This is a genomic window from Symbioplanes lichenis, assembly GCF_030709675.1.
GTDB classification, from domain to species: Bacteria; Actinomycetota; Actinomycetes; order Mycobacteriales; family Micromonosporaceae; genus Actinoplanes; species Actinoplanes lichenis.
The window spans coordinates 514,155-570,457 of the sequence record NZ_JAUZQD010000002.1; the positions used below are offsets into that span (position 1 = coordinate 514,155).

Sequence of the window (56,303 nt, forward strand, 5' to 3'; positions counted from 1 at the left end):
TGCGAAGAGGTGATCGCCCAGGTCACCGCGAGGATCCGTGCCCGCGAGAAGGAGCTCGCCGCCCGGCCACCGCGCGTCGTCGCCGAGGCCCTTTTGCTGGAGACGATGCCACTGGACGAGCAGCGCCGGCTGGAGGCGGCGATCGCGTTCTCGTTCCTGGCGCTCGGGCTCGGCGACGACCGGCTGGCCGAGGTGCACCGGCGGCAGTTCACACTGATGGCCCAGCTGTGCGAGGGCATCATGCGGGCGCTGCGGCCCGACGACCCGGAGATCGCGAGGCGGGCGCGGCGGCTGCACGCGGTCGTCGACGGGCTGACCGTGCACGTCCTGGCCGGGCACCTCACGGCGGGGGAGGCGGCCCGGGAACTCACCGCTTCCCTGGATCTTGTCAGCTGAGACTCAGGTCCGCCCGGTAGCGTTGATCTTTCGTATCCCCGGTTCGTGAGGAGTTGAGGTTCCGCCGTGGGCGGTTACGGGTGGCAGATCGTTCTCGTCGTCGTGCTCGTGCTGGTGAACGCCGTGTTCTCCGGCAGTGAGATGGCCCTGGTGTCGCTGCGCGAGAGCCAGCTGCAGCGCCTCGAACGCGAGACGAGGACCGGCAAGACCCTCGCCAGGCTGGCCCGGGACCCCAACCGGTTCCTTGCCACGATCCAGATCGGCATCACGCTCGCCGGCTTCCTGGCCTCGGCGTCGGCGGCCGTGTCGCTGGCGAAGCCGCTGGTCGGGCCGCTGGGTTTCCTGGGCGACGCGGCCGATCCGGTGGCGATCGTCGTCGTCACGATCATCCTGACGTTCTTCACGCTGGTCGTCGGCGAGCTGGCGCCCAAGCGGATCGCCATGCAGCGCGCCGAGGGCTGGGCGCTGCTGGTCGCGCGGCCGCTCGACATGCTCTCGACCTTCGCCCGGCCGGTCAACTGGCTGCTCGGCAAGACCACCGACCTGGTCGTCCGACTGACGGGCAACAACCCCGACGCCGGCCGCGAGGAGGTCAGCGCCGAGGAGATCCGGGACATGGTCGAGGCGCAGCAGGAGTTCTCCGCGGAGCAGCGCACGATCATCTCCGGCGCGTTCGAGATCGCCGACCGGATCCTGCGCGAGATCCTCGTCCCGCGGCGTGACGTGCTGGTGCTGCCGGCCGATCTGAGCGCGGAGGAGGCGCTGGCCAAGCTGGTCGCGGGCGGCCACTCCCGGGCGCCGGTCGTCGGACCGGTCGGGCTGGACGACGTACTCGGGGTCGTGCATCTCCGCGACCTGATCGGCGCGTCCGGGCCGGTCCGCGGGCACATGTTCGCGGCGGTGTTCCTGCCCGAGACGCTCAAGGTGTCCGACGCGATGCTGCAGCTGCGCACCCAGCGCCAGCAGTTCGCCCTGGTCGTCGACGAGCGCGGGGCCATCGACGGCATCGTCACCATGGAGGACCTGGTCGAGGAGGTCGTCGGCGAGATCTACGACGAGACCGACCGCGACGTGCAGTCGGTCGTGCACGAGGACGACGGCGCGATGCTGCTGCCCGGCACCTTCCCGATCCACGACCTGCCCGACATCGGCGTCGATGTGGAGAACCTGGAGGACGGCGACTACACGACGGTCGCGGGGCTGGTGCTGGCGCGGCTGGGCCACATCCCGACCGCGCCCGGTGAGGTCGTGGACATCGACGGCCACTCCGCCGAGGTCACCGAGATCACCGGGCACGCGATCACCCGGCTGCGCCTACGCCCTCACTTGACGGCCAGCTCGCCCAGCTCCGACCAGTCATCCTGATCGATGCTCTGGCTGATGATCCGCGGGGTTGCCTGCAGATAGGGCGGCAACTCCTGCTGCGCCTGCTTGAAGTGCGCCGAGCCGACGTGGGCGGCCCCGGCGTCCCCGTCGCGGAAGGCCTCGACGAGCACGTACTCGTTCGGGTCGTCGAGGCTGCGCGACCAGTCGTACCAGAGGCAGCCGGGCTCGGCCCGGGTCGCGCGGGTGAAGTCGCCGGCGATCTCCGGCCACTTCTCGGCGTGCTCGGGCTTGATCAGGAACTTGGCGGTGATGAAGATCATCTGTGTGTCCTCTCCGTGTCCCACCAGGAAATCACGCGACTGACGCGGCGGCACGGCTTAGGCTCGCGGGCATGCCGAGAGAGACCGGCCGCAAGGTCATCGCGTCCAACAAGAAGGCGCGCCACGACTACGAGGTGCTGAAGACGTACGAGGCCGGTCTCGTCCTGGCCGGCACGGAGGTCAAGTCGCTGCGCGCCGGCTACGCCTCGCTGGTCGACGCCTTCGCGCAGGAGCACGAGGGCGAGCTCATGCTCTACAACCTGCACATCGCCGAGTACGGGTTCGGCTCGTGGACCAATCACGCCCCGCGGCGCACCCGGAAACTGCTCCTGCACCGCCTCGAGATCGACCGCATCCTCGACAAGTTGCGCGAGCCCGGCGTCGCCCTGGTCCCGCTGTCGCTCTACTTCAACGAGGGCTGGGCCAAGGTGGAGCTGGCGCTGGCCAAGGGGCGCAAGGAGTACGACAAACGGCAGGCCATCGCCAAGCGTGACGCCGACAAGGAGATCGCCCGGGCCCTCGGCCGCAGCCTCAAGGGTCACTCAGCGAAATCAGGGGGTCACCCGAGAGGGTGAATTGTGAGATCCTGTACGTCGTGTCGGCGGCGGATCTTTGGCAACGTGCGCAGGCGTCCGGGACTCCCCTCGTGTCGGGCGTGGACCCCGGCGGCCTGGCCGAGGTCACCTTCGTATGGCGGGGCGAGGCGGAACGCACGGCCGTCGGCTGGGGCGTCCGCCTCGAGCTGACCCGCGAGCCCGGCACGGACCTGTGGCACGGCACGTTCCGGCTGCCCGCGCGGCTGCGGTCGATCTACTACGTGACCCATCTGCCGCCCGGTGACTACAGCGTCCCGCACGACGACCGGGGCACCGGCGCTGTCCACATCGACGCGCTGAACCCGTACACCATGAAGTTCCCGGCCGATCCGGGCGATCCGAGCGACCGGGACGCGTACGTCTCGCATCTGACCTTGCCCCTCGCCCCGCCCGAGACCTGGCCCGTGCCGCAGCCGGGCGTGCCCGCCGGGACCATCGAGGAGATCACGCTCGACAACGGCCGCCGCGTCTCCGTCCACGTGCCCGCGGGCGGCCGCCGCGCCGGGCTGCCCGCCCTCGTCGTCTTCGACGGCTACCTGGGCCGCACGGTCATGGGCATCCCCGCGACCTGCGACAACCTCATCGCCGCAGGGCGCATCCCGCCCCTGGTCACCATCTACCTGCACGGTACGGACGACACGCGCGACAAGGACCTGAGCCCCGACTCGGAGGAGACGACCCGCTTCGTCACCCGCGAACTCATGCCCTGGGCCCGCCGGGAGTACGGGATCAGCCCCTTCCCCCAGGACATCGCGGTCGCGGGCGCCTCCCTCGGCGGCCTCATGGCAGCACACGTGGCCCTGCGCGCCCCGGAGGTCTTCGGCGCGGTGATCGCCCAGTCGGGCAGCTTCTGGTGGCCCCGCCCCGAGGACGGCGAGCCGGAGTGGCTGACCCGCGAATTCACCCGCTTGCCCCGGGCCGGCCTGCGCTTCTACCTCGACGTCGGCGACCGCGAGACCACGTCCGTCGGGCCGGGCGCCCCCCACCAGATCCAGGCCGTCCGCCACCTGCGCGACGTCCTTCGGACCAAGGGCTACCCCGTCACGTACGCCGAATATCCGGGCTGGCACGACTACGTCAACTGGCGCAACCTCTTCCCGTCCGCCCTCCAAGCCATCTTCGGCCGCGCCTGACGTGGGCTGCGAGCCCACCGCGAACGACTGGCGCCGAACGGACGATCACCATGGTGAGGCACGGGCCCTGCCGAACCCATGAGCCGGGCACTCCGGCGGGCACGTCAGGACCGGCCGATCCGGCTGTCTGGCGACTGGCGCCGCAGCACAATCTCCAGGAGTCGTCCACCACGTTCACCGCCCTGGTCAGTCGCATCGCCTGCAATGACGGAGTCACGAAGACGTCTTTCCTGTCGCGGGTCTCACCTGGGGTGAGCTTGCGCTCGATCGCCAGCACGCCGAGCAATGGTGTGGGCAGAGCCGCTTCCGCCGCGGCTGACGGTCCGGCGAAGGTCAGGGTCGGGCTCAGGGAGATCCCGGAGGACTCCGCGGTGCCGAAGATCCATGCTGGGACTCCCCCACGAGGACAGGAGCGCCCATGGCCGAGCCGGGCTTCAGCCATTTCTCCAACACCCGCCCGCGCCACCGCCGCTGGAGGATCATCGGGGTCGCTGAGAGGGCCGGCGAGCCGGTGCACACTGTCGAGATCTTTCAGGGTGCCGACCCCGACGTGCCGGTTCTGACGCTGCGGCCGGAGGACGTGCCGCAGTTCGTGGCGGGCCTCGTCGCGACGGTCATGCCAGGTGACCTGACCGGGGAGGACGACTGAGGCGGCGCCCCGGCGCGGGCACCGCCGATTCGGGAAGCAGCGTCAGATCACGGCGGTCCGGCGTACGCGGACGAAGAGGTCTCGCCGCGGGAAGAAGCCGCCGAACAGGCCGCCGATCTCCTGGACCACGATCGTCTCGATGCCGTCGGCGATCGGAGTGGTGCTGGGCGGCAGGGCGGCGACCGCGTTGGCGAAGGCCTCGTCGAAGCTGAGGTTCTTCGAGAAGCCGGTGGCCTCGTCGCCCTTGTCGGCCACGGCCCGCTTGTACGCGGCGAGTTCCCGGCCGCACTTCTGGATCCGCACCTCGTCGGAGCCCTCCGCGTGGTGCACGGTCACGACGGCCTGGTCCGCCGGGAACAGAACGCTTTCCGAGTACGTGTACGGGGTCACGACTTGCGGGAAGAACCCGTCGAGCGGCCGCCGCACCAGGTCGAACTGTTGCGGGAAGATCCGCCGGGGGTCCTCGGCGATGTCGACCTCGAAGCCGGGGCTGGGCAGCTTGCCCTCGGCGACGATGAGAATCTGGGGGGCCGGCGCGGAAGGCACGGATGCTGCCGCGTTCGGCCAGGACGTCTGTCATCGGGACGGTCCCTTCTGCTGGGCGCGATGAAAGGCAGAAGGTTGCCACTCCCGAGCCGGGGCCACAGCCCACGATCCGACGTATCAGTCGTTCTCCAGGGGCAGCTCGGCGGCCTCGCCGGTCAGCGGGCTGTGCGAGTGCTCGGGTGCGGCCAGGGTCGTCCGGGAGAAGCGGCCCTGCGACCGGGTGACGGCCACGGCGAAAAGCTGGATCGGCAGCGGCGGCTCGGCGATCGGGCCGGGACCCCAGCGGACCCAGAACGGGATCCGGCCCTCTTCCGCCTCGGCCAGGAGCTTGTCGATCGTACGCTGACGATGGCTGTGATCGACCTCGACGACGATGGGCGGGCCGTCGGGGCGGGCGAGCGCGACGTCGAGCACCGAGTGCCGGCGCTCCATCGGCGGGGGCAGGGTCACGATGCTGGCCGCCCGGCGGTAGACGCGCCACCCCTCGGCCTCGCCCCACGCGGCGACCTCGTCGATGAGCAGCGTGGTCACCTGCTCGCGGGTCAGCCCCGAGAACGTCAGCGCCGCGAGCCGCCCCGCCAGATCCTGCACGCGACCAGCGTAGTCAGTCCGTGATGGACGCGCGGAAGGTGTAGCGGTCCCCCCGGTACGCCTGCACGGTCAGCTCGATCGGCACCGCCTCCTGGTTGAAGGTCAGCTGCGTCGCGGCCAGGATCGGCACCGGCCCGGTGATCTCCAGGTGCGCCCGCTCCTCGTCGGTGGCGTTGCGCGCCTCGACCGAGTAGTCGGCGTAGTGCGGCCGCTGCGTCGGCGACGCCGCCCGCAGCACCTCGTAGAGCGAGTGCCCGGCGAAGTCCGTGGTGGCCAGGGCCGGGGCGACGGCGAGCGGCAGCCGGTTGTGCTCGACCGCGATGACCAGGTCGTTGAGGAAGCGCAGCCGCCGCATCTCGAACAGGTCGGCGCCGGCCACCGTGTTCAGCAGCTCGGCCTCCCGTACGGTCGCCGCCCGCACGCCCGACGACAGCACCTTGTTGCGCATGGTGAGCCCGCGCTGCTGGGCGAGATCGGTGAAGCCGAGCACCCGCCCGCCGGCGCCGGGGCGCGGTTTCGGCGCGGCGGCGATGGCCCAGCCGCGCGCCGGCAGCGAGACCAGCAGCCCGCGTTCCCGCAGCTCGGCGAGGGCGGCGCGGATGGTGACCCGGGAGGCGTCGTAGCGCTCGGCGAGCTGCCGCTCGGACGGCAGGCGGGCTCCGTCGGCCCCGTCGGCCGCGCGCAGGTCCTCCTCGATGCGGTCGGCGAGGCGGAGGTAGAGCGGCAGCGCGTCGGGACCGATCAAGGGGCGCGTCTCCATGCCGCCAAGCTACCAGGAGCAGACCAGTTGGAGTCATTGACAGCCCAGTTGCATACCAGTAGCTTCCAGGCACAGACCAGACCGTGGAGCAGCGGTCCGGGCGGCCGAGCGGCGGGGCCGCAACCCAAGCGCAAGGAGTGACTACATGGCAGGCAGCGCCTTCACCGAGGCGGAGATCCAGCAGCAGCCGGACGTCTGGCGGGCCACGCACGCCGTCGTGACGGCCGCGCGCCGTGAGGTCGACGGCCTCCTCGCCGCCGCCCTGGCCGACCCGCGCACCCGGATCGTCCTGACCGGCGCGGGCACCTCCGCCTACGCCGGCGAGCTGCTTGCCCCGGAGCTCTCCCGCAGGCTCGGGCGACTCGTGGAGGCGGTGCCGACCACCGACATCGTCACCGACCCGGACCTCGTCGCCGGGGCGGACAGCCCGGTGCTGCTGGTGTCCTTCGCCCGCAGCGGGAACAGCCCCGAGTCGGTCGCGGCCGCAGAGCTCGTCGACCGGCTCGCGACCACAGCGCATCAGCTCGTGATCACCTGCAACGCCGAGGGCGCGCTGAGCCGCCGCTACACCGGCGCCGCCAACGCGACCGTCATCGACCTGCCCGCCGCGACGAACGACCGCGGTTTCGCCATGACGTCGTCGTTCACCAGCATGGTGCTGGCCGCGTACCTGTGCCTGGCCGGCGAGGCCGATGTGGACGCCCTCGCGAGCGCGGCGGAGACCGTGCTGAGCGGCTCCGGCGACATCGCCAAGACCGTGACGGCGCTCGCGCCCGGCCGGATCGTCTACCTCGGCTCGGGCAGCCTCAAGGGGCTCGCCCACGAGGCCGCGCTCAAGTGTCTCGAGCTGACCGCCGGCGACGTCGCGGCCCTGGGCGAGTCCACGCTGGCCTTCCGGCACGGCCCCAAGGCGGCCCTGACCCCGGACACCCTCGCGGCCGTCTTCGTCTCCGGCGACGACCACCGGCGCGCCTACGACCTCGATCTCGTACGCGAACTCGTGGCCACCCTCGGCACCACCCGCGTCGTGGCGATCGGCGACCACCCGTACGCAAGCGATGTCGTGCAGTGGATCGTGCCCCGGCCGCCGGGGACACCGGACGCGCTCTGGGCCGTCGCCGCCGTGATCCCCGCCCAGCTCACCGCGCTCGCCTGTGCGCTCGCCCGCGGCCACACGCCGGACAACCCGTTCCCGGGCGGCGAGGTCAACCGGGTCGTGCGGGGCGTGACCATCCACCCGTACGGCGAAGGCGAGGACTGACATGTTCCTGGGCGTGGACGGGGGCGGCAGCAAGACCGCCTTCTGCCTGATCGACGACGCCGGCACCGTGGTGGCCGAGGCCCGTACGGCCAGCATCTACTACCTGATGAGCAGCATCGACATCGTCGCCCCGCTGCTCGCCGAGGGCGTCACGCAGGTGTGCGAGCGGGCGGGCATCGAGCCGGCCGGCATCACGTACGCGTTCTTCGGGATCCCCTGCTACGGCGAGGTGTCCGCCGACGTGGCGACGCTCGACGCGCTGCCGGCCACCGTGCTCGGCCACGACCGCTACCGCTGCGGCAACGACATGATCTGCGGCTGGGCCGGGTCGCTGGGCGGCGTGGACGGCATCAACGTCGTGGCGGGCACCGGCTCCATCTCGTACGGGGAGAACGGGGCCCGCCAGGCCCGCGCCGGCGGCTGGGGTGAGCTGTTCGGCGACGAGGGCTCCGGCTACTGGGTGGCCATCCGCGGGCTCGGCGCCTTCAGCCGGATGGCCGACGGCCGGCTGCCCCGGGGCCCGCTCGCCGACCTGCTGCGGCGTGAGCTGGGCCTCACCGACGATCTCGACGCCGTCGACGTCGTCCTCAACCGGTGGAAGGGCGACCGGGGCCGGATCGCCGCCCTCAGCCCCCTGATCAGCGCGGCCGCGGCGGCCGGCGACACCGCCTGCGCCGCCATCCTGCGCGACGCCGGGCACGAGCTCGCCGCGCTGGTCGACGCCCAGGCCCGGGCGCTCGGCTTCACCACCGGGCCGGTCCCGGTCTCGTACTCCGGCGGCATGTTCACCTGCGAACCGCTGCTCGCGGCGTTCCGGGCAGCCCTGGACGACCGCTACGACCTGCGCACTCCCCTGTACGCCCCGGACCTCGGCGCCGCCGTCTACGCGGCCCGCCTCGCCGGCCACCATCTCGAAGGGATATCGGCATGACCACTGTCACCGCGGGCCGCCGGACCGGCTGGATCCCGTACGCCGGACTGCTCGTGCTCTTCTGGGGCGTCTGGGGCGCCTTCTCCGGCGAACCGACCAGCCGGTACGGCTACCCCGACGGAATGGTCTACATCATCTGGTCGTTCACGATGATCATCCCGGCCGTCGCCGCGCTGCGCGGAGCCACCTTCGACCGCCGCCCGATCGCCGCCTTCTACGGACTGCTCGTCGGCGTCACCGGCGCCGGGGGCCAGCTGCTGCTCTTCAAGGCCCTGACCATCGGCCCCGCCTACATCATCTTCCCGATCATCGCCCTCTCCCCCGCGATCACCGTGGTCATGGCCCTGGTTGCCCTCAAGGAGCGGCTGACCCGGCTGGCCGTGATCGGCGTCGTGCTCGCCCTGGTCGCCATCGTGCTGTTCTCCGTGGCGCCCGGCGACGAGGACGCGTCCACCGGCCCGTACCTGCTGCTGGCGATCCTGATCTGCGTCGCCTGGGGCGTGCAGGCCTACTACATGCGCAAGGCGGCGCTGTCCGGCGTCAACGACGCGACCACCTTCGGCTGGATGACGATCAGCGGGATCGTGCTGATCCCGGTCGCGCTGATCATGATGGGCGGCTTCCCGACGGACTTCCCGTGGCAGGCGCCCGCGCTCACCGCGGTGACGCAGGTGCTCAACGCGGTCGGCGCGCTCTTCCTGGTGATGGCGATGAGCCGGGGCAAGGCGTCGCTGGTCGCGCCGATCACCAACGCCCTCGCGCCGGTGCTCACCATCATCCTGTCGCTGGCCGTCTATCAGAACGTCCCGTCCGGCTACCAGACCGCGGGCATCCTGCTGGCGCTGGCCGGCTCGACGCTGATGGTCTACACGACCGAGAAGTCGGCCGAGGACTCGGCCGGGCTGAGCACGTCATGATCCGCGTCGTCACGGTCACCCTCAACCCCGCCCTGGACATCACGTACGAGGTCCCGGCGCTCGTCCCGGGGGAAAGCGTGCGCGTCGGCGCCGTCCGGTCGCGCGCCGGCGGCAAGGGGGTCAATGTGTCCTCGGTGGTCCGGGCCCTCGGCGGCGACACCGTGGCTGTGGCTCCGGCCGCAGAGTCCTTCCGCGTGCACTTGGACGCGCTCGGCTTCCCGATCAGGCTGATCCCCGCGTTCGCAGCGGTCCGGCGGACGATCGCCGTGGTGGGCGCGGACGGCACGACCACGATCCTGCTGGAGCCGGGCCACCCGGCCGCGCCCGGCACGGCGGAGGCTGTACTCGACGCGGTGGCTCGTGAGGTGGCAACCGCCGATGTTCTCGTGGTGTCGGGCAGCCTGCCGCCGGGCCTGCCCGCCGACCTGCCGGCCCAGCTGGCCAAGCTCGGCGGTGTCCCCGCGATCCTCGACGTGTCCGGCGAGGCCCTGCGGCAGGCGACCGGCGCCGGGGCGGTGCTGATGCCGAACCGGGACGAGCTGACCGAGCTGGCCGGCGCGCCCGTGGCGTCGGCGCGCGACGTCGCCGGGTGGGGCCGGCGCCTGCTCGACGGTGGCGCGGCGGCCGTCGTCGTGACGCTCGGCTCCTCCGGCGTGGTGGCCGTCACCCCCGACGGCACCTGGGCCGCCCGGCCGGCCGAGACCGTGGACGGCAACCCGACCGGCGCCGGCGACGCGGCCGCCGCCGCCCTGGCCCTGCACCTGGCCGCCCGCACGCCGTGGCCGGCCGCGCTGGCCGACGTGGTGGCGACCGCGGCGGCCTGCGTGCTGCGCCCGGTCGCCGGGGAGATCGACCTGACCGCCCGCGCCCGCTGGCGCGAGCAGATCACCGTGGAGGAACTGTCGTGACCAAGCCGTCCATCGTGGGAGACCTGCGCGGCAGCGGGCGGGCCGTCGGCGCGTTCAACGTCATCATGCTGGAGCACGCCGAGGCCGTCGTGGGCGGCGCCGAGGACGCCGGGCTGCCGGTCATCCTGCAGATCTCGCAGAACGCCGTTCGCTATCACGGTGCCCTGGCGCCGCTCGCCCTGGCCTGCCTGAGCATGGCCGGCAGCGCCGCCGTGCCGGTGATCGTCCACTTGGACCACGCCGAGGACGAGACGCTGATCGACGAGGCCGTCGCCCTGGGCATCCCGTCGGTGATGGTCGACGCGGCGACGCTGCCCTACGAGCAGAACGTGGCCCGCACCCGCGCGGTCACCGACCGGTGCCACGCGGCCGGCGTCTGGGTCGAGGCCGAGCTCGGCGCGATCGGCGGCAAGGACGGCGCCCACGCCCCCGGGGTACGCACCGATCCGGCCGAGGCGGCGTCCTTCGTGGCCGCCACGGGGGTCGACGCGCTGGCCGTGGCGGTCGGCTCGTCGCACGCCATGGCCAGCCGCGACGCCGTCCTCGACGACGACCTCATCGCCCGGCTCGCCGCCGCGGTGCCCGTACCCCTGGTGCTGCACGGCTCCTCGGGCGTGCCGGACGAGGGCCTGCGCCGCGCGGTCGCCGCCGGCATCGTCAAGGTCAACGTCGGCACGCTGCTCAACCGGGCCCTGACCGGCGCGGTGCGCGACGTCCTCGCCGCCGACGCCCGCCTCTCCGACCCCCGCAAGTACCTGTCCCCCGCCCGCGCCGCCGTCCGCACCGAGGTCGCCCGCACCCTGACCCTGCTGGCCGCCTGAGACCGGGCCGCTCACTCGAAGAGCTTGCGGATCTGTTCGTTGAAGGTCAGCACCGACAGGAAGCCGAACAGCACGAACGCCCACACCAGTGCCGCGACCCGGCCCGCGCCGGGCCGGATCCCGCGGGGCAGGACCCGGCGGTTGACCAGGAGCAGCAGGGCCGAGTAGAGGAACATCATCAGCCCGCCGGTGACGGCCGAGATGACGAGGAGCACCAGCGGCTGGGTGAGCCCGGCGAGCAGGACGACGACGCCGATGCCGACGAGGCCCCAGACCAGCCCGAAGTAGATCTTGCTCTCGTGGGCGTCCCGGAGGTACGCGGTCTTGAGCACGTCGGCGCCCAGGCGGCTGGTGTAGTCGACGATGCCCAGGGCGGCGGCGAAGAGCGAGAAGGCGCCGATGATCCAGAAGAAGGTGCCGAACCAGTTGCCGACCGAGGCGTTGAGCGCGTCGCCCTCCGCCTTGAGGAAGGAGATGTTGTTGGTGAGCCCGTCGCGGCCGAAGACCGTGGCGTAGGCCAGCATCGAGGTGAAGAAGATGGTCAGGAAGCTGATCAGCACGAAGGTGCTCAGCTGTTCGAGGTTGGCCAGCCGCCACCAGCGCCGCCAGCGGGCCAGGTTGGCCTCCGTCGGCTCGAAGACGAAACCGGTCGACGGCGCGGCCTCGAGCTGGCCGGTCACCGGGCTGACGATGCGGGGCACGTAGGCGCCCATCCCGAAGCCCTTGTCGCGGATCCAGTTGCTCTGGCACAGGTTCTGGCCGCCGCCGGCGCCCGCGAAGGCGCCCATGAGCAGCGCGAAGCCGGACCTCGCCGCCGGCCAGATAGGTGATGAGCGTGGCCGAGCTGGACGCCCAGCCCGGCCAGATGTTGGCGAAGTACGCCAGGATCGCGAAGACCAGCCCCCAGTGCCGCCAGTAGCGGCTGAACCCGGTGAGCGCGGTCTCGCCCGTGGCCAGGGTGTAGCGCTCGATCTCCATGTTGAGGAAGTACTGGGTGGCCAGGCCGACGAAGGCGGCCCAGACGAAGACCAGCCCGACCTGGGAGGCGATGTAGGGGAAGAGGATGAATTCGCCGCTCGCCATGCCGACGCCCGCGGCGACGACGCCCGGCCCGATGACGCGCCGGAAGCTCGCCGGAGCCTCGGGCAGATCGCGCACCTCGGGGGCGGCCAGGTGCTTCGTGGGGAAGAGACGGTCCGCCGTATCCACGGATGTCAATCTAGCGGGCCGGGGAGATCAGCTGAAGCGCCGCTCAGAGCAGGATCTCGACGGCGCCCAGGAGCTCGGCGTCGGGGCCCAGCGCGGTGGGCACGACGGTCAGGCCCGCGGTGGCGCTCGGCGAGCAGTGGCGCAGCAGGGCCTCGCGGACGCCGTCGACCACGTAGGGGCCCGCCTCGGCGAACGCGCCGCCGACCACGACGATCGCGGGGTTGAGCACGTTGCACAGCGACGCGACCGAGCGCCCGATCAGCCGGCCCGCGTCGGCGATGGCCCGCTGCACCGGGCGGTTGGCCGCGCCGGCCAGGGCGAGCAGGTCGGCCTCGGTGGTGCCGGCGCGCGGGTCGAGCAGCGCCGAGAAGTACGCCGGGTTCAGATAGACCGACAGGCATCCGCGGCTGCCGCAGACGCAGAACGGGCCGACCTCGCGCACGTTGAGATGCCCGACCTCCCCCGCGTAGCCGATCGCCCCGCGGTGCATGCGCCCGCCCGCGATGATCCCGGCCCCGGTGTACTGGTCGGCGCGCAGGTAGAGCAGGTCACGGGCCCCCCGGCCGGCGCCGCGGCGGGTCTCGGCGAGGGCGGCCAGGTCCGCGTTGTTCTCGGCTTTCACGGGTACGCCCAGCACGTCCGCCACCTCGCCGGCCGGGTCGAAGCCCGCGAACATGGGCAGCACGCCGCGGCGGCCGAAGCGTCCGGTGGCCGGGTCGACGGGCGCCGGCACGCTGAGCCCCGCCGCCCGCAGCTCGCCCGGATCGTGGCCGTGGGCGAGCAGCAGCTCCCGGCCCAGCTCCGCCGCGCGCCGCACGTGCAACGCCCCGGCCATGCCGATCGGGACCGAGTCACTGGCCTGGTGCAGCACGGTGCCGCTGCCGTCGGTGAGCACGGCGCGGGTGCTGTCGGCGCCCAGCGCGAGCCCCAGCAGGAGCCCGGGCGGGGCGGCGAGCCGGTAGCGGGGTGAGGGCCGGCCCGCGCGGCGTTCTCCCGGCGGCGGCGCGGCCGGCTCGACCGTGCCGTCGTGTTCGAGCTCGCCCAGCAGGTCGAGGACGGCGGCGCGGGGCAGGCGGGTGAGCTTGACGATGTCGCTGCGCCCGACGGTGCCCCGGTGGCGCAGCAGGTCGACGATCATGCCGCGCCGCACGACCCGCTCCCGGGCGCCGGGGGTCCGGCCGTCCGGCGAGGCGGCGAAGGCGCGGCTGCCCCGGGCGGCGGGCGTGGCGTCGACGGCCACCGCGATCGCGCCCAGGATGGCGGCCCGGCCCTCGAGCGCGCTGGCGCGCACCTGGGTGGCGTCGGCGACCTCGGGCTGGGCGTAGCGCCGCACGGACTCGCGGACCCCGGCGACGATCGTGCCCTCGGGCTCGATGAGCGGGCCGTCCAGGACGACCAGCGACGGGTTGATGGTGTTGGCCAGGTCGGCGACCACCCGGCCGATCATGCGGCCCGCGTCGGCGAGGACCCGCTCGGCCGTCGCGTCGTGCCGGGCCAGCTCGGTGACCTGCTCGGCGGTGACCGGCTCGCCGTAGGTGGCGGCCAGCATGGCGAGGATCTCGCGCGGCGACGCGATGGTCTCGAGACAGCCCCGGTTGCCGCAGCGGCAGAGCGTGCCGGTCTCGTCGACCTGGACGTGGCCGATCTCCCCGGCCGCCCCGGTGGCGCCGTGGTGCACGTGGCCGTCGAGCAGCAGCCCGCACCCGATGCCGGTGGAGATGCGCAGGTAGCAGACCGTGCGGTGGCCCCGGGCGGCGCCGTGGGCAACCTCCCCGGCCAGGCTCAGGTCGGCGTCGTTGCGCACGGTGACGCGCAGCCCGAGCCGGCGCTCCAGCTCGGCGGCCGGCACGACGCCGCCCCAGCCGGGCAGCACGCTGCTGGCCACGAGCGCGCCGGTGCCCGTACCGACGGGGGCGGAGAAACCCGCGACGGCCGACCAGATCCGGCCGCGCTCGGTGCCCGCCGCCGCGACACACTCACGGATCAGCCCGGCGACGGCGTCGAGCGAGGCGGTCACGTCGGTGGTGTCGAGAGCGAGGTCACGCTCGACGAGGATCGCGCCGGTGAGGTCGGCGACGGCGGCGCGGACGCCCGTACTCCCGACGACGGCCCCGACGACGCACCCGGCGGCGGGTCCCAGCGTGAGCAGCCGCGCGGGCCGGCCCGGGCCCTCGGCCACCGGCTCCGCGGTCTCGGCCAGCAGGCCCGCGGCGAGCAGCTCCGCGACCAGGCCGTTGACGGTCACCCGGGCCATGCCGGTACGCCGCCCGAGCTCGGCCCGGCTCACCGAACCGGCCTCGCGCACCTGGGCCAGCAGGAAGTCCCGGCTCACGACATGCACCCGGCGGCCGATGGTCATAGGAGCACTCTACGCCGCTGGTTTTGCTAAGACCTTCGCTAATTCAGCTGGAACAAACGGACTTCGGTGGCGTGATCGGCGGGAAGATAGCCCACGCACAGGTAATACACACGAAATACGGCCGTCATGACCCCTTGGTTTAGCGGTAATCCGATCGATAACTTCGGGAGACGAGACCGCCGCGGCGGCGGCCCGTTCCCCGGTTCGCGAGGTGCGTCATGACCACGATGGATCCACTCGAAGTCGCCACTGAACAGCGGCAGCAGCCGGACGCCCCGGCCCGGCTGATCGTGGCGATGGCCCTGGCCATGCTGGGGGCGTACGTGGCCATCCTGACGCCCGTCGTCGTCACCCTGTCGATCCGCGTCGCCGAGATCGCGGGCGACTCGAAGACGACCGCCCTGAGCACCGTGCTGTCGGTCGGCGCGCTCCTCGCGATGATCGGCAACCCGCTCTTCGGCGCCCTCTCCGACCGCACGACGTCGCGCTTCGGCCGGCGCCGCCCGTGGCTGCTCGGCGGCATCGTGGCCGGCGGCGTGGGCCTGCTGATCGTCGCGACCGGCGGCGGCATCGCGGCCCTGACCGCGGGGTGGGCGCTCGCGCAGCTCGGCGTCAACGCCACGCTGTCGACCATCACGGCGCTGCTGCCCGACCAGATCCCGCCGCAGCAGCGGGGCCGGGTCAGCGGCATCCTCGGCCTGATGACCTCGATCGCCATCCTGCTCGGCACGGCCCTGGCGGCGGTGCTGTCGGGGCACACCTTCTGGATGTTCATGGTGCCGACGCTGATCGGCATCGCCACGATCGTGCTGCTCGTGGCCATCCTCAAGGACCGCCCCGCGAATCCCGGCGCCTTCGGCCGCTACACCTTCCGCGACTTCCTGCGCACCTTCTACGTCAACCCGCGCAAGCACCTCGACTTCGCGTGGAACATCCTCAGCCGCTTCCTGGTGTGGATGGGCATCGCGAGCGTCTCGACCTACCAGACGTACCTGCTGATCGACCGCTTCGGCTACACCACCGGCAACGTCGCGACCGCGGTGCTGATCGGGACCGTGCTCACCACGGCGGGCATGCTGCTGGGATCCACGGTCGGCGGGTGGCTGTCCGACCGTACGGGCCGGCGCCGTCCCTTCGTCCTCGCCGCCGGCGTGGTCGTCGCCCTCGCGCTGGTGGGGATCGCCTTCTCGCACAGCTTCGCGCTGTTCCTGGCCGCGGTGACGCTCTTCGGCCTCGGCGAGGGCCTCTATCTCGCAGTCGACCTGGCGCTCGCCACCGACGTGCTGCCCGACCCGGACGACGCGGCCAAGGACATGGGCGTCATGAACATCGCCAACGCCCTGCCGCAGTCGCTCGTCCCGATCCTGGCCGCCCCGATCCTCGCCATCGGCGCCGGCCCCGGCAACAACTACACCGCGCTGTTCCTCATCGGCGCGGTCGTGGCGGTCGCCGGATCCCTCCTGGTCCACTTCGTGCGCGGCGCGCGCTGAAAGGTCTTGATCATGTTTCCGTACGAAGATCCGCGGCTCTCCGTCGACGAGCGGGTGGCCGACCTCCTGGGCCGCCTGACGCTCGGGGAGAAGGTTGGCCTGATGTTCCACACCATGACGGCGGTCAACCCCGACGGCACCCTGTACGAGCCCGACGGCGCCGCCGGCATGTTCGAGTCGACCAGCGACCTGGTCACCGGCAAGCTGATCAACCACGTCAACATCCTGACCACCGGCCCGACCCCGCCGGCGATGATCGCGGCCTGGCACAACCGGATCCAGGAGCTGGCCGCTCAGACCCGCCTGCGGATCCCGGTGACCGTGTCCACGGATCCGCGCCACGGCGTGCTGGACAACCCGGCGACCAGCGCGGCGGCGGCCGGCTTCTCGCAGTGGCCCGAGCCGATCGGCTTCGGCGCGGTCCAGGACCCCGCGGTGATGCGCCGGTTCGCCGACACCGTCCGGCAGGAGTACCTGGCCACGGGCATCCGCGTCGCCCTGCACCCGATGGCCGACCTGGCCACCGAGCCGCGCTGGGCCCGCACCTCGGGCACGCTCGGCTCCGACGCCGAGGTCGTCGCCGGGCTCATCCGTGAATACGTGCTCGGCCTGCAGGGATCCGATCTGGGCCGGGACAGCGTCGCCGCGATGGTCAAGCACTTCCCCGGCGCCGGCCCGCAGATGAACGGCGAGGACGCCCACTTCGCGTACGGCCGGGAGCAGGTCTACCCCGGCGGCCTGTGGGACTACCACCTCAAGCCGTTCGAGGCCGCGTTCGAGGCGGGCGTCGCCCAGGTCATGCCCTACTACGGCATGCCGGTCGGCACCCCGTACGAGGAGGTCGGCTTCGGCTTCAACGCCGGCGTCGTGCGGGGGCTGCTCCGCGAGCGGTACGGCTTCGACGGCGTGGTCTGCACCGACTGGGGCCTGGTCACCGACGCCGACAACGTGATGGGCACGCCGCTGGCCGCCCGCGCGTGGGGCGTCGAGCACCTGAGCCGCCTCGAACGCGTCGCGAAGATCCTCGACGCCGGCGCGGACCAGCTGGGCGGCGAGCAATGTCCCGATCTGATCGTCGAGCTCGTCTCCTCGGGCCGCGTCTCCGAGGATCGGATCAACCTCTCCGTCCGCCGGATCCTGCGCGACAAGTTCCGCCTCGGCCTCTTCGACGACCGCCGGTACGTGGACCCCGCCGCCGTCGCGACCACGGTCGGCACGCGCACCTTCGTCGACGCCGGCCTCGACGCCCAGCGCAAGTCGGTCGTGGTCCTGCGCAACGAGGGGGTGCTGCCGCTCGCCGAGGGCGTCACGCTCTTCGTCGACGGCGTGGATCCCGTCGTCGCCGCCCGGTACGCGAAAGTGGTCGGCACCGCCGCCGAGGCCGACGTGGCGATCGTGCGGCGGGCGGCCCCCTACGAGCCGCGGGGCGGCGGCTTCGAGGCGTTCTTCCACGCCGGGCGCCTGGATTACACCGCCGACGAGCTGGCTCCGATCATCGCCACCGCGGACACCGTCCCGACGATCGTGGATGTGATGCTCGACCGCCCGGCGATCCTGACCGCGCTGGCGCCGCGCGTGGCCGGGCTGACCGGCACGTTCGGCACCGGCGACGAGGCGCTGCTGGACGTGCTGTTCGGGCGGGCGCCGGCGACGGGGAAGCTGCCGTTCGAGCTGCCGTCGTCGATGGAGGCGGTGGCGGCGTCGCGGGAGGACGTGCCGAACGACACCGCTGAGCCGCTGTACGCGTACGGGCACGGGTTGCGACTTTCCTGAGGGGTAGGAGGGGCGGCGCCGGGGTCTTCTCTCTCCTCCCCCGGCGCCGCCCGTGGCTTTCCTCCTGTCCCGCTTCCGGCTGTCTTCTGGGACACATGTCGATCCGGGCGGGCGTTTCGTCCGTACCGATGGATGGACCCGCAGACTCCGACCCGGAGGCGACATGCCGCGCGACGCCGATCCCGTAGTCCCGCCCGACTGGCCCGCGCCCGGGGCGCCCCTGCCCTCGGAGGAGCCGACGCAGGAGCTGCCCCTCGTCCGCGACGACGCGACACCCGCGTGGAACCGCAACACGTTGGGCGGGGCCGCGCTGTCGCTCGCCCTGACCCGGAGCCAGAGCACGCCTCCCGATCCCGCCGGCGCGCTGTCCCCCGGCGCCGGCTTGCCCTCGTCTGACGCGGCGCCCTCGACTCTGCCGCCCGACGAGGGGATCGGGTCCTTCGTGCCCGGCTTCTCCGATCTCCCGCCGGAGCCCGAGGGTCCGGTGGGCGCCCGCTCGATCGCCATGCCGCTGCACCGCCCGGAGCGGCCCGTGCCCGCGCCCGCTTCCGAGACGGAGCAGCCTGGGCCCGCTTTCGCGATGGAGCCGTCCGCGCCCATCACGGACCCGTCCGCGCCCGCGATGGAGTGGGACACGGCCGCACCCCGAGAGAGCGTTTTCCTGGCCGAGCCGACCACACCGCCCGGGCCAACCGCACCGGCAGCGACCGCCGCTGACACGCCGAGCGAGGGTGTCGTTTCGTCCGGCGCGCCCGGGCCACGCTGGCTCGTCGGCGCGGCCGTCGCGGCGGTCGCCCTCGTCCTGACCGGCGTGACGGTGCTGGTCGTGGGGCAGGACTCCGAGGCCGCCGAGACCGACCAGCGCTGGACTCCCCCGGTAGCCGCCGCCGGCGACCACGCCGCCACGGGAGCCGGCGCCAAGGAGGGCGACGGCGCGAGCAGCGATGAGGCCGCCACGGGAGCCGGCGCCGAGGAGGACGACGACGCCGGCGGGCATGTGGCGACGGCTGCGCGCGGTGGGCGTACCGTCGCCGGTTTCGACCTGCTGGACGGCGCCCGGACCGTGAGCGTGCGGACGGCCGATCTGGGCGACGGGTTGTACCGGGTCGCCACGCCCGCGGGTGGTCCGGCCGTGCCGCGCGTGGCCGAGCGCGACGGGCGGGTGCAGCTGCGGTTCGACGGGCCGGCCGAGGCGGTGCAGGTGATGCTGAGCGACCGGGTGCGCTGGGACCTGCGGGTGGCCGGCGGCACCGACCGGGGCTCGATCGACCTGAGCGCGGGGCGGGTGGCGGGCGTCGAGCTGAGCGGCGGCGCGAGCCGGATCGACCTGGTGCTGCCCCGGCCGGACGGCACGCTGACGGTGCGGATGTCGGGCGGTGTCGACCTGCTGGACGTACGGGCGGCGGGTGCCGTGCCCACGCGCGTGACCGTGGCCCGGGGTGCCGGCCAGGTGGTGCTCGACGGCGAGACGCACAGTGGGGTGGCCGCCGGCCGGACGTTCACGTCGGCGGCGTGGGCGGACGGTCCCGACCGGCTCGAGGTGGACGCGGCGGGCGGGGTCAACGCGCTGACGGTGGCGTCGCCGGCAGACTGAGACGCTTGCAGGAGTTGACGAAAATTCCGCGGTACCCGCAAGAAGTTTCAGGGTCTACAGTGACGCCCATGCGTGCACGACTCTCCGACATCGCGCGCCAGGCCGAGGTCAGCGAGGCGACGGTGTCGCGGGTGCTCAACGACCGGCCCGGCGTCTCCGCCGACACCCGGCAGGCGGTGCTGACCGCGCTCGACGTGCTCGGCTACGAGCGCCCCGAGCGGCTGCGCAAGCGCAGTGCCGGGCTGGTCGGGCTGATCGTGCCGGAGCTGGAGAATCCCATCTTCCCGGCGTTCGCGCAGACGATCGAGACAGCGCTCTCCCAGTCCGGGTTCACGCCGGTGCTGTGCACGCAGACGCCGGGCGGCGTGACCGAGGACGAATACGTCGAGATGCTGCTCGACCGTCAGGTCTCCGGCATCGTGTTCGTCTCCGGGCTGCACGCCGACACGACCGCCGACCGCGAGCGCTACCGCCGCCTGGTCCAGCGGCCGATGCCCATCGTGCTCATCAACGGGTACGCGGACGATCTCGACGCCCCGTTCATCTCCGCCGACGACCGGCTGGCCGGCGAGCTGGCCGTCAGTCACCTGGTGGCGCTGGGGCACCGGCGCATCGGCTTCGTCTCGGGGCCGGACCGGTTCCTCAACGTCCAGCGCAAGCTGGCGGGCTACCGGGCGGCGATGCGGCGCGAGCTCGACGTGCCCGAGGCCGAGCTGGACGAGCTCGTGGCCCTGACCCTCTTCGGCGTCGAGGGCGGCGAGGTGGCCGCCGGGCAGCTGCTGGCCCGCGGCGCCACCGGCATCGTCTGCGGCTCGGACCTGATGGCCCTGGGCGCCATCCGCGCGGCCCGCCGCCGTGGCCTGTCGGTGCCCCGCGACGTGTCGGTGATCGGCTACGACGACTCGCCGCTGATCGCCTTCACCGACCCGCCCCTGACGACCGTGCGCCAGCCGGTCGCCGCCATGGCCAACGCGGCCATCCGCCAGCTGGTCGACGAGATCAACGGCCACGGCGCACCCCATTCCGAGTACGTCTTCAGCCCCGAACTGGTCGTCCGGGGCTCCACGGCGGTCCTCAAGCCGGAGAAGATCGCCTCCCCGGTGGCCTGACCGGCGCCGGCGCCTTCCTCGTGGCCTGAGCGGCCGACGCCCTTACCTGCGCCGTCGTCTCCCCGGCGCCGTCGTCTCCCCGGCGGCGTTGTGGATCTTTGAAAGTTGTTGCCCGGCGCGCCGCCGGCGGACAGCCGGACGAGCAGCGTTTTCCCGCGACACACCCGAACGCGAGATCGTTTTCGCTGCAAGAAAAATCGGGCCATAGCCGCGAAACGTCCACGTCCATCGAGCGTCGTCGCTTTACGGGAGCGAAACACGCTGCTAACTTTCCGGGCACTTGCGCAAGAAGTTTCAGGAATTCCCCCGCTCCCCCAGGAGGCTTCCATGCGTACCCGGAAGACCGTCGCCACCGCGGCAGCCGCCCTGCTCGCCGTCGGGATGTCCGTCGCCGGTCTGGCCCGCGCGACCGAGTCCGAGGCGTCCACCACCGCAGTGAGCCAGGCCGGCGCGCTGTCCCCCGCCTCGCCCGGCGCCAAGGACGTGATCGTCCACCTCTTCGAGTGGCCGTGGGCCTCCGTGGCCAACGAGTGCACAACGGTGCTCGGCCCCAAGGGCTTCGGCGGCGTGCAGGTGTCCCCGCCCCAGGAGCACGTCGTGCTGCCGGGCCAGGGCTACCCGTGGTGGCAGGACTACCAGCCCGTCAGCTATCAGCTCACCACGCGCCGCGGCGACCGGAACGCGTTTGCCGGCATGGTGTCCACCTGTCACGCGGCCGGCGTAAAGATCTACGTCGACGCTGTCGTCAATCACATGGCGGGCGGCGCCTCGACGGGGACGGGCAGTGGCGGATCCACGTACTCGCACTACGCGTACCCGGCGGTCCCCTACGGCACGAACGACTTCCATCACTGCGGGCGCAACGGCACCGACGACATCGCCAACTGGTCCGACCGCTGGGAGATCCAGAACTGCGAGCTCGTCGACCTGTCCGATCTCGCGACCGAGTCGTCGTACGTGCGGGGGAAGCTGACGGGATATCTCAACGATCTGGTGTCGCTGGGGGTGGACGGCTTCCGGGTGGACGCGGCCAAGCACCTGCCCGCCGCCGACCTGGCCGCGGTCGTGGATCCGGTCAGCGGCGACCCGTACGTCTTCTCGGAGGTCATCGAGGGCGGCACCGGCGAGCCGACGCCGGAGGAGTACACGGGCATCGGCGACGTGACCGAGTTCCGCTACGGCGACGTGGTCGGCAACGCGTTCCGCGACGCGAACCTCTCGGGGCTCAACGGGCTGGCCGGGCAGATGCGCCTCGGGTCGGGTGACGCGGTCAGCTTCATCGACAACCACGACACCCAGCGCAACGGCCGGGCGAAGCTGACCTACAAGGACGGCGCGAGCTACGCGCTGGCCGAGGCGTTCATGATCGCCTACCCGTACGGCGTGCCGCAGGTGATGTCCAGCTTCACCTTCTCGGGACCCGACCAGGGCCCGCCGGCCGCCTCGAACGGCACCACGTCGGCCGTCAGTTGCGGCAACGGCTGGCAGTGCGAGCACCGGGCGCGCACCACCGCGAACATGGTCGGGCTGCGCAACGCGGCCGCGGGCGCCGCGGTGTCCAACTGGTGGAGCAACGGATCCAATCAGATCGCGTTCGGCCGCGGTGCGAACGCGTACGTCGCGTTCAACCGGTCGTCGAGCGCGCTCACCCGGACGTTCCAGACCTCGCTGCCGGCGGGGACCTACTGCGACGTGATGGCCGGGGACTTCAGCGGCGGGACGTGCAGCGGTCCGGCGTACACGGTGGGCAGCAACGGGCAGTTCACCGCGACCGTGGCCGCGAACGCCGCGCTCGCGCTGCACGTCAACGCCCGTGGCGGCGGTGGATCCACCGGCTGCACGACGGCCGCGGTGTCCTTCGCCGCGAATGTGACCACCACTTTCGGCCAGAACGTGTTCGTCACCGGCAACACGGCGGCGCTGGGCAACTGGAACCCGGCCAGTGCGGTGGCCCTCTCCTCCGCGACGTATCCGGTGTGGACGGCGACGGTGAGCCTGTCCGGCAGCACCGCGATCCAGTACAAGTACATCAAGAAGGAAGGCTCCACAGTGGTCTGGGAGAGCGACCCGAACCGCTCGCGTACCACACCCGCGGCCACCCCGTGCTCGGCCACTTGGTCGGATTCCTGGCGCTGACAGGACAACCGTTCAGAGTGACGTGCGCCATGCCGGCCGGTCGCACAGCCAGTGCGACCGGTTCGATGCATTCCCCCGGAGAGTGTTCCTGAGACGCGTAGGTCACTCATGAATCCGACCGGTGGAGGTACGTACACATGCCCGAGATGGACGTCGCCCTCAAGGACGCCATGCAGATCGACGGCGCGATCGGAGTCGCCCTCGTCGACTACACCAGCGGCATGGCGCTGGGCATCGCCGGGGGCACCAAGGAGTTCGACCTCTCCGTGGCGGCCGCCGGCAACACGGATGTCGTGCGCTCCAAGCTGCGCGCGATGGAGATGCTCGGCATCCGCGAGGGGATCGAGGACATGCTGATCACCCTCGAGAACCAGTACCACCTGATCCGCCCGCTCAAGGGCCGCCAGGGCGAGGGCCTGTTCCTCTACCTGGCGCTGCTGAAGTCGCGGGCCAACCTCGCGATGGCCCGGCACCAGCTCAAGCGGATCGAGTCGAGCCTCGACGTCTGAGCGGCCCGGTCCTGAGCCGGCCCGCCAACCCGCGGGCCGGCTCAGGGCTTGCGGGCCACGCCGCCGTAGACCTGGACGTGGGCGTCGGGGACCTCCTTCTCCGGGCGCCAGCGGCTGACCAGCACCACACCGGGGTCGAGCAGCGGCAGGCCCCGGAACAGCGCGGTGGTCCCGGCCCGGTCGCGGAGCCGGATGTCGATGCCGCCGGCCGCGTACACCGCGACGCCCGCCGCGACCTCGGCCGGCGCCGTCTCGTCGGTGACCGCGGAGATCGACAGGGTGCTGCCGGCGGGCAGGGGCGCCAGCAGCCGGTCGACGATGCTGTACGCCTCGTCCTCGTCGGTCACGAACTGCAGGATCGCGATGAGACTCAGGGCAACCGGCCGCGACAGGTCGATCGTGTCCCGGAACTGCGGGGATCCCAGGATCGCAGCCGGGTCGTGCAGATCCGCATCCAGATAGGTGACGCCGCCGACCGAGCGCCCGCGGTCCAGGACGAGCGGATCGTTGTCGACATACAGCACGCGGCAGCTGGGATCCACCGATCGCACCACCTCGTGCAGGTTCGGGGCGGTCGGCAGCCCGGACCCGATGTCGACGAACTGGCGGATGCCGAGCTCGGCGGCGACGACGCGGGCCTGCCGGGCCATCCAGTCGCGGTTGGCGCGCATCGAGACGCCCAGGCTCGGCCAGAGCTCGGTAACGGCGGCCGCGGCGGCCCGGTCGGCCGGGAAGTTGTCGTGGCCGCCGAGCATGTAATCGTAGATGCGGGCGGAATGCGGTTTGTCCGGGTTCAGCTCCATGATGGACGGTCGCACAGTGTTGACGGTCACATCAACCCCGGTTAGCGTTTCCGGCGTGTTGCGCGGCGAACAGATGTTCGCACAGCGCACAGGCGGAGGTGCATCGTGACCCTGACCAGGGACCTTTTCATCGGCGGGGACGAGGTTCCGGCCGCGGACGGGCGGACGGTCGACGACCTGAACCCGCACACCGGCGAGCCCATGGCCCGGGTCGCGGCGGCGGGCCCGGCCGATGTCACGCGCGCGGTGGATGCGGCGGATGCTGCCTTCCGCACCTGGTCGGCGGCCGGACCCGCCGACCGGCGCAAGGTGCTCAACCGGGCCGCCGACCTGCTGGAGGAGCGCGGTGCGGACGCCGCCGCGCTGATGGCGAGCGAAACCGGCGGCACGTTGGGCTGGTCGCTGTTCAACGTCGGGCTCGCCGCGTCCATGCTGCGCGAGGCGGCCGCGCTCACGACCCTGCCGATCGGCGAGGTGCTGGCCGGGGCCAATCCGGACGCGCTGTCGCTCGCCGTCCGCCAGCCCGCCGGGGTGGTCGCCGCCTTCGCGCCGTGGAACGCCCCGCTCATCCTGGGCGCCCGCGCGATCGCCGCTCCCCTGGCCGCCGGCAACACCGTGGTGCTCAAGGCCAGCGAGGACGCGCCGCTCGCCTGCGCGCTGTTCCTCGCCGACGTGCTGCGCGACGCGGACCTGCCGTCCGGAGTCCTGAACGTGGTGACCAATGATCCCGCGGACGCCGCATCGGTCGCCGAGACGCTGATCGGGGATCCCCGCGTGCGCCGCGTCAACTTCACCGGCTCCACGAAGGTCGGCCGCCGTATCGGCGAACTGGCCGCCCGTCATCTCACCCCCGCGGTGCTCGAGCTGGGCGGCAAGAACGCGGTGCTGGTGCTCGACGACGCCGACATCGAGTACGCGGTGAACGCCGTCGCCTTCGGCGCGTACCTGAACTCGGGCCAGATCTGCATGTCGGCCGACCGGGTGATCGTGGACCGCGCGATCGCCGGCGACTTCGTGGCCCGCCTGGCCGAGAAGGCCAAGAGCCTGCCCGCCGGCGACCCCACCGACCCGCACACCGTCATCGGCCCGCTGATCAACCCGGCGGCCGCGGCCCGGGTGTCCGGCCTGGTCGCCGACGCGACGGCGGCTGGAGCCTCGGTCCTGGCCGGCGGGGGTACGCCCGCCGGGGCCCACTATCCGGCCACGGTCGTCGCGGACGTCACTCCCGCCATGCGCCTGCACACCGAGGAGATCTTCGGCCCGGTCTGCACCGTCCTCACCGTGGACAGCGAGGACGCGGCCGTGGCGGTGGCCAACGACAGCCCGTACGGCCTGACCGCCGGCGTCGTCACCCGGGACCTGACCCGGGGCCTCGCCGTCGCCCGCCGCCTGCGCACCGGCATCGTCCACGTCAACGACCAGTCCGTCGACGACGACCCCACCGCCCCCTTCGGCGGCCTGGCCGACTCCGGCTACGGCCGCTTCGGGGGCCGTGCCGGCCTCGAGGCCTTCACGGACCTGCGCTGGATCACGCTGCAGCAGAAGCCCAAGCAGTTCCCCTTCTGACCGGTCCGCGCGTCCCCGCACCCCGGCGCCGCCGATCTTGCCGAGCTGACGGGGTACCGATGACCGAGAGGCCACCGCCCGCGCGGAGCAGGTCTGTCGCGCCCGGCCCGTGTGCTTCCACCGGCGCCGCCGCATCAACACACCCGGAGGTGCCGGCACTTACTGCCACTCCTGGTGACGCTGCACCCTTCGATTTCCCCGTCATTGTGCCCCGTCCGCGATCACCTGATCAGGCTTGCTTCGGCCCGCAGCAGCTCCTGCACGGCCATCAGGTGCTGTTCCATGCTCGCCGCGGTCGAACCCGCCCGGCTCTCCTGGAGGCGAAGCAGCAGGTACGCACCGGCGCTTACCTTGAGAAACGTCGGCACACCGTTGTTGCGACCCTGGTCGCTCACGGTCAGACGCCACGGCTCGGCGTCCGTCGCCCGGAACGGGCCCGTGCCCGGCAGCGCTGCCGGCTCGACGGGAATGAAGTTGAAGAAGACGTCCATTCCGCCGTCCACCGCGTCGAACCCGAATTCCTCCAGCTCGGCGGCGAGTTCATCGACGTCGAAGCTCGCGTGGCTGTAGGCCGAGAGTGCCGCACGATGCACGTGCTGGATGGTCTCGGTGATCGGCCGATCAGGTTGCCGGGCGTAGACCATCGGGGTCAGCTGATCCATCGGGCAGACCAGCCTGCGCCACCGGGCCTGGGAGCGGTTGCCGGCGAGCAGACCCACGCGGAACCGTTGCCGGCCCGACTGCCGGGCGACGACCTCGGCGAACGCGGTGAGGACAACCGAGTGAACCGATGTCCTCGTCGCCTCGGCCAGCACGCGCGCAGCGTCGAGGGCCGTCACCGACTCGAGCGACGCCCACAGCCGTGGGCGCGGCTCGTCGTCTTCCGGGACGCCGGGATCAACGCCCGACCTGATCGCCGTCACCCAGTGGCGCATCGTCGCCTCGTGCCGGCGGGCCCAGGCAGTGGACCGCTGCACCTCCGCGAGTTCACCGGGTTCCGGGGCGTCCGGCGGTATGGCTCCGGCCAAGATGGTGAACAGATCCTCGCGGAGAACCCGCATCGCCCAGGCGTCCGCGATCATGTGATGGCAGCAGACGACGACGGACTGCGGGCGCCCGTCGCGGGTCACGATGCAGACCCGCCACGCCGGCTCCCGTTCGAGGTCGAAGGGCCGGGTGGCGAAGGTGTCCGGCATCGACAGCGGCGCTTCGGTGTCGTCGGTGGCAATCAGCTCATGAATCTCGTGCGGCACGACGGCATCGGCCTCGACGCGTTGCCGTGGTTCGTCCTCGTGCTGTAGTTCGAACCGCGTCCGTAGCGCACCGTGCAGCTGAGCCAGCCGGGTGAAGGCGTCCTCGACGTGACGGACTGTCAGCTCGGCCGGAAGGGGCCAGACCTTGGTCACGAAGAGCGGAGTGTGCTGGTCCACCGGGAACGGCTCGATCGAGCGCCAGGCCGACAACTGACTGTAGGTGAGAAACGACGCAGACATGCCTTGAGAACCTTCCCCGCCGGCTCGCCGCGGCCGGTCAGCCGTGGTGAGCGAGTGTCCTGACTGTCGAGTTGGTCAGCAGCAACGCGATGGCGGCGACCATCACCACCGCGGACGCTACGAGGACGGACCTGGTGCCCACCGCATCGGCGACCGGGCCGACCAGGACCTGGCCGAACGGTATGGCGACCAGGGAACCGGCCATGTCGTACGAAGTGACACGCGCCAGCTTGTCCGAGGGGACGTGCTCCTGCAGGCTGGTCTCCCAGGCCACGCTGAACATGGCGAGGCCGGATCCGGCCACCAGGCCCGCGAACATCAGCACCACCAGCGGCAGGGCCAGCCCCATGGCCAGCGGGAGCAGGCCGGCCAGGGAGACGGCGACCGCGCCGACGCGCAGCAAGAAGCGGGTACGAAGCCGAAGCACGATGATGGTGCCGATCGCCATGCCTACGGTCTGGGTGGCCACCACAAGACCCCAGAAACGCCGGCCGAAGGTCTCGTCGGCCACGACGGGTCCCAGCACCTGGATAGCGCCCGACCAGGCGGCGTTGAACACGAAGAAGGCCAGAACGCCGGCCCAGATCCAGTTCTGCGCAAGAAATTCCGTCCACCCGGCTCGGAGCTCGGCCGGCAGGGACAGCCCGCCTGCCGGGCGCTTCGGGCGGCCACCTCGGCCGAGCAGCAGGAAGCACGCTCCGCTCAGCAGGAAGCTGACCGCGTCGACGGCGAGCGCCCATCCCGGTCCGCTGGAAGCCACGATCAACGATCCGACCGAGGCGCCGACGACGATGGTCAGCTGGGAAGCCAGCCGTTTGATGGCGTTGGCCCGCTTGAGCAGTTCCTTCGGGACAGTCTCGGTGGTCAGCGCCTGCGAGGCCGGTTGCAGCAGAGCACTGGCGATGCCGTTTGTCGCCGCCAGCACCAGGAGTAGTGACACGGATGTGGTGCCGGTGAGGACGGTCACGGCGACGACGCCCTGGCTGACCGCCGCGACCAGGCTGGACGACACCATGACGGCAAAGCGGGGCAGCCGGTCGGCCACGACTCCGCCGACGAGAAGAAACAGGATGTTGGCCAGCGACCGGGCGCCGACCACCAAGCCGAGATCGGCGGCCGAGCGGGTCAGGTCCAGGACCGCGAATGCGAGGGCAATGGGGGCCAGCGCATTGCCGAAGGTACTGATGACCCGACCGGTCACGAAAATCCGGAAGGGCCGATAACGTAGCGGGCCGAGGTCTCGGCGAATACTAGCAGAAATCACGGGGCCACCAGTGTCGAATCAGAAAAACAATGCCCGTGACGACACCGCCCAGCCTCATCATGATCATTATTCGACCCCCACTCCTTCCGCAGGATACAGAGAATTGAATACTTCACGGAACCCGCACCCAGTGATCTATATCACATTGACACTCGCAACTGTCCACGTGCGACACTGGCCGCCTGACTCCCCCTAGTCGCCTGATTGACTGGAGAACCGACTCATGTCCAATCAGGATCCGTCGACCATTGCGGATTTCCTTTATTTCATGGAATTGCGTTACGACGATGCTCGCAACAAACGCGAGGGTGATCTCCTATGGCAGCTGGGCCGCATCAGTCCCGGAGAACGGGTTCTCGACATCTGTTGCGGCTGGGGGCGGACGGCACGATACCTGACCGATCGCGGGGTCGATGTCGTCGGGATAGACAACAGTCCCGAAATGATAGCCAGGGCCCGATCGGCAGCGCCGAAGGCTGAGTACCACATCCGCGACATGCGCGACCTCTCCGGTCTGGGCCGGTTCGACGTCGCGCTGATCTGGTGGTCCTCCTTCGGCATCTTCGACGATCGGACCGACCGGGAAATTCTTCAGCAGGTGGCCGCATTGCTCCGCCCGGGCGGACGACTTGTCGTGGAAACCGTCAACGGCCCCATTCTTTACCAGGAATGGGCCAACAATCCCGGCGGCAAGACGGTCAGCGTCGAGCGCGACAACAACATCATGGTCGACCACCGGCAGATGAAGCCGGACGGCCGCCGCATAGCCGGTGAGCGAACCATGTACCGCAATGGTGACGTCACCCGGCTCGGCTACGACGTACGCGTCTTCACGCCATCCGAGCTGGAATACTGGATGCTCACCTGCGGATTCAAAGACGTTGCACTCTACGACCGCAAGGGTAACGACCTGACGCTTTCCTCCTACGGCATGGTCGCCGTGGGAACCGTCTAGGGTCTGCCGATCTACCGACAACTCGGATACGGGGATTCTTATGTGCGGCTTGGCAGGCGTCGGCTATTTCGGCGGACGGACCGGTGCGGGCGAGACGACAGCGCTGCTGGAACGCATGGCGGACGCCATCGCCCATCGAGGGCCGGACGCTCGCGAGATCATGGACGAAGGCCAGGTGGGCCTGGCTTTCGCGCGGCTGTCACTGGTGGACCCGGCGGGCGGTGGGCAGCCCCTGTGGAGCACCGACGGCAACCTGGTTCTGATCGCCAACGGCGAGGTCTACAACCATCGCGAGCTCGCGGCGGAACTGGGTGCTGACGCTCCGCTCAAGACGGACTCCGACTGCGAGGTTCTGCTGTACCTCTACCGCAGGTACGGCGAGAAGTTCCTCGACCGCGTGCGCGGGATGTTCGCCATCATTCTCTGGGACCGTGCAAGCCGGCAGCTGATCCTGGCGCGCGACCGGTTCGGCATCAAGCCGCTCTTCCTTCACCGCGACCGCGACCGCGTCGTCATGGCGTCCGAGATCAAGGCGCTGTTCACCGACGCGGGCGTGCGCCGGGAGGTGGATTGGGCCACCGCCTTGACGAACCCGCATCTCAATGCCGCCGCGGCGATCACCCAGGTCCCGCTCACCACTTGGTTCAAGGACATCGAGTCGGTGCCCGCGGCCACCGTTGTCCGGATCGACCTCGCCGACGGCGCGACGACGTCGCATCGGTACTGGGACCTGCCCGACCCGGTCGAGCTGCTGGCCGCGTCCGATGACGAGCTCATCCTCCGGTACCGCCACCTCCTGGAGGATTCGGTCGCCGAGTGCGCGACAGCCGACGCGGAACTCGGTGTCTTCCTCTCCGGCGGCGTCGACTCCGCCGCGGTGGCTGCCCTCGCCCGCGGGACGGCAGGCGATCTCCATACGTTCACGGTGCTCAGCGCGAGCACCTTGCTGAACGGTGACGGGCCGGGCGCCGCCGAGGTGGCCCGGCAGCTGGGCGTTCCGAATCACCAGCTGGTCTTCGAGGCCGATCGGATTCCCGGCGTCGACGAGTGGAAACGGCTCCTGTGGCTCATGGAGACGCCCATCTGCGGCCCGGAACAGTTCTACAAGCACGAGCTGCACCGGTATGCGAAGGCGGTCCGGCCGGAGTTGCGGGGAATGCTGCTCGGCGCCGCCGCCGACGAGTTCGCCGGCGGTTACACCACCACGCTCGCGGGTCAGACGGACTGGCCGGGCTTCCTGGGGAACCTGCGGATGATGGCTCGCAACGACGGTCTCCGGCGCCATCCGTCCATGGCGCCGTGGTGGAACGGCGTGAACGGTCCGTTCGTGTCGGAGCAGGTGCTCGACCTGCCTGCGGATCCCTATGCCGCCTACCTGCGGTACGAGTACGAGAAGGTGCAGCAGTACAACTGCTGGCACGAGGACCGTTCAGCGGCCGGCAGCGGCATCGAGGCGCGCGTCCCCTTCCTGGATCACCGCCTGGTCGAGTTCCTCGTGTCGCTGCCGGCCGGGCGCCGCGAGACCCTCCTCTGGGACAAGCGCATCCTGCGGGAGGCGGTGGGCGACGTGGTCCCCGCTGCGTTCGCCCAGCGAGAGAAGGTGCCCTTCTACTGGGGACCGTTCGAGCGCTACACCCACCAGGTGTTCGTCTCGATGCTGACCCAGGGGAAAGCTCAGCTGGTCGAGGAGGCTGTCGCCGCGCCGGACGCGGATCGCTATCTCGACGGGGACCGGATCCGGGCCGCGCTGGAGCGTCTCGGCGACAGGCCGGACTCGATCGGCATGGAGCTGCTTCTGCGACTGGTCAACGTGGGCCTGCTGGCCTCGATGACGGCGTCGTTGCCCACTCCCCCGTTGCCGACGCGGGGCTCCCTGACCGTCCTCGCGCCCGAGAGCGCCGATCCCAGCGACATGGCGCTGGCGGCCCGGCTCGGCTGTGCCGTCGGCTTCCCGGCGGACTCGATCGCGGAACTGGCCGACGGGGTCCTGGTGCTCAGCTCCTCGACGGACCCCGGGACCCTCTATCTCACCGTCTCCGGCACGACGGAGTTCGTCATCGACTCGGACGCCCCGGCGTGGCTGGCGCTGTTCAGCCGGATCGAGGGCGGCACCACGGTCGCCGACGTCGTGGCCGGACTGGACGAGGACGATGCCGAGGAGGTGCGCACGGCGCTCGCGGAGGCGGTCGGCATGGGCCTGATCAGGGTGGCGAACTGACCGGCGCGGCCATGGCCTGGATCGGCGGCAACGAGGGGCGCAACGATGGAAGCGCATGATCTGGACCTGGTTCCGGTCCGGCGACGGGAACCAGGCTCCGCCCGGCCGCAGGCCTGGCCGTTCATGGACGGTCGTCGTACCGTCGCGGAGCTGGCCGCCATCCTCGCGGAGACCGGTGCCGGGGACTTCCACGACCTGGCCCACATCCTGGTGCGACAGGTCGCGGACCTGGCGGAATCGGGCCACATCGAGCTGGTCCGAGGAACGCCGGGCAGCCTCTGGCGGCCCCCGCCGTCCACGACGCTCGTCGTCGCCGCCACGCGCCAGGGCCCGGATGCGCACGAACCGGACGACGACTACCGGAGCGGGTTCGCCGGCTGGTACGAGCGAGCGAGTGTGCGTGGCAAGCCCCGCCGGATCCTCGAGCCCGGCGCGCCCGTCTATTTCAGCCCGGAACTGGTTCCGATCGCCGCCCACCCGGTGCTGCTCGGGAAGGGCGAATCGGCCGTACGCCAGATCCTGGTGCACCGGCTGTTCGGATATCTGCATTTCACCACGGAGCTCGAACAGATCGCCGTCATTCCGGTCGCGTCGGCGATCGCCCGCGGCCGGTCCGGCATTCATTTGCCCGAACAGATGCGCGGCGACGCGTACAAGATCGTCACCGACGAGGCGTGGCACGCACAGTTCTCCTACGACCTGATCCGCCAGGTCGAGACCGAAACCGGAACAGCGGTTCCCGAGCTACCCGTTCCCGCCTTCGTCGACCGCCTGGAAAAGATCGACTCGTCGTTCCCGGAAAGCATGCGAGGATTGACCGCGCTCCTTTTCTCGATCGTCAGCGAGACGCTCATCTCGGCGACGCTCTCCGAGCTACCGAGAGATTCCCGCCTGCCGGCGGCGGTCCGTGAGGTGGTCAAGGACCATGCCATCGACGAGGGCCGCCATCACAGCTATTTCAAAGAGTTTCTGACCCGACTGTGGCCCGAGCTGTCGGTCGCCGACAGAAGGACCGTCGGTCCCGCCCTGCCCGGAATCATCGACGCTTTTCTCCGGCCGGATCCCGCCGCTCTGCTGCCCGGCCTGAGGGCGGTGGGGCTGACGGCGGAGGAATGTCGCCAGGTGTTCGCCGAAGCGATGCCCGAGGAGCTGATCAGGCGGGACGTCGCAGCCGGAGCGCGGCCCGCCGTCAAGTATTTCACCGAGGTCGGCGTGCTGGAGGACCCTCGTACGAGGGACGCGTTCGAGGCACACGAGCTGCTCTGAACACCTTGAGCTTAATTGTCGACCTGCGGTCGGGAGGCATCGACCCGGCTAATCACAAGACAGCCCTTGAGGGAGCCGCGGACGGCCGGGTCATGCTCGCGGTGAATGTCACGCGCCGGCTGCGGCCGGAGGCGTAGAAGACCGGCCGCGGTCTCTGGACCGTGCCGGGTTTTACGCCGCCGGGCACCGCTGGAGCCGACCGGAAACGTCCGGCCGCCGCGGCATGGCGGCGAGTTCATCCACGGTGACCCGGCCGGCTACGGCCCTGGGAACGACCCGCCCCGACCGGCCGGCTCACTCCCGCTCGTGCCCCACGAGAGTCTCGGCACCTGCACCGCAAAGCCGGCAACCCCAGGCCCCGACGAACAGGTCAACATCAAGCTAGTCGGCCGTCATCCGATCGCCGATGCCGCAGTACTCGCTGCGGTAGTAGAGCAGGGGATCGCGCCGCTCGGAGGAGGCCTCGACGGCCAGCACCCGCGCGATGCCCACCTCGTGATCTCCGCCGTCGTGCACGGCCTCGAGCCGGCACTGGACGTGAGCCAGCGCCCCGGTCAGCAGCGGGGCGCCATGCGCTCCCAGCCGCCAGGCCCGGCCCGCGAACTTGTCCGTGCCGCTGGCCGCGAAAGCCTGGCTCTCGGCGCGCTGCCCGGCGTGCAAGATGTTGACGGCGACGCACCCGCTCTCGCGAATGAGTGACCAGCTGTGAGAGCTACGCGCCACGCTGAACAAAACCAGCGGCGGATCCAGCGAAAGCGATAGAAACGATTGACAGGTCAAACCCGCCGGGCCGGATCGCGTAGTGGCCGTCAGCACCACGACGCCGCTGCAGAAGTGCGAGACGACGTGGCGGAAAAGCGCTACATCGACCCGCTCCGAGGTGGCGTCGTCCGACAGTGCCTCCATCCGGGCATCCCCTCGGGTGAACCAGTTTTCACGACATTCGTTCCCGGCCGTTGCCCTGCGGTGACCGAGTGGTACGAAACGGCGGAACGGGGAACCGGAAGTGGATCCGGCTCCCCGTTCTGCGCTCAGCCGAGGTGGCGCAGGACGCTGCTCTGAGAAACCGGCTTCACCGGACGCTTGGTACGCTTCGGCATGTGATCCACCTCCTCCCATTCGGATAGCGAAACGGGCCGGGACGACGCTGCGAATCCTCGATCCGTCTCACAATTATGGTAGTCGATATCTTGCTCTCGACAATTCCCTGGCCGGAAAATCTGATCGCCTTTTGTGCGAATAGTGCTCGGCGCATTCGGCCCGGAGCACGGCCGCGGCCGTCGTCCGCCCGGGCGACGACAACACACCCACTCGCACGGCACACAGAATTGGGGGCGCGCGGCGAACGCTGCCTCACATTGATCGTCCGGCACACCACCGCCGGCCGGCCCGCCCGTTCGTTCGTTCGGAATCGGGCAGTCGCTCACCTGCGGCAGGATCAGCTTCGAGCGAGGATGTCGTCGATCTCGACCTCGGTCTTGTACAGGGTGCGCAGCTCCTCGCGCACGAGGTCCTCGGGCATCCGGGCCCGGTCGACCGACTGGTAACTCGGGCCGTCGCCGGCTGTCACGATCTCCAGGCGGAGCCCGGACGGATCGAAGAGATTGATGCTGGTGTGGCCGTCGCCAAGATAGAGCGGCCCAAGGTATTCGATGCCGAACTCATCGAGCCGGCTCCGCACCTTGTCGAATTCTGGGCGTTCGGCGTGGAATGCGATGTGTTGAAGGCCGGCCACGGAGTCGCGCACCGCCTGCGGGGCTTCTGGCGGGTATTCGAAGAGACTGAAGACGGTGTCGTTTCCCATGTCCAGGCAATAGTGACGAATACTGTCGTACTGCGGGGCTCCGGGCGGGCGGCGAAACGCCGCCTTCTCTTTGTCGGGATCGTCATCGCTCACCAGCGGGTGGTCCTCGTCGGCGGCCGGGTGACTCTTCCGCGCCATGATCAGCTCGAAACCGAGCACCTTGACGTAGAAGTGGAGACTTTCCGCCATGTCGGCGGTACCGACCGCCAGATGGTCGATTCCTCGGACGGCGAACGGCGGCGTGCTGCTGACCTGCATATGGATTCCTCTCACCTTGCGGTCATGAGGCTACTATCCGAGCGAACCGCTTTCCGTTGATGTCGGCGAGGCGGCAAACCACGTTGTCGAATCCGCCGAGCCGCAAAATGTCTTCGAGATCGCCCTGCTCGTACACCAGTGTGCGTTCCTGATGCTCGGCGAAGTAGACGACCCGCTCCACCAGCTCGGCGTGCGGCAGGGTGGAGAGGGCGTTCCAGTACGGCGCGCTGTCCTGCGCTCTCCGCCGCCACTCGTCAACCGCGGAGCCGCGTCCGCCGGCGGTGGCACCCGAGCGGGATCGAATACGGACAGTAGTAACTATCGTGCCGCCGTCCCGGAGTGACTTCCGCCAGCCGTCCACGAGCTTGCGCATCGCCTCCGGCGTGAAACGGGGCAGGAACGAATCGCTGACGATCACGTCGTACGGCTCTTCCGGCTGGTGCAGGACAGCGTCTTCGAGCAGCAGTTCGGGGCGGGACAGGCCGGCGCGCCGCGCGTACCACTCCGTCGCGGCCAGGGGCGTGGGGCACCAGTCGAGGGTCGTCATGGCGGCCCGGCCGCCCAGCGCGAACGCGGAGTGCGCATACAGAGAGTAGTCGGCGCAGCCACTGACAAGCACGCGGGGAGTGATCAGCTCACCGGCCGCACCGGGCAGGATCTCGCACAGGAAATCGTGGTGCCAGGCCGGGTTGGAGACCAGATCGATCATGCGCAGGTACTGCCACGTCCCGTGGTACCAGGCGCACCCGCCGCCCTGCCTGTCCCGGCAGCTCCACCGGGATACCGCATCCAGCCAAGCCGAACTTTCGAACAGCGGCTCCGACAGCAACAAAACCCCCCGATGCAAAGCTGCGATGCCGCCTGTCCACTGCGGCCGATACCAGCCTATGCCATTGCCCGGAGGGCTGCAACTGCCCCGCCCCTATGAGGCGGTCTCATTTACACACGTTGACGGTCGTCCATGTGCAATCTATAGTCCACAGTGGCGCGTGAAGATCGTTCAGCCCATTTCGGGCCCATCAGCAGGCTGATGTCCCATCTCTCGATCGGCCCGACCTTCCATCGAAGGGACGTTGATCTTGGCTGCTCCGTTGCGTTTCGGAAGCATGCTGTTTCCCATTAACCCAGTGGGCCAGAGCCCCACCGTGGCTCTCGAGAAAGACCTTGAGCTGATCGAGTGGATGGACCGCTGGGGTTTTGCCGAGGCCTGGGTCGGTGAACACCATTCCGGCGGGTTCGAGCTGGTGGGCAGCCCGGAATTATTTCTTGCCTTCGCGGCCGAACGCACCAAGCACATCAGGCTCGGCACCGGCGTCCTTTCCGTTCCCTATCACAACCCCTTCATGACCGCGCAGCGCATGGTCCTTCTGGATCATCTCTCCCGCGGCCGGACGATGTTCGGCTTCGGACCCGGCCAGCTGGCCTCCGACGCCCTGATGCTCGGCATAGACGCCGGCGAGCAACGGCGGATGATGCGCGAGGGCATCGAGGTGATCCTGCACCTGCTGGCCGGCGGTGAGCCGGTAACGTTCAAGTCGGACTGGTGCACGCTGAACCAGGCCCGGTTGCAGATGGCGCCGTACACCCAGCCGCTGCCGGAGATGGCGGTCGCCGCGTCGATCTCTCCTGCCGGGCCCGCGACGGCCGGGCGGCACGGGCTTGGTCTGTTGTCGATCGCCGCGTGGCATCCCGACGGTTTCGGCAAACTCCGCGACCACTGGTCCGTGATGGAGGAGCAAGCGGCGCTGAACGGCAAGACGGTGAACCGGGCGAACTGGCGGATGATGGCGCCCGTGCACATCGCCCGCACGGAGGCCGAGGCCCGCGAGAACGTCAAGTTCGGACTCGGCCGGGTCTTCGACTACCTCAGCCACATCATTCCCCTGCCGACCCTCGATGCGACCACTTTCGACGACATGATCGATCAGATCAACGGTCTGGGGGGAGGCGTCATCGGCACGCCGGCGATGGCGGTCGACACGATCGGCCGGCTGCAGGAGCGGTCCGGCGGGTTCGGCTGCTACCTGCTGCAGGGCGCGGAGCTCGCGAACCGCCGAGCGACTCTGGAGTCGTATCAGATCTTCGCGGAAGAGGTCGCGCCGCACTTTCAAGGACAGCTGGACGCCCCGCTGGCCTCGAACCGCTGGCTGCGGGAATGGCCGTCGGCCACTCCTGGCATGACCCAGTGGGTCAGTGACACCGCGGGCGCGATCCATCGCGAGATCCAGGAGTACGGAAACGCACGGAACTCCCCCGCTGCAGGTATCGATGCTGGCCCTTCGCGCTGATCGGCTGTTCGACGGCCTCTCGTCGGTCGCGCTGGGAAACCCTACCGTCGTGATCGACGAGGGACGGATCCTGTCGGTGTCTTCCGGCGGAGCCGTCCCGGCGGATGCCGAAGAGCTGGTGATGCCGGGTGCGACACTGCTCCCGGGCCTTATCGACACCCACGTGCATCTCGGTTTCGATGCGAGCCAGGACCCGGTCTCGCCGTTTCTGGCAGCCGGCCCGGCTGATCTTCTCGCTACGATGCGGGAGAACGCCGCGCGGGCGCTGTCAGCGGGCATAACCACCGTTCGTGACCTCGGCGGCAAAGGGCTGAGCACGCTGGATCTCCGGGACGCGGCCGGAAACGGCGGGGTCCGGCTCCCGCACATGCTCGTGGCGGGGCCACCGATCACGTCCCCGGACGGCCACTGCCACTTCATGGGCGGTGTGGCCGACGGCGAAGGCAAGATACGAACCGCCGTGCGAGCCCTGATCGAACGCGGCGTCGACGTGATCAAGATGATGGGAACCGGGGGCTCGATGACTCCGGGCAGCGATCCGCTGCACGTGCAGTTCCAGGATCGGGAGATCCGGGCGGCGGTCGAGGAGGCACACGCCCACGGCGTCCCGGTCACCGTCCACGCCCACGCGCGCGACGGGATACGGGCAGCGGTCAGAGCGGGCGCCGACGGCCTGGAACACGCCAAGTTCTGGGTGGCGGACGGCATCGAACCGGATCCGGCGACGATCGACGACATCGCCCGGCGGGGAGTGTGGGTGTGCCCCACCATGGGCGCCGTGCCCGGATCGCCACCTCCACCGGCCGCCGTGGCGAAACGGCTGGCGCTGGCCGATGATCTGATGCGGGACATGCACCGGCGCGGCGTACGTCTCGTGGCCGGCACGGATGCGGGCATCTCGCCGGCCAAGCCGCACGACGTTCTGTCCTTCGGCATCGAGGAGATGGCCCGCGCCGCCGCGATGAGCAACGCCGAGGCGCTACGCTCGGCGACTTCCGTGGCCGCCGACTGCTGCGGCGTTCCGGCCAAGGGCCGGCTGATCGCCGGCGCGGACGCCGACATCATTGCGGTCGGTGGTGATCCGCTGACGGAACTCGGTGCCCTGCGCGCCGTACGAGCGGTCATCCTGAACGGTGCCCGGGTCCGCTGAGCTTCACAGCTGGCCCGGCTCGACCCGCAGACCGAGCAGGGCCCGACCGGCGGTCTCCATGACACCCTGCCCCACCATGACGTGCTGAGTGGCAGCGTGCACGTCCCGGAACCGCCGTTGCAGCGGGCTTCGTTCGTACAGTGATGTGCCCCCGCCCACGGTGTACATCAGGTCGACCGCCCTGGCCGCGGCCCCGGCGGCGTGCACGGCCGCCCGTCGCAATGCCGCCCGGGCCGGCAAACCCACCTCGTCGCCGCTTGCGGCGTTGGTCCAGGCCACGGCGACGCCCTCACGCAACGATGCTCGCGCCGCCTCCACCTCCGCCAGGGCCTGGCTGATCTGCAGCTGGACCATGGGGCGTTCCTGGAGCTTGCGTACCCCGTAGGTCGGGGTCTTGACGCCGGCGAGGTCGATGATGTCCTCCACCGCACCCCGGGCCGCGCCGAGAGCAACCGACGCGATGGCCGCGGAGAGCAGGCCGAGCACCGGAAAGCGGTAAAGCGTCCCGGCCTCGACCGGCTGGTCGAACTGGAGCGGGACGGTGAACTCCGACGGTATCCACTGCCCGTCCACTTCGACGTCATGGCTACCGGTTCCCCGCAACCCCATGACCTTCCAAGTGTCGTGCACGGTCCCTTGCTCCGCCGGAAACAGGAACAGCAACCGCCGTCCCGCGTCCGCGACACCGCCGCCCATGATCCAGGTGGCGTCCTGGCACATGCTGACGAACGGCCAGCGACCGGTGAGCCGGAACCCCCCGTCCTCCGGCGTTGCCTTGCCCAGGGGGGCGAACGGTCCCACCGATATCGCCGACGGATCGCCGTACACCTGCCGTGCGACTGCCGGCGCCAGATAGCCCGACGTGATCGCACTGGTGGCGCCGATCATGACGGACCAGGCGGTCGCCGCATCCGCCGTGGCCAGTTCCTCCACCACCCTCAAGAGTTTGTCCGGTCGTTCCTCGAGTCCGCCCACGCTCCGGGGCACACACATCCGGAACAGGCCGGCGTCACGCAGCTGAGCCAGGATCTCCGGGGTGATCCGGCGCTGCTGCTCGACGGTGTCGGCGGCCGCCCGGACCGCCGTCATCAGACCCTTCGCCCGGTCCACGACGTCGACGTGCTCCGGCGGCGTCCCCGCGTGCGACATGTCGTTCAATCCTGCACTCCTCGCACTGTTCCTGAGTTCCATGGATCGACCGGCTCGCCCCGGACGATGGTCACCGCACGACCACCCAGCAGGACCTGGTCGCCCGCCACGGTGACGGTCAGGTGGCCACCTCGTTCGGAGGCCTGCCAGGCGGTCAGGTCCGGCCTCGCGAGACGTTCCGCCCAGAACGGCCCCACCAGCGTGTGCGCCGTCCCGGTTGCTTGATCCTCGACACCTTCCCGGGCGACGAACCATCGGGTCACGATGTCGAAGCGTCCGCTGCCCTGCGTCGTGACGGCCAGGCCGATCGTCGGCAGCCGGCGAAGCGCCGCCAGATCCGGCCGGACCCCGAGCACGTCGGCCACCTCCGCCACCCGCACGAGGCAGTGCCGCCCGGACCGCCGTACCTCGACCGGCCGGAGGCCGAGTGCGTCCCACGCCCACGCCGGCAGGCTCCACGGCTCGGTGGTCTGGGCCGGGAAGTTGAAGCGGAACCCGTCAGCCGCTCGATCGGCGCTGACCGGGCCGAGCGCCGTCGCGAAGTGCAGCGGTGCCGGTACGCGAAATTCCTGGCTGAGCACCTGAGCGGCAGCGAGCGTCCCGTGACCGCACGACCGCAGCTCCGTGAACGGGCTGAACCATCGCAACGCCCAGCTCCCGTCGTCCCGGCGCCGGACGAACGTGGTCGCCGGAGCACCGAGGTCCGCGGCGACGGACTGGAGCCACTCGTCGGGCCGGGACTCGTCGATCAGGACGACCGCCGCCCGGTTGCCGCCGCCGTCGTCGGTGACGAAGGCATCGACAAGGTACGGCGGCGGCGCGGCAGCGGTCATCGCTCGTCCACCGGCAGCGGGGAGATGTTCTGATTGTGGCGGAAGAAGTTGTCGGGGTCGTACCGACTCTTCAGCCGGCGCAGACGCAGTAGCCGATCGCCCTGGTACGCCGCCAGGACACCCGCCGGGTCGTCGTGGTCACTGAGGAAATTGACATAGACGCCGCCACTGCCGAACGGCTGCATGGCGACGCCGAAGTCCCGGGCCCACGCGAGTTCCCCTGTACGGTCATCACCCGGCTGCCACGTGGCATCGATCTGCAGGTTGTACCGCGCGCCGCGGTGCCCGAAGGCGGTCGCGTCCTCGGGCAGCCGGCTCGGCATGCCCCCGCAGGTGTGCAGGACCGCTCGCGACATCGGGGAGATGGCCCGCTGGACGTGGTGAATCATGGTTTCGATGGCCTCGTCCGGCAGATCGGGCAGGAAGTGTGACTTCGAGTAGTGCGCCAGCCCGAACCGGGCGCCTCTGTCGAGCATCTTCTGTACCTCGCCGTAGGAGACCGTCGAGTACTGCGCCATCCGTGGTCGATGCCGGGTGGCGAACCTGGCGATCGTCGTACGCGCCTCGTCGATCGGGCCCGAGTGGCAGAAACTGACACGCAGCACGCGTTTTCCGATCATCGCCAACGGCAGGCGATCGTGCTGCGGCGGCGGCCCCAGCGAGATGACAAAACACAGAGCGTCGGGTGCGGTGTTCATCAGGTCGCGGCAATATCGCAGGACCTCCGCGGCCCGGTCCATCTCGTAGACCAGAAATCCTGCGTAGACGTGGGTGACCGGATGCAGGCGGAAGCGGAACGAGGTGACCACCCCGAAGTTGCCTCCACCACCACGGATGCCCCAGAAGAGCTCCGAGTTCTCCGTCTCGTCCGCCCGTACGCGAAGGCCGGCGGCCGTGACGAGCTCCACGGCCTCGAGATTGTCACAGGCCCAGCCGAACCTGCGGGACAGCCATCCGAAGCCACCGCCGAGCGTCAGACCGGCCACCCCGGTGCTGGACACCACCCCGCCCGGGGTGGCCAGTCCGGCCCGCTGTGTCGCGGTGTCCATGTCGAACCAGGTGGCACCCGGCTCGGCGACGGCCCGCCGACGGCCGGCGTCCACCTGGACGTGCCTCATCAGCGAAAGATCGATCATGACGCCGCCGTGACAGAGCGCGGTGCCGGCGATGTTGTGACCGCCGCCTCGCACCGACACCTCGAACCCGTGCCGGCGCGCGAAGCGAACCGCGGTCACGACGTCCTCGGTTCGGCGGCAACGCAGGATCAGGGCGGGCCGCCGGGTCACATCCGCGTTCCAGATCGTGCGCGCGTCGTCGTAGCCGGGGTCCGACTGGGTCAGCACCTCACCAGTGAAGGATCCGGCCAGTTCGGCCAGGACCGCGCGGCTGGAAACCTGGACCGTCATGGCCGGCCTCCGGGGACAGGCGAAAGGGACGGGAATTCACCAAAGCTCACTGTCATCCACCACTTCCCGTACGTTGGGCTGCAAGGCGGCCAGCGCCACCACGGAGCCGGCGCCGACCGGCACATGCCGTATGTGTACGGCCGGGTCGGGATCGACCCGGAACAGGGTCTGGACGCCCGCCCCGGTGACCTTGGCGCGTGCCTCGAGCGCTGTCCAGTGCCGGAGAAAGGCACGTGATCGCCGCTCCACCGGAGTCGCCGCGACCTCGGCCGCCAGCGCCGCCGGGAGAGTGCGCACCGCCAGCCGGGCGGCATACGGGATGTCCCGCAGGGTTTCCACGTCGATGCCGATCGGCTCCGGCGAACAGCCGGCCACCACCACCGAGGAGGTGTGCGCGATGGTGAGGTGGACACCGTCGTACGGCGGGGCGAAGAACGGCCGCCCTCGCTCGTCCCGGAGAACCGTGGCCCGCGCCTCCGCCTCGGTCATGAGCCGAAGGGCGTGCCGGGCCAGCAGTCGGCCGGCCAGGAACTGAGCTCGCCTGTCGGCCGTCCGGAACGTGCGGGAGGACTCGCGCTCCTGCGGCGACACTACAGTGAACAGGCTCGCGGGCGGTGGATCCGGGGGAAGCTTCGCCACCACTATCCGGACCGGGACGTCTGTCATGCCATCACCACGTTGGCCGCCTGCCGGACCAGGTCGACCGGCGCCGCGTAGTCGACCTCAGGTAGTCCGAAGCCGTACACCGCGCGCAGTTCCCTGTCGAATGTCGCGATGTCACCGATGTCCGCCAGGTTGGCGGTGTCCGCCAGGTCCCATCGACGCCACAACTCGGCCTGCAGGTCCGGGTGCATCTCGAGATCGTCCAAGCGGAGACGGTTGCGCGCGTCACTCGCGCATCCGTCCGGTACGCCCATCGACCTCATCAGCCGTTCTCCCTGGTCCAGGGTGTCCTCGCCCGCGCCCCTCTCCGCCGCGACGCGCAGCAGCAGGACGGTGTAGAGGGCGCTCATCGGTATGACGACGCTGGATTGGGTCACCAGCGCCCGCATGACCGCGATCCGGGCAGTGCCCCCGTGACGGGCTCGTAGCAGCGGGCCGAGCCGCCCGGCGGTGGCTTCGAGGTCGCGTTTGGCGCGGCCCATGGTGCCGTCCCGATACGTCGGATGCAGCCGGCGAGGTCCCTCGTAGGACAGCGCGACCGTCCGCATGCCGTCCGCGATGAGGTCGTGTTCGCCCAGCGCCTCGATCCAGCCCGCCCAGTCCTCGCCCCCCATGACCGCGACCGTGTCGTCGATCTCCTGGGGCGTCGCCGGATCCACCGTGCTGATCGCCACCCGCCGCGTGAGCAGATCGAACGACTTGTCGCGGAACGGTGCCCCGATGGTCTTCAGCACCGAGCGGCGCACCACACCCGTACGGCTGTCCCGGCGGCGGCCGGTGGCCAGCGCATAGACCAGGAGATCGACCTGACCGAGCAGCCGGGCGGCGGCCTCGCAGGTGCGGCGCTTGGTCTCGTCGGCGAAGGCATCACCCACGACGGTGACCGAGGGGACGGCTGCTCTCTCGGCCTCCTGCTCGAAGGCGACCACCCGGTACCAACCGGCTGATCCGGGGCGGTCGGCGGTACCCGGGCGTTCCAGGCACACACCGACCGAGCGCGCGCCGGCGCCGAAGGAGGCGGCGATCCGCGCGGCCAGGCCCAGTCCTCCGGACGCGCCGACGACCAGCACCCGCGGCGGTCGTCCGGCCGGCTCCCTGCGCTCGGATCGGCGGATCCAGGAGCGGACGTGTTCGGCACAGCCGTCCGGATGTGCTGTCGCGGACACGGCTCCGCGGAAGGCCGGCCGGACCGGTCCGCTCATGTCGGCCCCGCGTCGCCGCCGGCCAGGACCTCCGGGCGCCTGACCAGTTTCCCGTTCACGGTGCGCGGCAGCGCGCCGCGGACGACGACCGTACTGGGCCGTTTGAAGTTCGCGAGGCGCTGCGCGCACCATCGATGCAGGGAACTGGGTGTCGCCCCGCTCCGGCTGCCCACGTACGCCTCGACGACGCCGTTGCGGCTGACGACGACCACCTCGTCGACGCCCGGGGCGGCCCGCAGGACGGCCTCCACCTCGGACAACTCGAACTTCAGCCCGCCGACCACGACGACCGGGTCGGACCGTCCACGGACCCGGAGGACACCTTGGTCGAGGTTGCCCCGGTCACCGGTGTGCAGGCGACCGTCACGGTAGCGTTCGGAGCCCGCCGACGTGAGGTACGGCGACGCCGGAGTCGCGACGGTGACCTCGCCGTCATCGATGACGACGTCATGTCCGCCGATGACCGGGCCGACAGCGGGTGCATGTGCGCCGGCCACGTCCATGGCGACCATGCCGAGCTCCGTGAGCCCGTACGACTGACCGGGGACGACACCGTGGGCGCGCGTGAAGGTGTCGTAGGTCCGCTCGGACATCAGCTCGCCGCCGGACACCACCGCCCGCACGTCACGCAGAGTTCCCGGCGGTAGCGTGGCCAGCAGATCGAAGTGCGCGGGCACGCCACTGATCAGCGTCGGCCGCAGTCGCTCGGCGGCGGCCTGCAGATCGTGCGGCCGTGCGGACCGCGCGAACGCCAGGGTCGCGCCCGATCGTAGGCCGTGCAGTACGGCGCCGAGCAGCCCGAAGCTGTGGGCCAGGGAATTGAGCACCAGCACGACGTCGTCCCGCGTCGTCCAGCCGGGCACGTCGGCGAACGCCGCCAGTTCCGCCCGCAGACCCTCGGCCCGGCGGCCGATGACCTTCGGCTCGCCGGTGGAACCGGAACTGAACTGCACCAGGGCGTGCGGCCCGCCCGGCAGCCCGGCCGGCGCCCAGTCGAGCACCTTGACGTCGGGGTCGGCCTCGAACCGGGTCATGATGTGACCGGTGCGCCCGGTGACCACCACGGCCGGCGGTACGGCACGCAGATGTCGTTCCCGCTCGGCCTCGCTGAGGCGGGGATCCACCAACTGCAGTGGGGTCCCCAGGCCCAGCACGGCCAGAACGACGGCGACGGTCGTCACGCTCGGCCCCAGCTGCACCGCCACCGGACCGTCCGCGGCTGCGGTCGCGAGAGCCTTCCGCCACTCGGTCACCTTCGACCGCAGTTCACGATAGGTGACCAGGCCATCCGGCGAAATCACGGCCAGCGCCCGATCCGGTGCCGGAGCGAGCAGGTCCACCAGCCAGTCCGCGGTCATCGTTCGAGACAGAACTCGTCGACCGGATAGCCGACGTGCCGCCGGTCCTCGGCGACATAGCCCAGCAGCTCGGTGCCCGGCTTCAGCTCGGTGACGTTCAGCACCGTGCCGCCGGGACCCAGCAGGCGTACATGCCAGTCGTCCTGGACGGCGATGCAGACCTGCCGGCCGTCGGCGGCGTTCGCGGTCACCTGCAGCAACGGCCGCCGCTCGAGCTTCGCCCGGCCCACGACGAGCTTCCGCGTCACGCCCTCGGTGTTCGCCGCCAGAACCGTCATGCCGGCACGCAGCTCGGAGAGGTAGTTCGTGCGGTTGTCCCCCTGCAGCACATAGGAGTGCAGCGCACCGGCGTTCACCCGGAAGGGCCGTGTCGGCATGTAGGGCAGGGGGTGCGTCTCGCTGCAGCACAGGATGAAACCGTGGGCGAACGAGCCGATGAGGATGCCCTCGTTCTCGTCGAAGTGGCTGCAGGTGTCGATGCATACCCGGTCGCCGAGACCAACGTGCTCGATCGACTCGACGACGAGCGTGGCGAGTTTGAGGGGCGGCGACACGTCGGCGACCACGGCCTGCAGCTCCAGCACCTGCGCGGGCCGCTCGGGGGCGAGCAGCAAACCCTCCGAACCCTTCTCCAGAACGCCGAGGACGATCTCGGCCTCCACGGCGTCACTGACCACGCAGATGAGTTCACCGCTCGACTTGTCGGCAGCGGCGATCACGATTTCCAGGGGGATCTTGGTCGGATCGGTGAACTCGACGACCGTCCGTGGCATCCGCGCCGCGCTGGCGCAGGCCAGCGTCAAGGACTCCTGATCCCGTACGCGGACGAACGCGGCCACCGGAATCTGGAGCTGGTGAGCCGTTTCCAGGTCGTCCGCGCTGTCGACGGGCAGGAGCAGGACGTCCGCGTTGTGGACGGCGGGGTCGGTGATCCCGGCGGGGTGCGCACGCCATTGCTCGGTCTCCGGTCCCGCGTAGACCCGCAGCACGGTCGGGGGCAGGTCGCCGAGGCGGCCGGGATCGCCGTCGACGACGGCATCGGCCCGCCCGTGCAATGCGGCCTGGCAGACGGCTCCCGCCGCGTCAGCCGGCGCCTTGCGCAGATCAATCCAGGTGCTTCTCATCGAATCCTCCGTGGGCAGTCGGGATCAGCGGTGGGCGCGGGCCGGGTGGACGACGTTGGTCAGGGCGCCGACGACGCCGGCCGGGTCGGGGTCGGCCCAGACGCGCCGGCCGACGGCGAGGCCGGCGGCGCCGGCGGCGACCGCGTCCTCGGCCAGCCGGATCAGTCCGTAGTCGTCGTCATCGGCGCGGGGGCCGCCCGAGATGACGAGGTGTGCGGCGCAGTTGTCGACGATCGCCGGCAACTCGTCGGTGAGCCGGGGTGGCGAGGTCTTCACGATGTCCGCTCCGAGATCGACCGCGACGTTGGTGATGTGGGACAGCAGGACCGGATCGAGCGGGTCGGCGACGTTCGGCCCGCGCGCATAGACCATCGCCAGCAGCGGCATCCCGAACGTGGCGCAGGCCGTGGCCACGTCACCGAAGTCGCGCAGTTGCTCGCTCTCGGTGGCCGAGCCGAAATTGACGTGGATGCTCACCCCGTCGGCGCCCAGCCGCACGGCGTCCTCGACGCTGCCGACCAGCACCTTGGCGTCCGCATCGGGTGCGTTGCGGGTGCTCGCCGACAGGTGGACGATCAACGCACACGTGCCCAGGGGAAGGTCGGCGATCGTGGCAGCACGACCCTTGTGTACGACGATCGCGTCCGCACCGGCTGCCGCGACTTCCGTCACGATCCGCCGGAACTTCGGCACGGAGGCGATGGGCCCGTCGGAGATCGAATGATCCATGGGAACGAACAGGAACCGGCCGTCGTCGTGACCGAGCCGGCCGAGCCGGCGCAGCTTACCCGGTCCCGCGGCGGCGTCGCGGTACAGCGCCGGAACGCCGTCTGCCCGGGTGTCCCGGGCCGAAGCGGATGAGATGCTCATCGAACCCCCCATGTCTGTCGCTGATCGGGCTGAACCCCGGCCAGGGCGAGAAAGCCGGCCAGAGGGTGGGGCGGCTGCAGCGAGGACGGCGGTGCCGGGATCTTGCCGTACCCGTCAGCGTCCACCAGAACGGCAACGCAACATTCGTAGCCGGGTGCCGGCTGTTCCCCGTGTGACTCCAGCTGCCGCAGCGACTCGAGGGGTCGCTGCTCGGCACCGATGTCGACATAGACGAGCAGGACGCGACTGACCTCGGGCTCCGCGAGCATGAGGTCAGCTGTCTCCACGGCGTCCGCGTAGAGGCCGGAGGTGCCGCTGACACAGACCATGGGTCCGGTGATGCCGTACGCCGCGCTGACATGGCCCAGCACCGAGGTCGGCACCGACTGGTAGAACAGGAGCGGCTGAGGCCGCCGGCCGGCGGCCACAGCCACGCTCGCCCGGTCGGCGGTCGTGGTGTCGCCGAGGACCGAGGCGAGCACCACACCGGTCGTGGAGCCGCTCGCCGGATCCAGCGTGCCCAGGCATGCTGCCATGGCGCGATGGACGAGCGGGTTGAAGCGTGACTCGATGAAACCCGGCACCATCGGCAGATCGATCGGGCTGCGGCGATCGTCCGGCACCGGGCAGCCGGCATCGATCCAGCCGGGCGCATCGGCCAAATCGTCACCCCACGGTCCGATCGCGGCCGCGGCGCGCGGGCGAAGACTCATCCCGGCCGCCTCAGGACGAGTGCGGCGTTGACGCCACCGAAGGCCGCGGACACGCTCATCACCTGTCGCAGGTCCGCCGGCCGGGGACGATTGGGCACACAGTCCAGCACGCAGTCGGCGTCCGGCTCCAGAAAGCCGGCCGTCGGCGGTATGACGCCGTCCCGCAGCGCCAGCATCGAGATCACCGCCTCCAGCGCTCCCGATCCCTCCAGCGCGTGTCCGGTCATCGACTTGGTCGAGCTGACCGGGGGCAGCGCGTCGCCGAAAACCGCCCGGAGGGCCGCCGTCTCGGCGGGGTCGTTGACCGGTGTCCCGGTGCCGTGCGCATTGACGTAGTCGATGTCCGCGGCGGACGCCCCGGCCCGGCCCATGGCGAGCGTCATGGCGCGGGCCATGCCCGCGCCGTCCGGGTGCGGGCGGCACACGTGGTACGCATCCGAGGCCTGACCCCAGCCCGCGACGATGGCGAGCGGCTCCGCCCCGCGGGCCCGGACGGCGGCGGCCGGCTCGAGGACCAGCACGCCCACCCCGTCGCCGAGCAGCAGGCCTGTCCGGCCCTTGCTGAACGGCCGGACGACGGACGCGGTGGTCAGCGCGCGACCGGAGTCGAACTTGGCGAAGAACTCCTCGTCGACCAGATATCCGCCGCCGGCCAGGACCGTCCGCTCCCGGCCGGCGGCGATCAGCTGGCAGCCCTGGATGATCGCCGTCGTCGCGGCGACACATCCGTTGGTGAAGGCCCGTCGCCGCTCGCCGCCCAGCCCGAGTTCGCCGGCGATGAACTGAGCGTGGTGAGCGGCGGTAGCGGCCCGCAGTCCGGCGGTCTCGCCATGGCGCCAGTAGCGCGTCAGCCCGGTCCAGTCGCCCTGCGTCCCGAGCAGGACCGCGGCCGGTCCGGCCTGGTCGATGCCGGCCATCGCGACCGCCTCGTGCGCGACCTCCACGAAGGTGTCGGCGAGCGGGCCGGCGTCGGCCGAAACACCGCCGTAACGGGCCCGGAATCGAGTCGCGTCAAATCGCTTGATCTCGCTGAATCCGTGCCGCCCGGAAAGCACTCCGCCAGCCAGGGAACTCGATCCTGAACCGAATGCACTAAATACCCCGAAGCCGGATACGGCCACCTCGACGGTCACGGTGACGCCTCGTGACCGCGGGCCATATCGTTGATCAGGTCCACCAATTCGCTAATGGTTGTCCCGCCCTCGAACCGCATGGCGTCGTCATCGTCGAGAGAAACCCCGTAGCGCTGGTGGACAACATGGCAGAACCAGGTCAGACGGAGCGAGTCGAGCGTGAAAGGAGTTTCCGGATCAGCAATTCTCGGCCCGTCCGGCACGGCCTCCGCCAGGAGGTCCGCCAGCTCGGCCCCGGTGACCAGCGGACCCATCATCACACCCCGGCGGCGGCGCGGGCGTCCAGGTAACCGGCCAGCCCCTGCACCGTCATGCCGGGAAGAAGTCCCAGTTCATCATCGGGTATCGCGACACCCAGGCCCTCTTCGCAGTGCATCGCGAGCTCGGTGAAGCCGATCGACTCGAGGTCCAGGCCGCCGGTTCCCAGCGGCGTCCGGGGCGACACACCGTCCGTGGGCATCTGCATCTTGTCGCGAAGGACGTGAATGATGAATTCCGTCGTGGACGCCATGGAGTCTCCAACCAACATTCGCTCAGAACGCGACTGCGTCAGCGTGTGGAAAATATTTCGACTGCATCCGGCCCGCGATCCCCTGGCCGCCCGTGCGACTCCGTCAGGGGGCGCAGGCACCGCGTCGGACCGACCGTGATCACCACACCGGCTGCATTACACAATAGACGAGTTTCGCTACATGTATAGCCCCCGCCGCACCCGGTCCCCGGCGGGTCGGCCGAAGCCCCAGCACCCCCGGCCGCGCCACGCATCGCGCTGTAGCGCGTTGGCGGGTATCGATATATCATGACGCCCGAATGGATCTTCGCTATAGCTTGGGAAGCGTCCGCCGGCCGGGCGAGCGCGCCGGACGAAGGTGAGCAAGGTGGATCCGACGGGGGACGAAACAAGCCATCGGGATGCGCTGGTCGCCGCGGCAGGCGCCGTCGCGGCCTCGCGCATTCTGTCGTTGAGCGGGCACGGCAACGTGAGCATCCGGCCGGGCGACGGCAACGTCGTGTACTACACGGCGGCGCCGAGCCTCCGGGACTTCCCGCCGGAGGCCGTGGTCCGCCTCGAACTGTCCGGCCGCGTCCTGGACGGCACGCTGCCGCCCCTCTCCGCCGCCGCGGTCGACATGCACCTCACCGTGTACCGGTACAGGCCCGACGTCCACTGCGTGATCCACACGCATTCACCGGCGGCCACGACCTTCGCGGTCGCCGGGCGGCCGATCCGGGCGTGGGCGGAGCCGCTGGTGATCTTCGGCATGGACGACGGCATCCCGGTCGTGCCCTACGCGCGGCGGGGCACTCCCGCCGCGGCGGAGCACATCCGGGCGGCCCTGCGGCCGGGACTCTCCGCGATCCTGCTCGAGAACCACGGTGTCCTGACCTTCCACGAGACCGTGAAGCAGGCGCTGCACACGGCGGTCCTGGTGGAGGAGGCCGCGCAGCTCGGCCTCGGCGCGGCTGCGCTGGGCGGCCCGAAAGACATCTCCGGCTGATGGACCGGTGCCCGGGACCCGATCAACGACCAAGCGGTCCGAGTCCGCCCTCGGCAAGCCGCATCATGGCAGCCCGGACCGCATTTCCCACCGCCGCCCGGACCGGGCCGCGGACCGCGTCGAGCTCGCCGGGCGACATCAACGCGCGCAGAGCCCCGTCGCCCAGGGTCGCGAACGCCTGATCGGCCGGCGATCCCGGGCCGAAGGAGAGCCGGTCGACCGGCGCGAGAGCAGCAGCGGTCATGGTGATTCCCACAGCCATCTCAACCACCCCGGCCAGATGCCCGGCCGGCCCCGGAGGGAGATCCGACATGACCAATCCCACTTCGCGCAACGTGTCCACAGTGTTTGCTCCGGACCAGCCGAGTCCTTTGAGGACCGGACTCAGGGACTCGCGGTGCCACTCGTCGGCGTCCGTCCCGTTTCGCACCAGCAGCCACGTCTTGCCGGCCCGCCATTGGTAGAACGGCAGGACCGGCACGCCTTCGACCGTCGCCCCGGGCGGGAGAGCGCCGGCCGGGTCGTACTGGACGGACAGCCGCGGACCCTGCCACGTGTTACCGGTCAGGCTCGGCAGATCCCGGTGCTGAGCGAGGTTGGGCGACGGGACCAGGTGTCGCAGACCCTCCTGCCGCAGAAATCTCAGCACGAGCACGTCTTCCGGCTCCGAGTGGTCGTCATGTGCCGACAGATGACGGCCCAGGGCCCGGGCGGCCGCGGCGGGAAGAAGGAGCACCTGGGTATGAACGTACTTGTCGACTCCCTCCACCCAGCCGGCCCCCATCAGGGCGGCCACGCGGATCAGGGAAGCCGTCTTGCAACCCCACTCGGCGAAGAAGGAGACGGCACAGTCCGGGAACATGCGGGCCGCCTCGTGCACCACGTCGACGAAGTTCGCGCAGAGCTCGACGTCATCCTGGACGACCAGGTGATGAGTGGCCGAATCGGCAACGCCGGACCATGCCGCGGCCGCCGATTGCCACGCCGTCGGATGCGGGTCGACGGTGTGCTCATAAGAAATTCCGGTATCGATGCCGGTCATACTTTTTCGCAATCCTTCGATGTAATGACTGCGGCCCCTGACCCCCATGATCATTGCAGATATACGAACGCTGTCCGACAAACCTCGGGGCGACTTGATGACCATGACGCCGGACCATAGTATCTACCGGAAGGCCGGTCAACTGTGCCATACTCGGGCCGTGCGAAAAAGCCACTTCGGCATTGGTGCCACCCTCGGGCGACGCTCCGTCCGAGCGGATCACCAGGCGGCTCGCGCGGCGCGCGCGAAGGTGCCGCCAGCAGCGCACATCGCGCCACACAGGAGTCGGCCGCGGCGGCTGCGCCGCACCGTCGACAGCCTATTTCGAGGAGAGGCGGAATTTGTGCTTGATGCGGTTCTGCAGGGCTGGGAGTCAGTGTTCGGCCGCACGATCGACCCGGACGACAACGTGTTCGACGACCTCCATGCGGAGTCGCTTCAGATACTCGAGCTGCTGGAAGTCATGGGTGACATTCTCGATGTGTATGTGACCGTCGACGATCTTTATTCACACCCCACACCACGGGCCGTCATGGCTTTGGCGGAAGCCGGGGCCAACGGTGCCGCATGATCTGCCGCTCATTCCATTGACGTGGGGACAGAAAGCAATTCTGGGCACCATCGGCGACCTGGGCGGCCAGGGTCGTTACTTCACCATCCGCCGAGTGATCCCGCTCCCCACGGGTGACGACGACCTCGCCCGCCGCATGCTGTGGCGGTTCGCCGAGACGAACGAAAGCCTGCGTACCGTGATCTCCGAGGCCGGCGAGCCGCTCACCACCCAGCGGATCATCAGCCCCGAGCGGATCCGGGTGGACATCGCGACGCCGGTGGACGCCGGCGACCAGGCCGAGCACGCCCGGGCCGCCGCCGCGCGACTCGCGCGGGAGCCGTTCGACCTGACGGCCGAGCCGCCGATCCGCTGCAGCGTGATCCGGGCGCCCGGCAACGACGCGCTCCTGGCCCTCGCGGTGTCACATTTCGCCGTGGACGCGTACGCCTTGAGTCTGCTGAGCCGGTGGCTGAGCAGCCCCGGCGGCCTGGATGCGCTCACCGACAGGCCGCCCTGGCAGCCCCGAATGCAAGCGGCCGCCGAGGGTGCGTCCTCCAGCGGCCGCCGCACTGAGCGGGCGATCACCCGGTGGACGACGGTGCTCGCGGACACACCGGTGGTCGCCTCTCCCCCCGCACCCGAGCGTGCCGACCGGTTCGTCGAGTGGAGTCTGGAGTCCGCGACCGCCTCCGACGCGATCGGCGCAACGGCGGAACGGACCGAGACCTCCCCCGCGAGCGTCGTGCTCGCGATCTGGTGCCTCGCTCTCGGCCTGCTGGACGGGCGTTCCACGGTGGCCCTCACGCTCATCTCCGGTAACCGGCACCGCGACCGTGAACGTCACTACCTCGGCCCGATGGCCCAGGACACGCCGATGTCCGTCGAGCTTCGGACCGGCACCTTCGACGATCTCGTCCGCGAGGTGCACCGGGAAGCACTGAACGCCTACGCCGACGGCAGGTACGATCCGGCGCTGCTGGCCGCCGCGATGGGGGCACCCGAGCGCACGGTACGGCCGCCCGGGAAGATCCTGACCTTCTTCAACGACGCGCGGAGCGAGCATCCCTCCGACCAGCCGGGCCGGCCTCCCGCGGGCCTGCGCCGGATCGGCCACTGGGCGCGGCTGGATCTCCGGCGCTTCCTGGTGCTGCAGCAGATCGGCCGCACCTTCCGGCTCCGCTTGCTCGCCGACACGGAGGTCCTGACCGCCGATCGGATCCCGGCGCTCCTGCAAGCCATGGCGGAAGCTCTGGTGTGCGCGGCGAGTGGTGCCCGCGTCGGAGACCTGGAACACCTGCTCGGCAGACAGCTGTGAGAGCCCGGAGGACGATATGACCCTCGACGTCGAACTTGTCATCGATCTGCACGCCCAGCTCGGCGAATCACCCTGGTGGGACCAGGCCCGGCAGCAACTGATATTCGTCGACATCGTTGCCGGAACGCTGTACCGCTACGGCCCGCTGGACGACAGCCTCACGGCTCACGAGGCCGGTGAACCGGTCGGCGCGGCGCTACGGCGCTCCGCGGGCGGCGTGGTGCTTGCGCTGGGCTCCGGGCTCGCCACGTGGGACGAGCACGGCACGCCCGAGATGGTCTGCCCGATCGAGGCCGACGTGCCGGGAAATCGACTCAACGACGGCACGTGCGACGCTCTCGGCCGGCTGTGGGTCGGTTCGATGGCGCATGACACGACCACCGGGGCGGGCAGCCTCTACTGCGTCGAGCCCGACCTCTCGTGCCGGCAGGTGCTGCGCGACGTCAGCATCTCCAACGGCATCGGGTGGAACCTCGACAACACACTGATGTACTACAACGACAGCAAGACCGGACGCGTCGACGTGTTCGACTTCGATCTGGGGACCGGCACTCTGTCCGGGCGACGGGCCTTTGCCGAGCTCTCCGCGGAGGACGGTGAGCCCGACGGCCTGACGGTCGACGCCGAGGGCGGGGTGTGGATCGCCTCCTTCGGGGGCGGGACGGTCCGGCGATACACCCCGGAGGGCCTCCTGGATCTCATGATCCCGGTGCCGGCACGGAAGGTGACCAGTCTCGCGTTCGGCGGCGCTGACTGGGACGACCTCTACATCACCACGGCTGCCATCGACCTGGACGCCGCAGAGAAGGCCCGGCATCCGGCGGCCGGTGGAATCTTCCGCTGCCGCCCCGGGGTACGCGGCCGGCCCGACTTCCCGTTCCGGGGCTGACGTTTCCACTCTCGCGTTCTGAACAGGAGCAGTCATGGAACAGGATCCGCCCGCGTCGAGCCGCTATCGTCTCTCCGCCGTGGTGATGACTCATCCCTCCCGCCGTCCGCTGCTGGACCGTCTTCGCCAGTCCTGTCCGAGCATCCACTTCGAGGCCGTGGAGGACGCCGACGCGGCACCCTCACCGGACGGCGCCCTGGCGACCGCTCTGCGGGCCTGGCGCTCGGTGGACCCCGGAGCGACTCATCATCTGGTGCTGCAGGACGACGTCGTCCTGAGCCCGGCGTTCGACGAGAAGCTGGCCCGCGCCATCGACGCCGATCCGGCGAGGAGTTTCTCGCTCTTCTCGGAATGGGGCTCGAAGACCGCGCAGACCATCCGTCTCGCGGCGTTCAGCGGCTGTGGCTGGGCTCCGGTCGCGGACCCGTGGCTACCGGCACCGGCAGTTCTGATGCCGGCCGGCCGCGCTCGGGAGTTCGGCGACTTCCTGGCCGCTCGGATCGCGCAGGGCGAACGACGGGACGCGTTCCTGCTCCTGCATTTCCTGGAGTCGGTCGGCGAGCAAGCCATGGTGTGCGTGCCGAACCTGGTGCAGCACGACGATCCACCACAGCCCAGTCTGCTGCCCAACGGCAAGGTCCGCGGCCCGCGCCGAACGGCCTGTTTCTCGAACGACCCGGAACCTCCGCCGCGCTGGGCCGAGGGCGTCCTGCGGCTCCCGGACAACCTGCCGTATCACTCTCCCCACGACCTGGTGGCGAGCATCTGCTTCGACCGCGACGCCGCATACGGGTGGCGAACCGAGCCGGTGTTCGCCTGGTTCGGACGGCACGGCTGGTCGCTGGACCGTCTCGACGCGATGTTCCGGCAGCTGGTCCGGGACAGCGGCATCGAGGTCAGCGACCAGCCCGTCGGTTACGACTCGCTCAAGGAGTCGGTGCTCGGCGCACTTGCCACGGGCTGGACGGTCGCCGACGCCGGTAACGGCCGCGCGGGGTACCCGGATGTGACATCGGCGGTGTCGCTCGCCGCGCTGCAAACCATGGCGGCCGGGCCGTTCCGGCGTGTCCTCAGCAACCGGCTCCTGCTGTCTCTGCCCCGCCGCGTGGCGCCACTGCTGGCGGCTGCTGTCACCGCAGGAGCGGCCGGCCGCCACGAGACCACCGGCGCCGACGCGTTAGCGGACGTTGCCGCATGACCACGTTTGTCCTCGACACCGGAGAGACCATCGTCGACGAGACGGAGCAGTGGTTCACCTGGGCGAAGTGGATGGACGTGCCGCCCTTCACCCTGATCGCCACCCTGGGGGGCCTGCTCGAGCGAGGGCGGCCCTTCAAGGAGGTCTTCGCCGTCCTCCGGCCCGGCTTCGACATCGACGAGGAGATCGAGCGGCGGCGCGCAGCCGGCGACTCGGTCCGGCTGACCCGCGACACCCTCCACAAGGACGTGTTCCCGGCGATCAGCGCGCTGGTAGGACAGGGCCACGCGGTACTGATCGCCGGGAACATGACAGCCGCCGAGCAGGCCGAGCTGCGCGCCCTGGCTCTGCCGGTCGATGCCGTGCTGTCGTCGGCCGACCTCGGCGCACGAAGTGCCGAGCCCCGGTTCTTCGCCGGCCTGGCGGCACAAACCGGTCCCGGCACGGTCTTCGTCAGCCACAGGCTCGACACCACCGGCAAGGCCGCCGCGCGAGCGGGCATGCCGTACCTGTACCTCGAGCGCGGGCCGATAGCCATGCTGCGCAAGGGATCCCGCATCGGGCTCGACAGCGATCCGGTCTGGCGAGGGCTGATCACCACACTGACCGAGCTGCCGGACCGGGGTGTCACCGGGGTGCGCGAACGACAGCCGTCACTGAGCGACGGTGCCCTCCCTGAGGCGGGCGATCATCCGCTGGGTCGTCGCGAGCGGTGATTCATCAGCCGGCACACCGGGATCAGCGAGGTGGGCAGCTCCTCCGTGGAGGCGTGTGTTCCAGTCCTCGTGACCGCTGAACGGGATGGACTCGCCGGGCTCGTACAGCGGGTACCGCCGGTATTTGTTGATTCCTTCCCTCGCCTGGCCGCTGACCAGGATCGGGTCGAGGTACAGGCCGTCACTGCTGATCCGGGTCGACGTCGAGATGTAACCGATGTCGAGCCCGCAGCGACGCTTC

The 56,303-nt window shown here is 70.4% G+C and carries 54 protein-coding genes and 1 pseudogene (2 of these 55 cut by a window edge); 28 read left to right on the plus strand and 27 right to left on the minus strand.

Features of this window, described 5'->3' with window-relative positions; translation table 11 throughout:
* Positions 1-396, plus strand: the 3' portion of a protein-coding gene (locus tag RAN62_RS06260) for a TetR/AcrR family transcriptional regulator (RefSeq protein WP_305783503.1). It extends 180 nt beyond the left edge of the window; only the last 396 of its 576 coding nucleotides appear in the window; its start codon lies off the left edge, out of view; the stop codon is at positions 394-396.
* 66 nt (positions 397-462) lie between these two features.
* The gene (locus tag RAN62_RS06265; protein ID WP_305783504.1) at positions 463-1,761 is read left to right on the plus strand and encodes a hemolysin family protein; all 1,299 of its coding nucleotides are present in this window, start codon (positions 463-465) and stop codon (positions 1,759-1,761) included.
* Here the strand turns inward: RAN62_RS06265 and RAN62_RS06270 are convergent.
* A complete protein-coding gene (locus tag RAN62_RS06270) occupies positions 1,719-2,042 on the minus strand; it encodes a putative quinol monooxygenase (protein ID WP_305783505.1) in 324 nt (107 codons plus the stop codon). The genes RAN62_RS06265 and RAN62_RS06270 overlap by 43 nt on opposite strands.
* Before the next feature lie 71 nt (positions 2,043-2,113).
* Between RAN62_RS06270 and smpB the strand changes: the two genes are divergently transcribed.
* The 3 genes from smpB to RAN62_RS06285 all read left to right on the plus strand — a co-directional run bounded on the left by smpB (position 2,114) and on the right by RAN62_RS06285 (position 4,420).
* On the plus strand, positions 2,114-2,617 hold the full coding sequence (gene smpB, locus RAN62_RS06275; RefSeq protein ID WP_305783506.1) for an SsrA-binding protein SmpB: 504 nt from the start codon (positions 2,114-2,116) through the stop codon (positions 2,615-2,617).
* Between the two features lie 71 nt (positions 2,618-2,688).
* Positions 2,689-3,771 (plus strand): alpha/beta hydrolase, encoded by a 1,083-nt coding sequence (locus tag RAN62_RS06280; RefSeq protein ID WP_305783507.1) that lies wholly within the window; start codon positions 2,689-2,691, stop codon positions 3,769-3,771.
* A gap of 418 nt (positions 3,772-4,189) precedes the next feature.
* Positions 4,190-4,420 carry a hypothetical protein gene (locus RAN62_RS06285; protein ID WP_305783508.1) on the plus strand — a complete coding sequence of 77 codons (231 nt, stop codon included), beginning with the start codon at positions 4,190-4,192 and terminating at the stop codon, positions 4,418-4,420.
* Positions 4,421-4,462: 42 nt separating this feature from the next.
* On the opposite strand, the gene RAN62_RS06290 is transcribed toward RAN62_RS06285, so the two are convergent.
* The 3 genes from RAN62_RS06290 to RAN62_RS06300 form a co-directional block, all read right to left on the minus strand.
* Positions 4,463-4,966: a hypothetical protein gene (locus tag RAN62_RS06290; RefSeq protein WP_305783509.1), complete on the minus strand. Its 504-nt coding sequence runs from the start codon at positions 4,964-4,966 to the stop codon at positions 4,463-4,465.
* 117 nt (positions 4,967-5,083) lie between these two features.
* Positions 5,084-5,557 carry a hypothetical protein gene (locus RAN62_RS06295; RefSeq protein WP_305783510.1) on the minus strand — a complete coding sequence of 158 codons (474 nt, stop codon included), beginning with the start codon at positions 5,555-5,557 and terminating at the stop codon, positions 5,084-5,086.
* A gap of 13 nt (positions 5,558-5,570) precedes the next feature.
* Positions 5,571-6,317 carry a GntR family transcriptional regulator gene (locus tag RAN62_RS06300; protein ID WP_305783511.1) on the minus strand — a complete coding sequence of 249 codons (747 nt, stop codon included), beginning with the start codon at positions 6,315-6,317 and terminating at the stop codon, positions 5,571-5,573.
* A 145-nt stretch (positions 6,318-6,462) separates the two neighbouring features.
* Here RAN62_RS06300 and RAN62_RS06305 point away from each other — a divergent pair, with 145 nt between their 5' ends.
* From RAN62_RS06305 to RAN62_RS06325, 5 genes are read left to right on the plus strand one after another with little or no spacing between them, the layout of a single operon-like run.
* Entirely contained in the window at positions 6,463-7,578 is a 1,116-nt protein-coding gene (locus RAN62_RS06305; RefSeq protein ID WP_305783512.1) for an SIS domain-containing protein, read from the plus strand.
* 1 nt (position 7,579) lies between these two features.
* Positions 7,580-8,509, plus strand: a complete 930-nt coding sequence (locus tag RAN62_RS06310) for an N-acetylglucosamine kinase (protein WP_305783513.1) — start codon at positions 7,580-7,582, stop codon at positions 8,507-8,509.
* Complete coding sequence (locus RAN62_RS06315; protein WP_305783514.1) at positions 8,506-9,426, plus strand: DMT family transporter; 921 nt, start codon at positions 8,506-8,508, stop codon at positions 9,424-9,426. Before RAN62_RS06310 ends, RAN62_RS06315 begins: the two co-directional genes overlap by 4 nt.
* Positions 9,423-10,334, plus strand: a complete 912-nt coding sequence (locus RAN62_RS06320; protein ID WP_305783515.1) for a 1-phosphofructokinase family hexose kinase — start codon at positions 9,423-9,425, stop codon at positions 10,332-10,334. Before RAN62_RS06315 ends, RAN62_RS06320 begins: the two co-directional genes overlap by 4 nt.
* Positions 10,331-11,155, plus strand: a complete 825-nt coding sequence (locus RAN62_RS06325) for a class II fructose-bisphosphate aldolase (protein ID WP_305783516.1) — start codon at positions 10,331-10,333, stop codon at positions 11,153-11,155. The genes RAN62_RS06320 and RAN62_RS06325 overlap by 4 nt, the downstream gene beginning before the upstream one ends.
* A gap of 11 nt (positions 11,156-11,166) precedes the next feature.
* Here the strand turns inward: RAN62_RS06325 and RAN62_RS06330 are convergent, their stop codons facing one another.
* The 3 genes and pseudogenes from RAN62_RS06330 to RAN62_RS06335 form a co-directional block, all read right to left on the minus strand.
* Positions 11,167-11,943, minus strand: a complete 777-nt coding sequence (locus RAN62_RS06330) for an Nramp family divalent metal transporter (protein WP_305783517.1) — start codon at positions 11,941-11,943, stop codon at positions 11,167-11,169.
* A gap of 28 nt (positions 11,944-11,971) precedes the next feature.
* Positions 11,972-12,364, minus strand: a pseudogene (locus tag RAN62_RS41065) (Nramp family divalent metal transporter); the annotation flags it as partial.
* A gap of 43 nt (positions 12,365-12,407) precedes the next feature.
* Entirely contained in the window at positions 12,408-14,723 is a 2,316-nt protein-coding gene (locus tag RAN62_RS06335; RefSeq protein ID WP_305783518.1) for an ROK family protein, read from the minus strand.
* Between the two features lie 218 nt (positions 14,724-14,941).
* Between RAN62_RS06335 and RAN62_RS06340 the strand changes: the two genes are divergently transcribed.
* The 6 genes from RAN62_RS06340 (at position 14,942) to RAN62_RS06365 (ending at position 23,334) form a co-directional block, all read left to right on the plus strand.
* Positions 14,942-16,213 (plus strand): MFS transporter, encoded by a 1,272-nt coding sequence (locus RAN62_RS06340; protein WP_305783519.1) that lies wholly within the window; start codon positions 14,942-14,944, stop codon positions 16,211-16,213.
* 12 nt (positions 16,214-16,225) lie between these two features.
* Positions 16,226-17,986 carry a glycoside hydrolase family 3 protein gene (locus tag RAN62_RS06345; RefSeq protein ID WP_305783520.1) on the plus strand — a complete coding sequence of 587 codons (1,761 nt, stop codon included), beginning with the start codon at positions 16,226-16,228 and terminating at the stop codon, positions 17,984-17,986.
* A 163-nt stretch (positions 17,987-18,149) separates the two neighbouring features.
* The gene (locus RAN62_RS06350) at positions 18,150-19,580 is read left to right on the plus strand and encodes a hypothetical protein (RefSeq protein WP_305783521.1); all 1,431 of its coding nucleotides are present in this window, start codon (positions 18,150-18,152) and stop codon (positions 19,578-19,580) included.
* Between the two features lie 68 nt (positions 19,581-19,648).
* On the plus strand, positions 19,649-20,689 hold the full coding sequence (locus RAN62_RS06355; protein ID WP_305783522.1) for a LacI family DNA-binding transcriptional regulator: 1,041 nt from the start codon (positions 19,649-19,651) through the stop codon (positions 20,687-20,689).
* 327 nt (positions 20,690-21,016) lie between these two features.
* Positions 21,017-22,825: a carbohydrate-binding module family 20 domain-containing protein gene (locus RAN62_RS06360; RefSeq protein ID WP_305783523.1), complete on the plus strand. Its 1,809-nt coding sequence runs from the start codon at positions 21,017-21,019 to the stop codon at positions 22,823-22,825.
* Between the two features lie 137 nt (positions 22,826-22,962).
* Positions 22,963-23,334 (plus strand): hypothetical protein, encoded by a 372-nt coding sequence (locus RAN62_RS06365; protein WP_305783524.1) that lies wholly within the window; start codon positions 22,963-22,965, stop codon positions 23,332-23,334.
* Positions 23,335-23,375: 41 nt separating this feature from the next.
* On the opposite strand, the gene RAN62_RS06370 is transcribed toward RAN62_RS06365, so the two are convergent.
* Entirely contained in the window at positions 23,376-24,152 is a 777-nt protein-coding gene (locus RAN62_RS06370) for an SAM-dependent methyltransferase (RefSeq protein ID WP_305783525.1), read from the minus strand.
* Between the two features lie 90 nt (positions 24,153-24,242).
* On the opposite strand from RAN62_RS06370, the gene RAN62_RS06375 reads away from it, so the two are divergent.
* Entirely contained in the window at positions 24,243-25,703 is a 1,461-nt protein-coding gene (locus RAN62_RS06375) for an aldehyde dehydrogenase family protein (protein ID WP_305783526.1), read from the plus strand.
* A 221-nt stretch (positions 25,704-25,924) separates the two neighbouring features.
* Here RAN62_RS06375 and RAN62_RS06380 read toward each other — a convergent pair whose 3' ends face one another.
* Positions 25,925-27,196 carry a condensation domain-containing protein gene (locus RAN62_RS06380; protein WP_305783527.1) on the minus strand — a complete coding sequence of 424 codons (1,272 nt, stop codon included), beginning with the start codon at positions 27,194-27,196 and terminating at the stop codon, positions 25,925-25,927.
* Positions 27,197-27,233: 37 nt separating this feature from the next.
* Positions 27,234-28,460 carry an MFS transporter gene (locus RAN62_RS06385; protein ID WP_305783528.1) on the minus strand — a complete coding sequence of 409 codons (1,227 nt, stop codon included), beginning with the start codon at positions 28,458-28,460 and terminating at the stop codon, positions 27,234-27,236.
* Positions 28,461-28,683: 223 nt separating this feature from the next.
* Between RAN62_RS06385 and RAN62_RS06390 the strand changes: the two genes are divergently transcribed.
* From RAN62_RS06390 to RAN62_RS06400, 3 genes are read left to right on the plus strand one after another with little or no spacing between them, the layout of a single operon-like run.
* The gene (locus RAN62_RS06390; protein WP_305783529.1) at positions 28,684-29,415 is read left to right on the plus strand and encodes a class I SAM-dependent methyltransferase; all 732 of its coding nucleotides are present in this window, start codon (positions 28,684-28,686) and stop codon (positions 29,413-29,415) included.
* Positions 29,416-29,455: 40 nt separating this feature from the next.
* Positions 29,456-31,633 carry an asparagine synthase (glutamine-hydrolyzing) gene (gene asnB / locus RAN62_RS06395; RefSeq protein WP_305783530.1) on the plus strand — a complete coding sequence of 726 codons (2,178 nt, stop codon included), beginning with the start codon at positions 29,456-29,458 and terminating at the stop codon, positions 31,631-31,633.
* Positions 31,634-31,678: 45 nt separating this feature from the next.
* A complete protein-coding gene (locus RAN62_RS06400) occupies positions 31,679-32,899 on the plus strand; it encodes a diiron oxygenase (RefSeq protein ID WP_305783531.1) in 1,221 nt (406 codons plus the stop codon).
* Between the two features lie 381 nt (positions 32,900-33,280).
* On the opposite strand, the gene RAN62_RS06405 is transcribed toward RAN62_RS06400, so the two are convergent.
* The 3 genes from RAN62_RS06405 to RAN62_RS06415 all read right to left on the minus strand — a co-directional run bounded on the left by RAN62_RS06405 (position 33,281) and on the right by RAN62_RS06415 (position 35,670).
* Entirely contained in the window at positions 33,281-33,805 is a 525-nt protein-coding gene (locus RAN62_RS06405) for a flavin reductase family protein (RefSeq protein ID WP_305783532.1), read from the minus strand.
* 532 nt (positions 33,806-34,337) lie between these two features.
* On the minus strand, positions 34,338-34,961 hold the full coding sequence (locus RAN62_RS06410; RefSeq protein ID WP_305783533.1) for a VOC family protein: 624 nt from the start codon (positions 34,959-34,961) through the stop codon (positions 34,338-34,340).
* Between the two features lie 22 nt (positions 34,962-34,983).
* A complete protein-coding gene (locus tag RAN62_RS06415; RefSeq protein WP_305783534.1) occupies positions 34,984-35,670 on the minus strand; it encodes a class I SAM-dependent methyltransferase in 687 nt (228 codons plus the stop codon).
* Positions 35,671-36,067: 397 nt separating this feature from the next.
* Here RAN62_RS06415 and RAN62_RS06420 point away from each other — a divergent pair, with 397 nt between their 5' ends.
* Together RAN62_RS06420 and RAN62_RS06425 are read left to right on the plus strand one after the other, a co-directional pair.
* Positions 36,068-37,249, plus strand: a complete 1,182-nt coding sequence (locus RAN62_RS06420) for an LLM class flavin-dependent oxidoreductase (RefSeq protein ID WP_305783714.1) — start codon at positions 36,068-36,070, stop codon at positions 37,247-37,249.
* On the plus strand, positions 37,230-38,399 hold the full coding sequence (locus RAN62_RS06425; protein ID WP_305783535.1) for a metal-dependent hydrolase family protein: 1,170 nt from the start codon (positions 37,230-37,232) through the stop codon (positions 38,397-38,399). Before RAN62_RS06420 ends, RAN62_RS06425 begins: the two co-directional genes overlap by 20 nt.
* A 3-nt stretch (positions 38,400-38,402) precedes the next feature.
* Here RAN62_RS06425 and RAN62_RS06430 read toward each other — a convergent pair whose 3' ends face one another.
* The 12 genes from RAN62_RS06430 to RAN62_RS06485 are packed head-to-tail and all read right to left on the minus strand — an operon-like array spanning position 38,403 to position 49,361.
* Entirely contained in the window at positions 38,403-39,548 is a 1,146-nt protein-coding gene (locus tag RAN62_RS06430; protein WP_305783536.1) for an acyl-CoA dehydrogenase family protein, read from the minus strand.
* Positions 39,549-39,553: 5 nt separating this feature from the next.
* Complete coding sequence (locus RAN62_RS06435; protein WP_305783537.1) at positions 39,554-40,381, minus strand: PhzF family phenazine biosynthesis protein; 828 nt, start codon at positions 40,379-40,381, stop codon at positions 39,554-39,556.
* On the minus strand, positions 40,378-41,787 hold the full coding sequence (locus RAN62_RS06440; protein WP_305783538.1) for an FAD-binding oxidoreductase: 1,410 nt from the start codon (positions 41,785-41,787) through the stop codon (positions 40,378-40,380). The genes RAN62_RS06435 and RAN62_RS06440 overlap by 4 nt, the downstream gene beginning before the upstream one ends.
* A 36-nt stretch (positions 41,788-41,823) precedes the next feature.
* A complete protein-coding gene (locus RAN62_RS06445; RefSeq protein WP_305783539.1) occupies positions 41,824-42,453 on the minus strand; it encodes a 4'-phosphopantetheinyl transferase family protein in 630 nt (209 codons plus the stop codon).
* Positions 42,450-43,652: an enoyl-[acyl-carrier-protein] reductase FabV gene (fabV, locus tag RAN62_RS06450; RefSeq protein WP_305783540.1), complete on the minus strand. Its 1,203-nt coding sequence runs from the start codon at positions 43,650-43,652 to the stop codon at positions 42,450-42,452. Before fabV ends, RAN62_RS06445 begins: the two co-directional genes overlap by 4 nt.
* Positions 43,649-45,010 (minus strand): class I adenylate-forming enzyme family protein, encoded by a 1,362-nt coding sequence (locus RAN62_RS06455; RefSeq protein ID WP_305783541.1) that lies wholly within the window; start codon positions 45,008-45,010, stop codon positions 43,649-43,651. The genes fabV and RAN62_RS06455 overlap by 4 nt, the downstream gene beginning before the upstream one ends.
* Positions 45,007-46,134 carry a 3-dehydroquinate synthase II family protein gene (locus tag RAN62_RS06460; protein ID WP_305783542.1) on the minus strand — a complete coding sequence of 376 codons (1,128 nt, stop codon included), beginning with the start codon at positions 46,132-46,134 and terminating at the stop codon, positions 45,007-45,009. Before RAN62_RS06460 ends, RAN62_RS06455 begins: the two co-directional genes overlap by 4 nt.
* Positions 46,135-46,158: 24 nt before the next feature.
* On the minus strand, positions 46,159-47,004 hold the full coding sequence (locus RAN62_RS06465) for a 2-amino-3,7-dideoxy-D-threo-hept-6-ulosonate synthase (RefSeq protein WP_305783543.1): 846 nt from the start codon (positions 47,002-47,004) through the stop codon (positions 46,159-46,161).
* Positions 47,001-47,717 (minus strand): beta-ketoacyl synthase chain length factor, encoded by a 717-nt coding sequence (locus RAN62_RS06470; protein ID WP_305783544.1) that lies wholly within the window; start codon positions 47,715-47,717, stop codon positions 47,001-47,003. The genes RAN62_RS06465 and RAN62_RS06470 overlap by 4 nt, the downstream gene beginning before the upstream one ends.
* A complete protein-coding gene (locus tag RAN62_RS06475; protein WP_305783545.1) occupies positions 47,714-48,850 on the minus strand; it encodes a beta-ketoacyl-[acyl-carrier-protein] synthase family protein in 1,137 nt (378 codons plus the stop codon). Before RAN62_RS06475 ends, RAN62_RS06470 begins: the two co-directional genes overlap by 4 nt.
* Positions 48,847-49,104, minus strand: coding sequence for a phosphopantetheine-binding protein (locus tag RAN62_RS06480; RefSeq protein ID WP_305783546.1), 258 nt, complete (start codon positions 49,102-49,104; stop codon positions 48,847-48,849). The genes RAN62_RS06475 and RAN62_RS06480 overlap by 4 nt, the downstream gene beginning before the upstream one ends.
* A gap of 2 nt (positions 49,105-49,106) precedes the next feature.
* Positions 49,107-49,361: an acyl carrier protein gene (locus RAN62_RS06485; protein ID WP_305783547.1), complete on the minus strand. Its 255-nt coding sequence runs from the start codon at positions 49,359-49,361 to the stop codon at positions 49,107-49,109.
* A 367-nt stretch (positions 49,362-49,728) separates the two neighbouring features.
* On the opposite strand from RAN62_RS06485, the gene RAN62_RS06490 reads away from it, so the two are divergent.
* A complete protein-coding gene (locus tag RAN62_RS06490) occupies positions 49,729-50,349 on the plus strand; it encodes a class II aldolase/adducin family protein (protein ID WP_305783548.1) in 621 nt (206 codons plus the stop codon).
* A 22-nt stretch (positions 50,350-50,371) separates the two neighbouring features.
* Here RAN62_RS06490 and RAN62_RS06495 read toward each other — a convergent pair whose 3' ends face one another.
* Positions 50,372-51,496 carry a hypothetical protein gene (locus tag RAN62_RS06495; RefSeq protein ID WP_305783549.1) on the minus strand — a complete coding sequence of 375 codons (1,125 nt, stop codon included), beginning with the start codon at positions 51,494-51,496 and terminating at the stop codon, positions 50,372-50,374.
* Positions 51,497-51,551: 55 nt separating this feature from the next.
* Between RAN62_RS06495 and RAN62_RS06500 the strand changes: the two genes are divergently transcribed.
* The 5 genes from RAN62_RS06500 to RAN62_RS06520 are packed head-to-tail and all read left to right on the plus strand — an operon-like array spanning position 51,552 to position 56,062.
* Entirely contained in the window at positions 51,552-51,962 is a 411-nt protein-coding gene (locus tag RAN62_RS06500) for an acyl carrier protein (RefSeq protein WP_305783550.1), read from the plus strand.
* Positions 51,952-53,259 carry a condensation domain-containing protein gene (locus tag RAN62_RS06505; RefSeq protein WP_305783551.1) on the plus strand — a complete coding sequence of 436 codons (1,308 nt, stop codon included), beginning with the start codon at positions 51,952-51,954 and terminating at the stop codon, positions 53,257-53,259. The genes RAN62_RS06500 and RAN62_RS06505 overlap by 11 nt, the downstream gene beginning before the upstream one ends.
* Positions 53,260-53,275: 16 nt before the next feature.
* Positions 53,276-54,148 (plus strand): SMP-30/gluconolactonase/LRE family protein, encoded by an 873-nt coding sequence (locus tag RAN62_RS06510; RefSeq protein ID WP_305783552.1) that lies wholly within the window; start codon positions 53,276-53,278, stop codon positions 54,146-54,148.
* A 34-nt stretch (positions 54,149-54,182) separates the two neighbouring features.
* Positions 54,183-55,346 (plus strand): hypothetical protein, encoded by a 1,164-nt coding sequence (locus RAN62_RS06515; RefSeq protein ID WP_305783553.1) that lies wholly within the window; start codon positions 54,183-54,185, stop codon positions 55,344-55,346.
* Positions 55,343-56,062, plus strand: a complete 720-nt coding sequence (locus tag RAN62_RS06520; RefSeq protein ID WP_305783554.1) for an HAD family hydrolase — start codon at positions 55,343-55,345, stop codon at positions 56,060-56,062. The genes RAN62_RS06515 and RAN62_RS06520 overlap by 4 nt, the downstream gene beginning before the upstream one ends.
* On the opposite strand, the gene RAN62_RS06525 is transcribed toward RAN62_RS06520, so the two are convergent.
* Positions 56,000-56,303: the 3' portion of a phytanoyl-CoA dioxygenase family protein gene (locus RAN62_RS06525; protein WP_305783555.1), read on the minus strand. Its footprint extends 605 nt past the window's final position; 304 of the gene's 909 nt are visible here — the last part of the coding sequence; the start codon falls outside the window, past its right edge — the gene reads right to left on this strand; the stop codon is at positions 56,000-56,002. The genes RAN62_RS06520 and RAN62_RS06525 overlap by 63 nt on opposite strands.

Bases quoted from the DNA above. Each gene is read 5' to 3' on its own strand.
- RAN62_RS06405 (WP_305783532.1), bottom strand. From the start codon at position 33,805: ATGGAGGCACTGTCGGACGACGCCACCTCGGAGCGGGTCGATGTAGCG.
- RAN62_RS06410 (WP_305783533.1), bottom strand. From the start codon at position 34,961: ATGCAGGTCAGCAGCACGCCGCCGTTCGCCGTCCGAGGAATCGACCAT.
- RAN62_RS06455 (WP_305783541.1), bottom strand. From the start codon at position 45,010: ATGACCGCGGACTGGCTGGTGGACCTGCTCGCTCCGGCACCGGATCGG.
- RAN62_RS06510 (WP_305783552.1), top strand. From the start codon at position 53,276: ATGACCCTCGACGTCGAACTTGTCATCGATCTGCACGCCCAGCTCGGC.
- RAN62_RS06480 (WP_305783546.1), bottom strand. From the start codon at position 49,104: ATGGGTCCGCTGGTCACCGGGGCCGAGCTGGCGGACCTCCTGGCGGAG.
- RAN62_RS06270 (WP_305783505.1), bottom strand. From the start codon at position 2,042: ATGATCTTCATCACCGCCAAGTTCCTGATCAAGCCCGAGCACGCCGAG.
- RAN62_RS06440 (WP_305783538.1), bottom strand. From the start codon at position 41,787: ATGACGGTCCAGGTTTCCAGCCGCGCGGTCCTGGCCGAACTGGCCGGA.
- RAN62_RS06495 (WP_305783549.1), bottom strand. From the start codon at position 51,496: ATGGTCATCAAGTCGCCCCGAGGTTTGTCGGACAGCGTTCGTATATCT.
- RAN62_RS06380 (WP_305783527.1), bottom strand. From the start codon at position 27,196: ATGTCTGCGTCGTTTCTCACCTACAGTCAGTTGTCGGCCTGGCGCTCG.
- RAN62_RS06515 (WP_305783553.1), top strand. From the start codon at position 54,183: ATGGAACAGGATCCGCCCGCGTCGAGCCGCTATCGTCTCTCCGCCGTG.
- RAN62_RS06425 (WP_305783535.1), top strand. From the start codon at position 37,230: ATGCTGGCCCTTCGCGCTGATCGGCTGTTCGACGGCCTCTCGTCGGTC.
- RAN62_RS06390 (WP_305783529.1), top strand. From the start codon at position 28,684: ATGTCCAATCAGGATCCGTCGACCATTGCGGATTTCCTTTATTTCATG.
- RAN62_RS06415 (WP_305783534.1), bottom strand. From the start codon at position 35,670: ATGATCGATCTGGTCTCCAACCCGGCCTGGCACCACGATTTCCTGTGC.
- RAN62_RS06435 (WP_305783537.1), bottom strand. From the start codon at position 40,381: ATGACCGCTGCCGCGCCGCCGCCGTACCTTGTCGATGCCTTCGTCACC.
- RAN62_RS06340 (WP_305783519.1), top strand. From the start codon at position 14,942: ATGACCACGATGGATCCACTCGAAGTCGCCACTGAACAGCGGCAGCAG.
- RAN62_RS06520 (WP_305783554.1), top strand. From the start codon at position 55,343: ATGACCACGTTTGTCCTCGACACCGGAGAGACCATCGTCGACGAGACG.
- RAN62_RS06470 (WP_305783544.1), bottom strand. From the start codon at position 47,717: ATGAGTCTTCGCCCGCGCGCCGCGGCCGCGATCGGACCGTGGGGTGAC.
- RAN62_RS06330 (WP_305783517.1), bottom strand. From the start codon at position 11,943: ATGGGCGCCTTCGCGGGCGCCGGCGGCGGCCAGAACCTGTGCCAGAGC.
- RAN62_RS06460 (WP_305783542.1), bottom strand. From the start codon at position 46,134: ATGAGAAGCACCTGGATTGATCTGCGCAAGGCGCCGGCTGACGCGGCG.
- RAN62_RS06420 (WP_305783714.1), top strand. From the start codon at position 36,068: ATGCTGTTTCCCATTAACCCAGTGGGCCAGAGCCCCACCGTGGCTCTC.
- RAN62_RS06285 (WP_305783508.1), top strand. From the start codon at position 4,190: ATGGCCGAGCCGGGCTTCAGCCATTTCTCCAACACCCGCCCGCGCCAC.
- RAN62_RS06335 (WP_305783518.1), bottom strand. From the start codon at position 14,723: ATGACCATCGGCCGCCGGGTGCATGTCGTGAGCCGGGACTTCCTGCTG.
- RAN62_RS06355 (WP_305783522.1), top strand. From the start codon at position 19,649: ATGCGTGCACGACTCTCCGACATCGCGCGCCAGGCCGAGGTCAGCGAG.
- RAN62_RS06300 (WP_305783511.1), bottom strand. From the start codon at position 6,317: ATGGAGACGCGCCCCTTGATCGGTCCCGACGCGCTGCCGCTCTACCTC.
- RAN62_RS06485 (WP_305783547.1), bottom strand. From the start codon at position 49,361: ATGGCGTCCACGACGGAATTCATCATTCACGTCCTTCGCGACAAGATG.
- asnB (WP_305783530.1), top strand. From the start codon at position 29,456: ATGTGCGGCTTGGCAGGCGTCGGCTATTTCGGCGGACGGACCGGTGCG.
- RAN62_RS06315 (WP_305783514.1), top strand. From the start codon at position 8,506: ATGACCACTGTCACCGCGGGCCGCCGGACCGGCTGGATCCCGTACGCC.
- RAN62_RS06430 (WP_305783536.1), bottom strand. From the start codon at position 39,548: ATGTCGCACGCGGGGACGCCGCCGGAGCACGTCGACGTCGTGGACCGG.
- RAN62_RS06360 (WP_305783523.1), top strand. From the start codon at position 21,017: ATGCGTACCCGGAAGACCGTCGCCACCGCGGCAGCCGCCCTGCTCGCC.
- RAN62_RS06345 (WP_305783520.1), top strand. From the start codon at position 16,226: ATGTTTCCGTACGAAGATCCGCGGCTCTCCGTCGACGAGCGGGTGGCC.
- fabV (WP_305783540.1), bottom strand. From the start codon at position 43,652: ATGAGCGGACCGGTCCGGCCGGCCTTCCGCGGAGCCGTGTCCGCGACA.
- RAN62_RS06310 (WP_305783513.1), top strand. From the start codon at position 7,580: ATGTTCCTGGGCGTGGACGGGGGCGGCAGCAAGACCGCCTTCTGCCTG.
- smpB (WP_305783506.1), top strand. From the start codon at position 2,114: ATGCCGAGAGAGACCGGCCGCAAGGTCATCGCGTCCAACAAGAAGGCG.
- RAN62_RS06465 (WP_305783543.1), bottom strand. From the start codon at position 47,004: ATGAGCATCTCATCCGCTTCGGCCCGGGACACCCGGGCAGACGGCGTT.
- RAN62_RS06400 (WP_305783531.1), top strand. From the start codon at position 31,679: ATGGAAGCGCATGATCTGGACCTGGTTCCGGTCCGGCGACGGGAACCA.
- RAN62_RS06350 (WP_305783521.1), top strand. From the start codon at position 18,150: ATGCCGCGCGACGCCGATCCCGTAGTCCCGCCCGACTGGCCCGCGCCC.
- RAN62_RS06305 (WP_305783512.1), top strand. From the start codon at position 6,463: ATGGCAGGCAGCGCCTTCACCGAGGCGGAGATCCAGCAGCAGCCGGAC.
- RAN62_RS06365 (WP_305783524.1), top strand. From the start codon at position 22,963: ATGCCCGAGATGGACGTCGCCCTCAAGGACGCCATGCAGATCGACGGC.
- RAN62_RS06320 (WP_305783515.1), top strand. From the start codon at position 9,423: ATGATCCGCGTCGTCACGGTCACCCTCAACCCCGCCCTGGACATCACG.
- RAN62_RS06445 (WP_305783539.1), bottom strand. From the start codon at position 42,453: ATGACAGACGTCCCGGTCCGGATAGTGGTGGCGAAGCTTCCCCCGGAT.